This is a genomic window from Mucilaginibacter sp. (assembly GCF_025362475.1).
Classification (GTDB): domain Bacteria; phylum Bacteroidota; class Bacteroidia; order Sphingobacteriales; family Sphingobacteriaceae; genus Mucilaginibacter.
Window position 1 is genome coordinate 57,672 of sequence record NZ_JANYGH010000079.1, and the last position, 56,499, is coordinate 114,170.

The 56,499-nt window shown below is 40.9% G+C and carries 60 protein-coding genes (2 of these 60 running past the window's edge); 28 read left to right on the forward strand and 32 right to left on the reverse strand.

Annotation, left to right across the window (positions count from 1 at the left end; translation table 11 throughout):
* A protein-coding gene (locus tag Q0R88_RS26725; RefSeq protein WP_295721813.1) for a UbiA family prenyltransferase crosses the window boundary here: on the forward strand, nt 1–631 show its 3' portion. The gene continues 254 nt to the left of window position 1, outside the view; only the last 631 of its 885 coding nucleotides appear in the window; its start codon lies off the left edge, out of view; the stop codon is at nt 629–631.
* A 267-nt stretch (nt 632–898) separates the two neighbouring features.
* On the opposite strand, the gene tnpA is transcribed toward Q0R88_RS26725, so the two are convergent.
* From tnpA to Q0R88_RS26755, 6 genes are all read right to left on the reverse strand, one after another.
* The gene (tnpA, locus tag Q0R88_RS26730; protein ID WP_295721815.1) at nt 899–1,363 is read right to left on the reverse strand and encodes an IS200/IS605 family transposase; all 465 of its coding nucleotides are present in this window, start codon (nt 1,361–1,363) and stop codon (nt 899–901) included.
* Nucleotides 1,364–1,415: 52 nt separating this feature from the next.
* Complete coding sequence (locus tag Q0R88_RS26735) at nt 1,416–2,726, reverse strand: carbohydrate porin (protein ID WP_295721817.1); 1,311 nt, start codon at nt 2,724–2,726, stop codon at nt 1,416–1,418.
* A gap of 34 nt (nt 2,727–2,760) precedes the next feature.
* Entirely contained in the window at nt 2,761–3,408 is a 648-nt protein-coding gene (locus tag Q0R88_RS26740; protein WP_295721819.1) for an HD domain-containing protein, read from the reverse strand.
* A 45-nt stretch (nt 3,409–3,453) separates the two neighbouring features.
* Complete coding sequence (locus Q0R88_RS26745) at nt 3,454–3,702, reverse strand: helix-turn-helix transcriptional regulator (RefSeq protein WP_295721822.1); 249 nt, start codon at nt 3,700–3,702, stop codon at nt 3,454–3,456.
* A gap of 144 nt (nt 3,703–3,846) precedes the next feature.
* Nucleotides 3,847–4,275 carry a hypothetical protein gene (locus Q0R88_RS26750; protein ID WP_295721824.1) on the reverse strand — a complete coding sequence of 143 codons (429 nt, stop codon included), beginning with the start codon at nt 4,273–4,275 and terminating at the stop codon, nt 3,847–3,849.
* Nucleotides 4,276–4,373: 98 nt separating this feature from the next.
* A complete protein-coding gene (locus Q0R88_RS26755) occupies nt 4,374–5,492 on the reverse strand; it encodes a DUF4407 domain-containing protein (RefSeq protein ID WP_295721825.1) in 1,119 nt (372 codons plus the stop codon).
* Between the two features lie 210 nt (nt 5,493–5,702).
* Between Q0R88_RS26755 and Q0R88_RS26760 the strand changes: the two genes are divergently transcribed.
* The 3 genes from Q0R88_RS26760 to Q0R88_RS26770 are packed head-to-tail and all read left to right on the forward strand — an operon-like array spanning nt 5,703 to nt 7,123.
* Nucleotides 5,703–6,017 carry a rhodanese-like domain-containing protein gene (locus Q0R88_RS26760; protein WP_295721827.1) on the forward strand — a complete coding sequence of 105 codons (315 nt, stop codon included), beginning with the start codon at nt 5,703–5,705 and terminating at the stop codon, nt 6,015–6,017.
* Between the two features lie 2 nt (nt 6,018–6,019).
* Nucleotides 6,020–6,208, forward strand: a complete 189-nt coding sequence (locus Q0R88_RS26765; protein ID WP_295721829.1) for a DUF6358 family protein — start codon at nt 6,020–6,022, stop codon at nt 6,206–6,208.
* Between the two features lie 9 nt (nt 6,209–6,217).
* On the forward strand, nt 6,218–7,123 hold the full coding sequence (locus tag Q0R88_RS26770) for a prohibitin family protein (protein WP_295721831.1): 906 nt from the start codon (nt 6,218–6,220) through the stop codon (nt 7,121–7,123).
* A 248-nt stretch (nt 7,124–7,371) separates the two neighbouring features.
* Here the strand turns inward: Q0R88_RS26770 and pyrH are convergent, their stop codons facing one another.
* From pyrH to rplM, 6 genes are all read right to left on the reverse strand, one after another.
* Nucleotides 7,372–8,076: a UMP kinase gene (gene pyrH, locus Q0R88_RS26775; protein ID WP_295721833.1), complete on the reverse strand. Its 705-nt coding sequence runs from the start codon at nt 8,074–8,076 to the stop codon at nt 7,372–7,374.
* A gap of 125 nt (nt 8,077–8,201) precedes the next feature.
* A complete protein-coding gene (gene nagA / locus Q0R88_RS26780; protein ID WP_295721835.1) occupies nt 8,202–9,323 on the reverse strand; it encodes an N-acetylglucosamine-6-phosphate deacetylase in 1,122 nt (373 codons plus the stop codon).
* A 180-nt stretch (nt 9,324–9,503) separates the two neighbouring features.
* Nucleotides 9,504–10,355, reverse strand: a complete 852-nt coding sequence (gene tsf / locus Q0R88_RS26785) for a translation elongation factor Ts (protein WP_295721837.1) — start codon at nt 10,353–10,355, stop codon at nt 9,504–9,506.
* 155 nt (nt 10,356–10,510) lie between these two features.
* Nucleotides 10,511–11,371, reverse strand: a complete 861-nt coding sequence (rpsB, locus tag Q0R88_RS26790; RefSeq protein WP_295721839.1) for a 30S ribosomal protein S2 — start codon at nt 11,369–11,371, stop codon at nt 10,511–10,513.
* An 18-nt stretch (nt 11,372–11,389) separates the two neighbouring features.
* Nucleotides 11,390–11,776: a 30S ribosomal protein S9 gene (gene rpsI / locus Q0R88_RS26795; RefSeq protein ID WP_090638861.1), complete on the reverse strand. Its 387-nt coding sequence runs from the start codon at nt 11,774–11,776 to the stop codon at nt 11,390–11,392.
* Nucleotides 11,777–11,802: 26 nt separating this feature from the next.
* Nucleotides 11,803–12,240, reverse strand: a complete 438-nt coding sequence (gene rplM / locus Q0R88_RS26800) for a 50S ribosomal protein L13 (protein ID WP_295721842.1) — start codon at nt 12,238–12,240, stop codon at nt 11,803–11,805.
* A gap of 200 nt (nt 12,241–12,440) precedes the next feature.
* Between rplM and Q0R88_RS26805 the strand changes: the two genes are divergently transcribed.
* Nucleotides 12,441–13,727, forward strand: a complete 1,287-nt coding sequence (locus Q0R88_RS26805; protein ID WP_295721845.1) for a BamA/TamA family outer membrane protein — start codon at nt 12,441–12,443, stop codon at nt 13,725–13,727.
* Between the two features lie 115 nt (nt 13,728–13,842).
* On the opposite strand, the gene Q0R88_RS26810 is transcribed toward Q0R88_RS26805, so the two are convergent.
* Nucleotides 13,843–14,253: a hypothetical protein gene (locus Q0R88_RS26810; RefSeq protein WP_295721847.1), complete on the reverse strand. Its 411-nt coding sequence runs from the start codon at nt 14,251–14,253 to the stop codon at nt 13,843–13,845.
* Nucleotides 14,254–14,573: 320 nt separating this feature from the next.
* Here Q0R88_RS26810 and Q0R88_RS26815 point away from each other — a divergent pair, with 320 nt between their 5' ends.
* Complete coding sequence (locus tag Q0R88_RS26815; protein ID WP_262492947.1) at nt 14,574–14,705, forward strand: hypothetical protein; 132 nt, start codon at nt 14,574–14,576, stop codon at nt 14,703–14,705.
* A gap of 216 nt (nt 14,706–14,921) precedes the next feature.
* On the opposite strand, the gene Q0R88_RS26820 is transcribed toward Q0R88_RS26815, so the two are convergent.
* Nucleotides 14,922–16,565 carry a S8 family serine peptidase gene (locus Q0R88_RS26820; RefSeq protein WP_295721853.1) on the reverse strand — a complete coding sequence of 548 codons (1,644 nt, stop codon included), beginning with the start codon at nt 16,563–16,565 and terminating at the stop codon, nt 14,922–14,924.
* 24 nt (nt 16,566–16,589) lie between these two features.
* Nucleotides 16,590–18,131 carry an aldehyde dehydrogenase family protein gene (locus Q0R88_RS26825; protein WP_295721970.1) on the reverse strand — a complete coding sequence of 514 codons (1,542 nt, stop codon included), beginning with the start codon at nt 18,129–18,131 and terminating at the stop codon, nt 16,590–16,592.
* A 240-nt stretch (nt 18,132–18,371) separates the two neighbouring features.
* On the opposite strand from Q0R88_RS26825, the gene Q0R88_RS26830 reads away from it, so the two are divergent.
* Nucleotides 18,372–19,775 (forward strand): tetratricopeptide repeat protein, encoded by a 1,404-nt coding sequence (locus Q0R88_RS26830; protein ID WP_295721855.1) that lies wholly within the window; start codon nt 18,372–18,374, stop codon nt 19,773–19,775.
* A 210-nt stretch (nt 19,776–19,985) separates the two neighbouring features.
* Here the strand turns inward: Q0R88_RS26830 and Q0R88_RS26835 are convergent, their stop codons facing one another.
* The 3 genes from Q0R88_RS26835 to Q0R88_RS26845 all read right to left on the reverse strand — a co-directional run bounded on the left by Q0R88_RS26835 (nt 19,986) and on the right by Q0R88_RS26845 (nt 22,317).
* Nucleotides 19,986–20,549: a TonB family protein gene (locus Q0R88_RS26835; protein ID WP_295721856.1), complete on the reverse strand. Its 564-nt coding sequence runs from the start codon at nt 20,547–20,549 to the stop codon at nt 19,986–19,988.
* 125 nt (nt 20,550–20,674) lie between these two features.
* Nucleotides 20,675–21,943 (reverse strand): M56 family metallopeptidase, encoded by a 1,269-nt coding sequence (locus Q0R88_RS26840; protein WP_295721858.1) that lies wholly within the window; start codon nt 21,941–21,943, stop codon nt 20,675–20,677.
* Between the two features lie 2 nt (nt 21,944–21,945).
* On the reverse strand, nt 21,946–22,317 hold the full coding sequence (locus tag Q0R88_RS26845) for a BlaI/MecI/CopY family transcriptional regulator (RefSeq protein WP_295721860.1): 372 nt from the start codon (nt 22,315–22,317) through the stop codon (nt 21,946–21,948).
* A 167-nt stretch (nt 22,318–22,484) separates the two neighbouring features.
* Here Q0R88_RS26845 and Q0R88_RS26850 point away from each other — a divergent pair, with 167 nt between their 5' ends.
* The 3 genes from Q0R88_RS26850 to Q0R88_RS26860 are packed head-to-tail and all read left to right on the forward strand — an operon-like array spanning nt 22,485 to nt 24,893.
* On the forward strand, nt 22,485–23,888 hold the full coding sequence (locus Q0R88_RS26850) for an MBL fold metallo-hydrolase (protein ID WP_295721862.1): 1,404 nt from the start codon (nt 22,485–22,487) through the stop codon (nt 23,886–23,888).
* Nucleotides 23,889–23,948: 60 nt separating this feature from the next.
* Nucleotides 23,949–24,440, forward strand: coding sequence for an antitoxin Xre/MbcA/ParS toxin-binding domain-containing protein (locus tag Q0R88_RS26855; RefSeq protein WP_295721864.1), 492 nt, complete (start codon nt 23,949–23,951; stop codon nt 24,438–24,440).
* Nucleotides 24,441–24,443: 3 nt separating this feature from the next.
* Nucleotides 24,444–24,893 carry an RES family NAD+ phosphorylase gene (locus Q0R88_RS26860; RefSeq protein ID WP_295721866.1) on the forward strand — a complete coding sequence of 150 codons (450 nt, stop codon included), beginning with the start codon at nt 24,444–24,446 and terminating at the stop codon, nt 24,891–24,893.
* Nucleotides 24,894–24,951: 58 nt separating this feature from the next.
* Here the strand turns inward: Q0R88_RS26860 and Q0R88_RS26865 are convergent, their stop codons facing one another.
* On the reverse strand, nt 24,952–26,520 hold the full coding sequence (locus Q0R88_RS26865) for a M20/M25/M40 family metallo-hydrolase (protein ID WP_295721868.1): 1,569 nt from the start codon (nt 26,518–26,520) through the stop codon (nt 24,952–24,954).
* Nucleotides 26,521–26,637: 117 nt separating this feature from the next.
* On the opposite strand from Q0R88_RS26865, the gene Q0R88_RS26870 reads away from it, so the two are divergent.
* Together Q0R88_RS26870 and Q0R88_RS26875 are read left to right on the forward strand one after the other, a co-directional pair.
* Nucleotides 26,638–26,844 carry a hypothetical protein gene (locus Q0R88_RS26870; RefSeq protein ID WP_295721870.1) on the forward strand — a complete coding sequence of 69 codons (207 nt, stop codon included), beginning with the start codon at nt 26,638–26,640 and terminating at the stop codon, nt 26,842–26,844.
* Nucleotides 26,845–27,153 (forward strand): hypothetical protein, encoded by a 309-nt coding sequence (locus tag Q0R88_RS26875; RefSeq protein WP_295721872.1) that lies wholly within the window; start codon nt 26,845–26,847, stop codon nt 27,151–27,153.
* Between the two features lie 262 nt (nt 27,154–27,415).
* Here Q0R88_RS26875 and Q0R88_RS26880 read toward each other — a convergent pair whose 3' ends face one another.
* From Q0R88_RS26880 to Q0R88_RS26890, 3 genes are all read right to left on the reverse strand, one after another.
* Nucleotides 27,416–28,108 carry a response regulator transcription factor gene (locus Q0R88_RS26880; protein ID WP_295721874.1) on the reverse strand — a complete coding sequence of 231 codons (693 nt, stop codon included), beginning with the start codon at nt 28,106–28,108 and terminating at the stop codon, nt 27,416–27,418.
* Between the two features lie 105 nt (nt 28,109–28,213).
* The gene (locus Q0R88_RS26885) at nt 28,214–30,010 is read right to left on the reverse strand and encodes a HAMP domain-containing sensor histidine kinase (RefSeq protein WP_295721876.1); all 1,797 of its coding nucleotides are present in this window, start codon (nt 30,008–30,010) and stop codon (nt 28,214–28,216) included.
* Between the two features lie 173 nt (nt 30,011–30,183).
* On the reverse strand, nt 30,184–30,549 hold the full coding sequence (locus Q0R88_RS26890; protein WP_295721878.1) for a DUF3127 domain-containing protein: 366 nt from the start codon (nt 30,547–30,549) through the stop codon (nt 30,184–30,186).
* Between the two features lie 82 nt (nt 30,550–30,631).
* Between Q0R88_RS26890 and Q0R88_RS26895 the strand changes: the two genes are divergently transcribed.
* Both Q0R88_RS26895 and Q0R88_RS26900 read left to right on the forward strand, forming a co-directional pair.
* Nucleotides 30,632–31,804, forward strand: a complete 1,173-nt coding sequence (locus tag Q0R88_RS26895) for a class I SAM-dependent RNA methyltransferase (RefSeq protein ID WP_295721880.1) — start codon at nt 30,632–30,634, stop codon at nt 31,802–31,804.
* On the forward strand, nt 31,805–32,302 hold the full coding sequence (locus tag Q0R88_RS26900) for a hypothetical protein (protein ID WP_295721882.1): 498 nt from the start codon (nt 31,805–31,807) through the stop codon (nt 32,300–32,302).
* Between the two features lie 4 nt (nt 32,303–32,306).
* Here Q0R88_RS26900 and cysM read toward each other — a convergent pair whose 3' ends face one another.
* From cysM to epsC, 3 genes are all read right to left on the reverse strand, one after another.
* On the reverse strand, nt 32,307–33,179 hold the full coding sequence (cysM, locus tag Q0R88_RS26905; protein ID WP_295721884.1) for a cysteine synthase CysM: 873 nt from the start codon (nt 33,177–33,179) through the stop codon (nt 32,307–32,309).
* 150 nt (nt 33,180–33,329) lie between these two features.
* Nucleotides 33,330–34,472 carry a serine hydrolase domain-containing protein gene (locus Q0R88_RS26910; protein WP_295721886.1) on the reverse strand — a complete coding sequence of 381 codons (1,143 nt, stop codon included), beginning with the start codon at nt 34,470–34,472 and terminating at the stop codon, nt 33,330–33,332.
* A 119-nt stretch (nt 34,473–34,591) separates the two neighbouring features.
* Nucleotides 34,592–35,422, reverse strand: coding sequence for a serine O-acetyltransferase EpsC (gene epsC, locus Q0R88_RS26915; protein WP_295721888.1), 831 nt, complete (start codon nt 35,420–35,422; stop codon nt 34,592–34,594).
* Between the two features lie 243 nt (nt 35,423–35,665).
* On the opposite strand from epsC, the gene Q0R88_RS26920 reads away from it, so the two are divergent.
* Nucleotides 35,666–36,550: a sugar phosphate isomerase/epimerase gene (locus Q0R88_RS26920; protein ID WP_295721890.1), complete on the forward strand. Its 885-nt coding sequence runs from the start codon at nt 35,666–35,668 to the stop codon at nt 36,548–36,550.
* Nucleotides 36,551–36,611: 61 nt separating this feature from the next.
* Here the strand turns inward: Q0R88_RS26920 and Q0R88_RS26925 are convergent, their stop codons facing one another.
* Nucleotides 36,612–37,253 (reverse strand): zeta toxin family protein, encoded by a 642-nt coding sequence (locus tag Q0R88_RS26925; protein WP_295721892.1) that lies wholly within the window; start codon nt 37,251–37,253, stop codon nt 36,612–36,614.
* Nucleotides 37,253–37,495 carry a hypothetical protein gene (locus tag Q0R88_RS26930; protein WP_295721894.1) on the reverse strand — a complete coding sequence of 81 codons (243 nt, stop codon included), beginning with the start codon at nt 37,493–37,495 and terminating at the stop codon, nt 37,253–37,255. The genes Q0R88_RS26925 and Q0R88_RS26930 overlap by 1 nt, the downstream gene beginning before the upstream one ends.
* A 302-nt stretch (nt 37,496–37,797) precedes the next feature.
* Here Q0R88_RS26930 and Q0R88_RS26935 point away from each other — a divergent pair, with 302 nt between their 5' ends.
* Together Q0R88_RS26935 and Q0R88_RS26940 are read left to right on the forward strand one after the other, a co-directional pair.
* The gene (locus Q0R88_RS26935) at nt 37,798–38,349 is read left to right on the forward strand and encodes a redoxin domain-containing protein (protein WP_295721897.1); all 552 of its coding nucleotides are present in this window, start codon (nt 37,798–37,800) and stop codon (nt 38,347–38,349) included.
* 342 nt (nt 38,350–38,691) lie between these two features.
* Nucleotides 38,692–39,825 carry an alpha/beta hydrolase gene (locus Q0R88_RS26940; protein WP_295721899.1) on the forward strand — a complete coding sequence of 378 codons (1,134 nt, stop codon included), beginning with the start codon at nt 38,692–38,694 and terminating at the stop codon, nt 39,823–39,825.
* A 76-nt stretch (nt 39,826–39,901) separates the two neighbouring features.
* On the opposite strand, the gene Q0R88_RS26945 is transcribed toward Q0R88_RS26940, so the two are convergent.
* The 4 genes from Q0R88_RS26945 to Q0R88_RS26960 form a co-directional block, all read right to left on the reverse strand.
* Nucleotides 39,902–41,248, reverse strand: coding sequence for an MFS transporter (locus tag Q0R88_RS26945; protein WP_295721901.1), 1,347 nt, complete (start codon nt 41,246–41,248; stop codon nt 39,902–39,904).
* Nucleotides 41,249–41,324: 76 nt separating this feature from the next.
* Nucleotides 41,325–42,119, reverse strand: a complete 795-nt coding sequence (locus Q0R88_RS26950) for a molybdopterin-dependent oxidoreductase (RefSeq protein WP_295721903.1) — start codon at nt 42,117–42,119, stop codon at nt 41,325–41,327.
* Complete coding sequence (locus Q0R88_RS26955; protein ID WP_295721906.1) at nt 42,100–42,810, reverse strand: cytochrome b/b6 domain-containing protein; 711 nt, start codon at nt 42,808–42,810, stop codon at nt 42,100–42,102. Before Q0R88_RS26955 ends, Q0R88_RS26950 begins: the two co-directional genes overlap by 20 nt.
* A gap of 92 nt (nt 42,811–42,902) precedes the next feature.
* Nucleotides 42,903–43,700 carry a DUF1223 domain-containing protein gene (locus Q0R88_RS26960; protein ID WP_295721909.1) on the reverse strand — a complete coding sequence of 266 codons (798 nt, stop codon included), beginning with the start codon at nt 43,698–43,700 and terminating at the stop codon, nt 42,903–42,905.
* Between the two features lie 255 nt (nt 43,701–43,955).
* Here Q0R88_RS26960 and Q0R88_RS26965 point away from each other — a divergent pair, with 255 nt between their 5' ends.
* From Q0R88_RS26965 to Q0R88_RS26990, 6 genes are all read left to right on the forward strand, one after another.
* Nucleotides 43,956–44,528, forward strand: coding sequence for a sigma-70 family RNA polymerase sigma factor (locus Q0R88_RS26965; RefSeq protein ID WP_295721911.1), 573 nt, complete (start codon nt 43,956–43,958; stop codon nt 44,526–44,528).
* Nucleotides 44,529–44,538: 10 nt separating this feature from the next.
* Nucleotides 44,539–44,817: a hypothetical protein gene (locus Q0R88_RS26970; RefSeq protein ID WP_295721913.1), complete on the forward strand. Its 279-nt coding sequence runs from the start codon at nt 44,539–44,541 to the stop codon at nt 44,815–44,817.
* Between the two features lie 83 nt (nt 44,818–44,900).
* On the forward strand, nt 44,901–45,164 hold the full coding sequence (locus Q0R88_RS26975; protein WP_295721915.1) for a hypothetical protein: 264 nt from the start codon (nt 44,901–44,903) through the stop codon (nt 45,162–45,164).
* A gap of 76 nt (nt 45,165–45,240) precedes the next feature.
* Nucleotides 45,241–45,819, forward strand: a complete 579-nt coding sequence (locus tag Q0R88_RS26980) for a peroxiredoxin-like family protein (protein WP_295721917.1) — start codon at nt 45,241–45,243, stop codon at nt 45,817–45,819.
* Nucleotides 45,820–45,926: 107 nt separating this feature from the next.
* Nucleotides 45,927–46,436 (forward strand): molybdopterin-binding protein, encoded by a 510-nt coding sequence (locus tag Q0R88_RS26985; protein ID WP_295721919.1) that lies wholly within the window; start codon nt 45,927–45,929, stop codon nt 46,434–46,436.
* A gap of 6 nt (nt 46,437–46,442) precedes the next feature.
* The gene (locus Q0R88_RS26990) at nt 46,443–47,072 is read left to right on the forward strand and encodes a DNA-3-methyladenine glycosylase 2 family protein (protein ID WP_295721921.1); all 630 of its coding nucleotides are present in this window, start codon (nt 46,443–46,445) and stop codon (nt 47,070–47,072) included.
* 279 nt (nt 47,073–47,351) lie between these two features.
* On the opposite strand, the gene cphA is transcribed toward Q0R88_RS26990, so the two are convergent.
* Nucleotides 47,352–49,979 (reverse strand): cyanophycin synthetase, encoded by a 2,628-nt coding sequence (cphA, locus tag Q0R88_RS26995; RefSeq protein ID WP_295721923.1) that lies wholly within the window; start codon nt 49,977–49,979, stop codon nt 47,352–47,354.
* Between the two features lie 270 nt (nt 49,980–50,249).
* Here cphA and Q0R88_RS27000 point away from each other — a divergent pair, with 270 nt between their 5' ends.
* From Q0R88_RS27000 to Q0R88_RS27020, 5 genes are all read left to right on the forward strand, one after another.
* The gene (locus Q0R88_RS27000) at nt 50,250–51,170 is read left to right on the forward strand and encodes a cyanophycinase (RefSeq protein WP_295721925.1); all 921 of its coding nucleotides are present in this window, start codon (nt 50,250–50,252) and stop codon (nt 51,168–51,170) included.
* Nucleotides 51,171–51,323: 153 nt separating this feature from the next.
* The gene (locus tag Q0R88_RS27005; protein ID WP_295721927.1) at nt 51,324–52,166 is read left to right on the forward strand and encodes an isoaspartyl peptidase/L-asparaginase; all 843 of its coding nucleotides are present in this window, start codon (nt 51,324–51,326) and stop codon (nt 52,164–52,166) included.
* Nucleotides 52,167–52,310: 144 nt separating this feature from the next.
* Complete coding sequence (locus tag Q0R88_RS27010) at nt 52,311–52,952, forward strand: tetratricopeptide repeat protein (protein ID WP_295721929.1); 642 nt, start codon at nt 52,311–52,313, stop codon at nt 52,950–52,952.
* A gap of 50 nt (nt 52,953–53,002) precedes the next feature.
* Nucleotides 53,003–54,172 (forward strand): DUF4062 domain-containing protein, encoded by a 1,170-nt coding sequence (locus Q0R88_RS27015; RefSeq protein ID WP_295721931.1) that lies wholly within the window; start codon nt 53,003–53,005, stop codon nt 54,170–54,172.
* 196 nt (nt 54,173–54,368) lie between these two features.
* A protein-coding gene (locus Q0R88_RS27020; RefSeq protein WP_295721933.1) for a carboxy terminal-processing peptidase crosses the window boundary here: on the forward strand, nt 54,369–56,499 show its 5' portion. 14 nt of this gene lie beyond the right edge of the window; 2,131 of the gene's 2,145 nt are visible here — the first part of the coding sequence; the start codon lies at nt 54,369–54,371; its stop codon lies off the right edge, out of view.

Genomic DNA, 56,499 nt, shown 5'->3' on the forward strand with positions numbered 1-56,499 from the left:
TTATTATTTTTCCATTTTGCTGGAGGCTTTGGCTTTTTTATTGGGTTTTTTAATCAGTTGGGAATTTGCTTTCGCGGTGCTGCTCTATGGCATCATGTCTAAACTTTATAGTCACCCGGCAACCCGGTTAAAAAAATACCCTATCATTAGCTTTCTTACTGTTTTCTTTTTCCAGGGCGCTTTTATCTATTATGTCACTTTTTCGGCATTAAGCGGGTTAAGCTTATTGAGGCATTGGGATATTAGCTTTATAGTAGCCGGGGCAGTATGTTCTTGTTTGATTGGGGCATCATATCCATTAACACAGGTTTACCAGCATGAAGAAGATAGCCGCCGTGGCGATAACACCATTAGCCTTTTGCTGGGTTATAAAGGGTCGTTTATTTTCTCGGGAGCGTTATTTGCGTTGGGAATTGCCTGCTCGTTTTATTACTGGCATACCGCGGATAAAATGTATAACTTTTATTTTTTCCTGGTATGCGCGCTGCCTATATTTTTATTTTTTAATTATTGGTTTTACAAAGTGGGTAAATCAACCGATAACGCCAACTTTAAAAATGCCATGCGGATGAATTTTTTAAGTTCGGGATGTATGCTGATCTATTTTGGAACGCTGGCGCTGATTGGGTAATCTGTTTAAAAGAACAGGTGGTAGATAGGTAGCTCCTACGGAGCAAAGCAATCATTCATTTTGGGGGGGCTACAAACAGGTAGCCTTTACGAGGCATTTAAGACATTTCCAATTGACATAACAAATATCCCGTGGGGATATGCACCCTATAAACGCTTAGTGTCATTCTTTTAACATGCAAATATATCCCGTAGGGATAACCTGTTTGTAGAAAAAACAGGGCTGTTTCTTTTGCCTCGTAGAGGCTACCTGATAAAATGCGGGCAATCAATCTATCAAATCCCGAAACACATATTTTTCATCATAATTAACCGAATAATCTTTCAAAATATTCAAATACTCTTCTTTGAATGATTTCTTTCGATGATGTTCTTTTTGATTGTTGATGTATTTAACAACTGAATTAATTTGAGAATTACTATTGCTGAAAGCTCCATAACCTTCCTGCCATTGAAACTTTCTCTTGGTAAATCCTTGTTTGTTTACAAATTCCGAACTGTCTCCTTTAATAAGCCGCATTAACTCGGATATTGACTGGCTGGGATTAAGGCCAATAAAAAGATGTAAATGATCTGTCGCAGAGTTTATCGCAAGTAATTTGTGCCCATTATTTTGAACTATTCCGGTAATGTAACGATGCAATTGTTCTTCCCATTCAGGCTGAATTATTGCCATCCTGTATTTTGCGGCAAATACAAAATGAATATATAGTTGTGTATAAGTATTAGGCATAAACAAATTTAATATTGTATTAGCCTTTTGCAAACTTTAAATACCGTTACAATTAAAATTCAATATGCGCCCTCAGCGAAAACACATTTACCGGTCCGCGGTCTTTATTGTACGCCGGGTTTAGGATAAACTGATAATCGGGCGAAAGCCAGAATTTCTTTTGATAGGCATTTATCTTATAATACAGTTCGGCTATCAGTTCATTACTGTAATTTAGTTTTCCATCACCAATAATAAAACCATATCCGCCGGCGGCAAGGTAATCGCGATGTGGCCGGGCGAGGCCATTGGCTACAAATGCAAGTCCTAATTCGTCGTCACCACGTTTCCATGAGCTGGCTTTAAGCACAGCGCCAAAGCTTAGCGACCGGTCTATTTCTGTAAAATACCAGGTTTCGGTATGGCCATCGTTATAGCTTACTTTGGCAAATACGCCAAAATCCTTGCTCAGGTATTGATCAGCACTAATGCCGAAACCATATTTATGTTTGCCATAAACCAGGTTGGTATCAACAACAGGATTAACCGCATTAATAGCCAGCGCCTGCCTGTAATCGCCCATTTTGCCATTGTTACGAAAACCCAATACCCTCACGGTCCCTTTGTTGCCGCCAAGGGTGTAACGCCTTTCATACTCCAGGGTTTGGGTATTGGCTTTCCCAATTTTTCCGTCCCATATAGCACCATTGGCTGTGGTTGTCGACATGGTGAAGGCAAACCTTAATGTCCAGTTGGGCATACCCAATTCAGTATGTACACCCATGGCATAGCCGCGGGTATTTGCCGGATAATCCCACGCACCGTTATCCATTAACGCCCAGTTCATGAACTGCGACCTTGGGTCATGACTAAACTCATTACCGTCATAAAAATCGGCCATGCCAAATTTACCAACGGTAACGGAAAAATAACGTTTGCTTTTTAAACCAGCCAATTGGTTGGCATCATCCTGTAGTGTGTCTTTATCTTTTCCCCATTCAAAATTCTGGGTAAAATATAAACGGGCTATATAAATTTTAGGTTCCGAACCGCCAACCCTAAAAGTTTCGCCATTGGGAAAACCTGCTACACCCAGCGTTTTGCTCAGACCCGATCCACCAGACATTTCGGGATTAAAATAGGCCGAGGCCCCTTTCCAAAGGCGTGCAGCGCCAAAAAAGGTAGTGGTTAATGAGCTTTGTGTTTCTGATTTGGTGAGCAAACTATTGTTGCCGGTATAATCGGCACCAAATGATGGTTTATATTGGGTAATAATGGTTTGCTGGAAATGAAAATTAAAGCGCTGTTTCTTTAACGTATCCTGTGCTTTTGTAATAACACCTATACTTAACAGGGGAATTATAAATAGTAAAGTTTTTTTCATAAATAATAATTAATGCTGAAACGTTTTTTTTAATCTATGGTTTGCATTCCAGGTAGAATTGCTGCAAATAAGCCTCCATAAATTGATGACGCTGTTGGGCCAGCTTACGGCCGGTGGCGGTGTTCATCTTATCTTTCAGTAATAATAGTTTTTCGTAAAAGTGATTGATTGAAGGCGCAGGGGAGTTTTTATACTCCTCTTTGCTCATATTTAAATTGGGCTCAATTTCGGGGTTATAAATTTCACGACCTTTAAAGCCGCCATAAGTAAAGGCCCTGGCTATGCCTATAGCGCCAATGGCATCAAGCCTGTCGGCATCTTGTACTATAGCTAATTCCGGAGAGTGGAAGGATGGCTTATCAAAGCTTGACTTAAACGACATATGCCTGATGATCTGTTGCACATGTACAATAACATCTGCATCAACCTTTACGCTCTGCAAATAATTGCCGGCTGTAAGCGGGCCAATTTCTTCATCCCCATTATGGAATTTACTATCGGCAATATCATGAAGCAGGGCTGCAAGCTCAACGATAAGCAAGTTGGCTTTTTCGGTTTGTGCAATTAGTTTGGCATTGGTCCATACCCGGTGTATGTGCCACCAGTCGTGGCCACCTTCGGCATTTTTAAGGGTATCGCGTACAAATTGTACCGTATTATCAATCAGATTGGCTGTCTCCATAACGGGTGCAAAGATATTATTGCCCACGATGAAACAACGGATAATTTATAAATTATTAACAAGCGACAATCTTTCTGTGTCTATCAGGGAGTAAATATCTACATCTAATATGGCGGCCACCTGGAATAGTCTTTCAACGGTTATTTTGGTATAGCCCAGCTCAATTTTACTATATGCATTTTGCGATATATTCAATTTAGCGGCAAGATACTCCTGCGTGTAGTTTAACTGCTCGCGCGTGTGTCTTATATTAACAGCAATTGCCTTGATCTTATAGTTCAGCGTATCTTTCATCAAATTAGTTTATTTATTATTATCAATAAACGAGATTAACTAAGAACTGGATTTACACTTTTTAGTTTTATAGAAACTTTTCTTTCTGTCATTAAAGAATCAGTTTTTTGTATCTGTCCATATTGCCTTAAATTAATCTGCCTATTAATCTTTTTTAACAAAGTTTCCTTTATCATCAAAAATAAGGTCGCCGCCTTTTATTTCTGCCTCATAAAAAGTTTTACCTGCAGCATCAGTAACTTTTCCGGCTTCTTTTATTTTCGACCCTTTATAATGGGTTTCTACATAAGGAGCTATATTTTTTGGCAGATCGCTTATTTTAATTGAATTAACAATCTCAATAAAAGTACCGGCAGGTGTGAATAAAACCGAATTATCCTCGCCATATTTACCGCCCCAATTGGCCTCGTAATTACCCTTTTCTTTTTCCCAGCTTACTTTGGCCGATGCAGGATATTTAGAAACCAATGCAGCTTTAACTATAGCAGGCACATCCCGGGGTTTTAAATCCTGCGACATAACAACGCCGGATGCAATGTTTAGTACCATTAATGATGCCAATTTCTTTTTCACGATAATTTACTTTACACAAGTATAAATTACCAATCTGTAGAAATTTGGGTTTATTTCTTGGGAAACACCTGATAATGAAACAGTAATATCAGATTTCATCAATCATAAGTATGCCGCTCAAAATCATAATCGGATTGTGATGTGATGATCTTTTTACGCCGCTCCACATCAATACCCAAATTATGCTCGTAGGTATCGTCAGTAACAGTAATGTCCCTGTTCTTTTCCTTTTCGGCCATATATAGATTAGCTTCGGCAGTTTTGGCTATAGCGGTATCATATGGACCTTTAGGCGACATGAGCTTTACAAACACAGGCAAACACTCAAATAAAATAAACAGGTAACCTATAAAAGATATGGCCATATAAGTATCCAGGTCGCGGGTGCCGTTTTCGTTGAAGGATAACTGCCCAAGCGCCCAGTTACGATCTGCAAAGCCCGCTACATTGGATAGGCTATCCAGTTGATGATCGGTAAACAACCTGGTGCTGTTGAGGCCCTCATAGTCCTTTCGCTTGCTCAGGTATTGATCCATTTGCCCCAGGTTATCCGTTACCGTTTTTAGCCGGTTTTCTTTTTCCTCCAATACACTTTGTTTTTGTTTGGCATAGGTCCCGTAACCAGTAATGCCCGACGTTTGATTGGTTTTATCACCAAATACTTCCTGGTTAAGCAGAAAACGGGAACGGTTGATATCTTTTTCCAGGGAGTCTTTTTCTTTCTTCAGATCATTGTTCTTACCCATCTCCATTGCATACTTTTGATTGTATGTTTTTTCGAGCGTATCAATTTTACGGTGCTGCCCTTTCAGATAGGACGTTTTTAATTTCTGACGGATCTCCTTATCAAAGATTTTCAACTCCAGGGGGCGGGATATCACTATACCGATCATTATGGCCAATAAAATACGCGGAGAAGCCTGCAATATCTGCTGATTGGTTGTACCCTCTTTATTAATGCTGGATACTATATAACGGTCCATGTTAAAAATGGCTGTTCCCCATAGTAATCCAAATAAAATGGCAAACCCTACGGCAAAGGCATCGCCATTAAAAACAAAGTACATGGCATAACCACCAGACAGGGAGGCAAACAGCGCCGTAAAAAATATGGTAGCTCCAATACCCACATACTTATTATGCTCGATGGGGTATTTTTTTAGGGTATCTATATGTGCTCCTGAACAAAACCAGAAAAAGCGGGTAACTTTTTTCATCTATATGATCTGTTTAAATTTAATGCCGGTTAATATTTATGTAAAATTATTAATCGCACATTACCAATCCACTGCCTTTTTGGTGCTAAAAATAGCGCTTTATACAGCAAACCATATAATAAACGCTCTTAGGTATTGATTGTTACAAAATTTGAGCATAATTATTTGCAATAGAAAAAAAGCTACCTTTGGGTTATAATTTTATTAATCATGAACGAGATAACCGTACAGGAACTAAAAGAGAAAATTGACAAAGGTGAGGATTTTCAACTGATTGACGTCAGGGAAGATTTTGAATATGAAACATCAAATTTGGGCGGCCAGTTAATACCCCTTGGTGGCATTTTAATTGAAGCCGAAAAGATCCGTAAAGATAAACCGGTTGTAGTAATGTGCCGCAGTGGTAAACGCAGTGCAGCCGCCATTATGCAGCTGGAACAACGTGGCTTTACCAATCTATCTAATTTAAGCGGCGGCATTTTAGCCTGGGCTGCAGAAATTGACCCTACACTTAATGTATATTAACCATGGGCTTTAAATTAGTGCTCAATGTATTGTACACCATAGGAGTAGTATTGTGCGCCTTTGTGGCATATCAATATTTTCTGGCTAAAAACTACCCGGTTGTAGGCGTAGCTATATTTGCCGGAGTTGTTGTTATAATCTTAAAAATAAGACTGTTAAAAGACGTAAAGAACTCTCAGAAAAAGGTGTAACTTCATTGCATGTTTATAGCAATATTAGGAGTTATTGTACTCGTGGTGGGTATAGTACTCAAACGCTCACCTGAGCCCGCAAATCATTTCAGTAACATTGTAAGTATAGCTGGAGGAGCAATGGTAGCCATAGGGCTGCTGTTATCCATGTTTAAGGTTATTGAACCGGGTAAAGTAGGGGTACAAACCCTTTTTGGCAAGGTACAGGATAATGTTTTAGAGAGCGGATTGCATGTCATCAACCCAGCTGTTGAGATCACAATTTTCGATATTCAGACACAAACCTACACCATGAGCGCTGTTAACAGCGAGGGGCAAAAAGAAGGTGATGATGCTATTCGGGTACTATCATCTGATGGGTTAGAGGTTACCATCGATCTATCAGTGTTATACAAAGTAATGCCCGATAAGGCCGGCTACATTTTGCAAAACATCGGCGAAGATTATATCGGCAAAATTGTTCGCCCGGTGTCACGCACTGCCATACGTGACAACGCGGTAAATTACGCGGCGGTTGACTTGTATTCAACCAAAAGGCAGGAATTCCAGGATAAAATAAACCGTTACATAACGGCAAACTTTGCTAAAAGAGGGTTGGAGCTTCAACAAATTCTCGTGCGCAATATCACCCTGCCAGCATCTGTAAGGGCAAGCATCGAATCAAAGATCAACGCCGAGCAGGATGCTCAGAAAATGCAATTTGTATTGCAGAAAGAAAAGCAAGAGGCAGAACGTAAGCGGGTAGAAGCACAAGGTATCGCCGACTATCAAAAAATTCTTTCAACCGGCTTGTCTGACAAACAGTTACAATACGAAACCATCAAGGCACAAATGGCTATAGCTACTTCGCCAAATGCCAAAGTGATCATTATTGGCGGAGGCAGAGGAAATCCAATAATGCTGAGCGATAAGTAAACACGAATTTCACGAATGAAGGCGAATTTCACGAACCTTGTTTGGAACCATAAATGATAAAGGCCACCCTATCCGGGCGGCCTTTATTAATTATCGCGTAGCATGAATCTTTGTTCCTACGTATGCCGCGTGGTTTGTTTATTTTTAGACAGCCTCTCTGTATGACAAGCCTTTTAAAACGTCATTTCCACCTTCGGAGTTTTTCCGAATTCTATCAGCCAGAATGATAAAATAATTGAAAATGCCTCTTACCTTACCAGTGTACCTATGGCTTCGCCAAGGGCTATTTTCATAAAGTTGCCTTCTTTGTTCATATCAAATACAATAATAGGCAGCTTGTTTTCCTGGCAAAGCGTTATGGCGGTCATATCCATTACATTTAAGCCTTTGTCATATACTTCCTGGAAAGAGATTTCGTCATAACGGGTAGCCGAAGGATCTTTTTCAGGATCGGCTGTGTAGATACCATCAACACGGGTACCTTTCAGTACAACGTCTGCCTTAATTTCAATAGCGCGTAATGATGCAGCGGTATCAGTGGTAAAATACGGGTTACCGGTACCGGCGCCAAATATTACTATTTTACCCACCTCTAAATGGTGCATAGCACGGCGGCGGATGTATGGCTCACAAATTTGTTCCATTTTAATGGCCGATTGCAGGCGAGTTTCAACTCCAATGCTTTCCAGCGCATTTTGCAGGGCCATGCAATTGATCACAGTAGCAAGCATACCCATATAGTCGGCCTGAGCGCGTTCCATACCTGATTTTTCTGCGCTTAACCCTCTGAAAATATTACCGCCACCAACAACGATTGCAATTTCGATCCCCGCGTCATAAACGTTTTTTATGTCCTGTGCATATTGCAAAACCTGGGCATTATCAATACCATATTGCCTGGTGCCCATCAGCGATTCGCCCGAAAGTTTCAGTAAAATTCTTTTGTACTTCATTTGGTGTGATTTGTTAATAATAGAAATAGATGGAACTTGCTTTTGTGGATATCATGAATTGATATAGCTCTGTTCATATGTGCGTAGTTCGCCAAAAATAAAGAATAAAAATCAGTGTTAAAATTTTATGTTGTCTTTGTTAAAAAATCACCTTGTAAAATGGTGCCTTCCACCTCAAAATCAGCATTAAAAATAACCAGGTCGGCATCAAAGCCTTTTTCTATTTTGCCCTTTTTAAGTTGTTTTGCCAGCTGAGCGGGGTATAGCGAGGCCATGTTAACAGCTTCGGCAAGGTCAATACCCACACATTTTACACAATTTTCAACAGCCTTCAACATGGTAAGGCATGAGCCAGAGAGTGTGCCATCGGGCATGGTATACCTGTCGCCTCTTAATTCATGTTGATAAGTACCCTCTTTAGTTGAAGTTACGGCATCGGTAATTAAATATAGCTTATCGCCAAGTTCGCGCTTAGCCAACCGGATCATCGCAAAATCAACATGAATACCGTCGGCTACAATGCTGGTATATGGCCGTTCTTCAAAAATGGCAGGAATATAACCCGGTTCGCGGTGATGCATCTGCGGCATGGCATTAAACAAATGCGTTACCGCCTGCACTGGTTTGTTTAAAAACGCCTTTCCTTCAGCATACGTAGCATTGCTATGGCCTGAAGAAATGATAATGCCCTGGCTATATAGATAATCAATCACTTCCTGATCCTGCAGCTCGGGCGCTATGGTGATCATTTTTATCTCGCCTTCGGCACGTTCTACCCAGCCTTTAACCTCGGCAAGGGAAGCCTTCTTAATATACTTTTCCGGATGCGCGCCCTTTTTTGCCGGGTTTAAATATGGCCCTTCCAGGTGCAAGCCCCAAAAAGCACCCTTGGCTTCTTTACGGTATAGTTTAGCAGCATCGATACCCGCTTCAACAATATCATTGGTATTGGTGCCAATGGTCGCAAAAACGCCGGTAGTTCCCTGGTTAAGCAAGTCTGTTTCTAAACGCGCTAATGCATCAACAGTTGGTGTGCCGGCAAAAAGCTTTCCACCGCTACCATAAATTTGGAGGTCGATAAAACCGGGGGCAAGGTATGAACCATGAAGATCTTTTCTTTCAGCATCGGCGGGGATAGCTATATCATCAATAACATCGATGATTGACCTGCCAGAAATTAAAACGGCTTTGCCCCGGGCAATTTGCCCGTTTGAAATGAGTTGGAGATTGTAGAGTGCTGTTACCATGATTCCTGAAGGGTTTTAACAACATGTCATTGCGAGCGCAGCGCGGCAATCGCGAACTGTGCGTCTTCGCTCTGTATAGTTTGCGGTTGCTTCGTCGTTCCTCCTCGCAATGACAGGAGAATTATCAAACAATATCGCAAAAAAAATCCCCCTCGTTTTAAAACGAGGGGGATTAAATATTTAAGCTCCTAAAGCTACTCGCTTAAAGGCAGTAACTGTTAAACCTTTTTCAACAGTGCTCAGGAATTGAGCAACGCTTTTTGAAGAGTCTTTTACAAACTCCTGGTTTAACAAAGTAGAATCTTTATAAAACTTGTTTAGTTTACCTAAAGAGATTTTTTCAACCATTTCTTCCGGTTTACCTTCTGCACGGATCACATCTTTAGCAATCTCTAACTCACGCTCAATTACAGAAGCATCAACACCATCTTTATCAACAGCAATAGGGTTCATAGCTGCAATTTGCATTGCAACATCTTTACCTGCTTCGTCAGCACCTTCTGGGTTTGAGTTTAAAGCAACCAATACGCCTAAACGGAAGTTACCATGTACATAAGCGATAACTTTTTCGCCAGTAATGATCTCTAATTTAGATACACCAATTTTTTCGCCGATTTTACCTGTTTTATCGATAATAGCTTCACCAATAGTTGTAGTGGTGTTTTCTGTATCGATAGAAATAGCGTAAAGCTCTTCGATGCTTTTTGGTTGGTTTTCAACAGCTTTGTTAGCAACTTCATTAGCGAAAGCAACAAACTCAGCGTTTTTAGCCACGAAATCAGTTTCGCAGTTAAGTTCAATAATAACACCAGTTTTACCATCAGCAGATGTGCGTGAAATAACAACACCTTCGTTTGATTCTCTGTCCTGACGGCTTGCTGCAACTTTAGCGCCTTTTTTTCTTAAAAAGTCGATAGCTGCTTCAAAATCACCGTTAGTTTCGGTTAATGCTTTTTTGCAATCCATCATACCGGCACCTGTTTGTTGGCGCAGTTTGTTTACGTCGGCTGCAGATATTTGTACTGTAGACATGTTTTTAAGTTTTTTATTGTAAGTTATGAGTGATAGTTGCAAGCAAAAGTAAAGCTCTACTGTAACCTGTAACTATTTCTATTATTAAAAAATATGGGTTGTATAATGCAGCTATAAAAACTTACAGCACACAACATACAACCCACAAATTATGATTACTCTTCTGTTGTTTCGGCAGCAGGAGCTTCAGTTTCAGCGTCAGCTACAACATCAGCAGTTTTCCTTGTTCTTTTACCACCTTCGTTTTCGCTGCGGTCTTTAACTTCAGGAGCATCAGCTTTAGCTTTCGCGGTAGCTGCTTCTTTTTCTGCTTCGTCTTCTTTGTCGCGTTTGCGTTCATCTAAACCTTCTTCAATTGCTTTGATGATAATGCTGGTGATCAATGAAATTGATTTTGTAGCATCGTCATTGGCAGGAATAGGGAAATCGATGTTTGAAGGATCAGAGTTGGTATCAACCATAGCAAATGTAGGGATGTTCAACTTCAAAGCTTCTGAAACTGCGATATGTTCTTTCTTAACGTCGATAAGGAATAATGCTGCAGGTAAACGGTTCAAATCAGAGATACCACCTAAAAGGGTTTCTAATTTGATACGCTCACGTTGTATCATCAGTCTTTCTTTTTTAGAAAGGTTGCTGTAAGTACCGTCTTTAGTCAATTTATCGATGTTTGACATCTTTTTGATTGACTTACGTACAGTAGCAAAGTTAGTTAACATACCACCCAACCAACGCTCGGTGATGTATGGCATGTTTACGCTTTTTGCATAGTCAGCAACGATATCTTTCGCTTGTTTCTTTGTAGCAACGAATAATACCTTACGGCCTGATTTTACAATTTGTTTGATAGCTGCAGCAGCTTCTTCAACCTTAGTTAAGGTTTTATTTAAATCTATAATGTGGATACCGTTACGCTCCATGAAAATGTACTGTGACATTTTCGGATCCCATTTGCGGGTAAGGTGACCAAAGTGTACACCTGCATCCAGTAAATCCTGATATGTTGTTCTTGCCATTGTGTTGTCCTCCTGTGATTAACGTTTACTGAATTGGAATCTCTTACGTGCTTTCTTACGACCTGGTTTCTTACGCTCAACCATACGGTCATCACGTGTCATAATACCTTTAGCGCGTAATGCTGGTTTCTTTTCAGGATCCAGTTCAACGATGGCTTTCGCGATAGCTAAACGAACGGCTTCTGCCTGTCCTTTTACACCACCACCGGCAACATTTACTTTAACATCAAATTTTCCGGTGCTACCAGAAACCTCAGTGCTCTGAGTTACGATGTACTGTAATGGCAATGTTGGGAAGTACTCTTTGTAATCTTTACCGTTAACGATGATCGCACCATTTCCTTCTGAAAGGTAGATGCGGGCAACGGCTGTTTTTCTTCTGCCTGAAGTGTTAGTTGTTGGCATTTCTTTTCTCCTTTAAAATTAAAAAGTTAAATGGTTGTTGGATTTTGTGCTGCATGAGGATGCTCTGCACCTGCGTATACATGCAGGTTACCAAATAATGCTTTACCCAAACGACTTTTAGGTAACATACCACGAACGGCTTTTTCAATTACGCGTTCAGGATGTTTTGCCATTAACTCCTTAGGAGAAATGAAACGCTGACCACCTGGATAACCAGTGTAAGAAACATATTGCTTTGCGCTCAATTTGTTTCCGGTCAACTTTACCTTGTCTGCATTGATAACTATTACATTATCACCGCAGTCTACGTTCGGGGTGAAATCTGGCTTGGTTTTACCACGAATGATCATTGCGATCTTAGTGGACAAGCGCCCCAAAATCTCGCCTTGTGCGTCAACAACAACCCATTGTTTGTTAACGGTTTTTTTGTTGGCTGAGACAGTTTTGTAACTTAACGTATTCACTTGCTTTAAATTAAATTGTTTAAACGTTTATTATACCCCGCATTTTCGGGACTGCAAAGATACAGCTATTTATGTTATTAACAAATAGTTTTTAAGGAAATTTCACGGGTAATTATTCAATAATTTATCACAGCTTATATTATACTTTTTAAACCGATAGCTATATATTAGCAAAGAACTATTATTAATTCCCTAAATTGATGTCACCCTTTTGCAGGTTTGCGCTTGCTGTATGCTTTATTGTTTTAAACTCAATTCCGCTTTCTGCGCAAACCAGGGTAAGCCTGGAGGATTCATTAAAAACGCAAAGTGACGCTAATGGCTTCTTAAATTCAATTTTCAGCAGTAAAAAACCAGCCACTGCCGATACCAGCCGCGAGGAAAAGAATTTTTTTTGGGCTATACTGCCATCCGCTGCTTATAACCCAAGCGTGGGCTTTGCCGTCGGGGCTACCTCAGCTGCCGGCAAATACTTTGGCGACAGGCACAATACCATCCTATCAGTAATGAACGCCGGTGCATACATTTCAACAAACGGCCTTTCAACATTGGAGCTAAAACACAATGCGTTCACTTCAAAAAACATATGGAACCTGCAAGGTACATTACAGGTAGGCAAAACTATAGCCAAAGATAATGGCCTGGGCACAGGATACCGTAGTATTGGCGATGGCCCCTTCCATATGGGCGATCAGCATTTTAATGATAATCCCGACGAATTCCCTTTAAGGTATACCTACCTAAAAATAAACGAACGCATTTACCGTAAAATAACAGATCATATTTATGTTGGAGCCGGCCTTAGTTTTAACTTTTACAATAATATTGATGATAACCGGGCAAACATCCCGGCAACCGATACGCACAACTTTAGGTACAGTGTGCATAAAGGCTACTCTCCTGACCATTATAATGCCAATGGCATTTTAATAAACTTTCAATACAACAGCCGAGATCAGCCAAACAGGGCATTCAAAGGCATTTATGCGGATGTTATTTTACGAACCAACCAAGGCTGGCTGGGCAGCAATCATAACGCGGTTCAATTAAAAGCGGAGTTCAGGAAATACTGGAGTTTAAGTGATACCGATCCCGAAAATGTTTTAGCTTTTTGGCACTGGGCCAATTACCTGCTTAAAGGATCGGTACCCTACCTGGAATTACCAGGCACAGCAAGTGATGCCTATGGCCGTATTGGCCGCGCTTTTATTATCGGCCGGTTTAAGGGCCCATCCTTTGTTTACAATGAGGCCGAGTACCGTTTTCCATTAACCGGCAACAAGTTATTAAGTGGCGTTACATTTGTAAATATCGAATCGGCAAACAACCAGCGGGATATTAAGCTGTTTAGCCATTGGGAGCCGGGAGCCGGTTTTGGCTTAAGGTTGTTGTTCAATAAATTTACCCGATCAAACATGTGCTTTGATTATGCCCGGGGCAGTTATGGCTCAAGCGGCTTCTTTTTGGGACTTAACGAAGTTTTTTAAACCCCGCCCGCAATAGTGCTGTTGATTTATTCCTGGGGGAAATTTGAAAAAAAGTATTACAAAATAAAAGGGGCGCAAAAATTTGCGCCCCTTTTATTTTGTAATATATAACTGATTATAATGAATCTGTTGAAGTAAACCCACCTTCTTGAAGCGGTTCCTGGTGTCTTTTAAGCAAAGGCGATCCCTCGGTGAAAATACCCATGATGAATAACAAACCACCAAATAAAACCTGAGGTATCCATAATTTCGAGCTGAAGTCATAAACCCATGGAGAGCACATCAGGAATGAACCCATAATTACATCATTTACATTGTGCATGCTCATCGGGAACACTTTAATAAAGCCCAGCTTGTTATCTGCAAAAATAGCCATGATCAGTTGTAACCATCCGACGATCAGGGGCAGGAATAAAGCCGCGCCGCCAATATGTAATGTATCAAATGTCCACAGTGTAGAGATCAGTAACAGGGCTACTACATAATTTAAAAATGCATAAAATGTTGTTGGAATAAAGCTTTTCATTTTTTAGCGAATTGTTGTATAGTGTATCTATATTTTATATATGTGTCTCAAAAATCGTTGCAAAGCTAAGCATTTATACAGTTTTTTGATATTTAAAATTGCCCCGAACGCTTTTTATTGTTTAAAACAATTACCTTTAATTAATTGCAGTAATAATTCGCTAAAGATAGGCGTTTTTAAAATTAAAGCAATCCATTTTTCTTTCTACAACCGGGCACCACAGATAAAGCCCGTTAATTCATCCGCTATTACAATAATACCCAGATTGCAATACCAGCAATTGAGGGTAAATTAACATCTAATCTAAAACTATTAAGATCATGAGCAAGGACAGACAAGCCGTAAAAGAAAAAAAGAAACCAGCCGCAGAAGGAGGCAAAAAAGCCCCATCTGATTATCAATCAGGCAAAAAAGATGCTGTAAAACCTATTGGCGGCGATAAGAAAAAGTAATTTTTTTGACGAAGGATTTTCGGAGCAAAGAGCAAGGATTTTTGGACGAAGGATTTTCAGACAAAGGACAAAAGATAAAAAACTGTTTAAAGTTCCTTATCTTTTGTCCTTCTGTCTTTTGTCTGAAAGTCCAAACGTCCTTCCGTCCTTTGTCTGAAAGTCCTTTGTCTTTTATCTAAAAATCCTTGCTCCTCACTCCAAAGTCCCAAAAAAAATCTATTTTCTTTCCCCTTGCATAGTGGCTGCTATTTGTAAAGCTTTATAAGCATTTACAATGCCGCCGGTTTTGCATAGGGTAGTAAAATCAACCTTTTCGGTTTTTGAGCCGGGTTTGTAAACCATGGTACCCGTTAATGGCGTGGCCGAAGCCAAGATAACCTGTTTTAACTGTTTCGCACTCAGGGTTGGGTAATATTCCAATATTAAACCAGCTATACCGCTTGTTATGGGCGCCGAAAAGCTGGTTCCGTCTTCGGTATTAAATTCCGCATCAGTATCAATGGTGGTTACCTTTACACCAGGTGCAAAAACATCTACCATCTTTTTGCCGTAATTGCTAAAATCTCCGGCCAGGTGATCATTCAAACGTGAGCCGGAAGCACCCACATTGATCAGGTTATCAGCATCCGTAGTTGATCCATCCAAAAACAGATCATTCGGATAATCCGGATCCTTGTCCATATCATCGTTATCATTCCCTGCAGCCAATACCAGCAGTACATCTTTTGCAGCTGCATACTTAAATGCCTCGTCAACCCATTCTTTATGTGGTGATATTTTTTTACCAAAGCTCATATTAATAATCTTTGCGCCATTATCAACCGCGTAATGTATGGCATTGGCAACATCCTTATCATACTCATCGCCGTTAGGCACCGCTTTAAGCGCCATGATCCTTACATTATCTGCAACTCCATTTATTCCGTAATTATTCCCACGCACAGCGCCTATCAATCCGGCTACTCCTGTACCATGGGATGCATCAGCAAATTTTAAAAGATTGTTGCCATAGGGTTTATGATCCAGGCTATCCACATTATCGCCAACTATCCTTTTGCGTGCTTCCAGATCGGGCGATAAGTTGTTGTTAAGCTTTTCCAGGTATTCGCTTAAATCCTTAATGATAGCGGCATTTGTTTTGTTGCCACCCTCCTGCGAAAATATGGTAGCCCAAACATATTTGCTTTGGCTTAAGGTATCGTTTGTTGTTTTAATCCTTACAAGATCGGCTTCTTTAAAAGTATCGCCGGCACCTATATTAAGCGACTTTTTGATATACCCGCTTGTTGCCATCAAAGCATTCATGATAGGCTGCAGCTGTGCCGTTTCCGTCTGCGATTTATTTATAGTAGTATCATAAATGGTTTTAACTCGCTGCCAGTAAGCAAATGCCTTTTTATCCGTAGCTGTAGCTTCAGTCAAAGCAGCGTATTTACCTTTAAGCTTATTATACTCACGTACTTCTTCGGTAGTTTCATTAAAATCGGCTTTGCCGCCTGCACCACCTAAAAAATTCCAGCCATGTATATCGTCAACATAACCGTTATGGTCATCATCAATACCGTTGCCGGGTATTTCCTTTGTATTTATCCATAAGATGCTTTTCAGATCTTTTTGCAGGGTATCCACCCCGCTATCAATAGTAGCTATAACTACCGTTTTGCTTTTTTTACCTTTTACAAAAAGATAAGCCGGTTTTAAACTGATGCCAAAGTAGCCATCGTCTTTAAGGTCCATTAATTGCCAGTGCCTTGGCGGTTCGGGTTCTGGCCTGGGCATTACCTGCGCCGACACCGGTTGATCAATTGTTAAAGCAGCTAATAAGAAAGTACAGGTAATGAAAGAGCGAAAATTAAACATGTATAAGTATTAGTAATAAAAATTTTAGAGGTCGAATTTGATCCCCTGGGCTAAAGGCAACGTTTTTGAATAGTTAATAGTATTGGTTTGTCTTCTCATGTAAACTTTCCATGCATCAGAACCAGATTCGCGGCCACCGCCGGTTTCTTTTTCGCCGCCAAAAGCGCCGCCTATTTCTGCGCCCGATGTACCGATGTTTACGTTGGCAATTCCACAATCAGAACCAGCGTATGATAAAAATTGTTCTGCCTCGCGTAAATTATTCGTCATAATGGCCGATGATAAACCTTGCGGCACACCATTCTGCAAATCGATAGCCTCTTCAAGCGTAGTATATTTTATAAGGTAGAGGATAGGTGCAAAAGTTTCGTGCTGTACAATTTTAAAGTGATTTTCCACTTCAGCAATACATGGCTTTACATAACAACCAGATGCATAAGCGCCGCCTTCCAGCTTACCGCCTTCAACAACAAATTTGCCACCTTCGGCCTTACATTTTTCTATAGAATCCAGGTACAGGGCAACAGCATCATGATCAATCAACGGCCCCATGTGGTTATGCTCATCCAGGGGATTACCTATGCGGATTTGACCGTAAGCGCTCACCAGTTTTTGTTTAAAAGCTTCGTAAACACTTTCGTGTATAATAAGCCTTCGTGTACTGGTACAGCGCTGGCCTGCGGTACCCACGGCGCCAAAAACAGCACCTATAAGTGACATGTCCAGGTCGGCATTTTCGCTGATGATGATGGCATTATTCCCACCAAGCTCAAGCAAACTTTTGCCTAAGCGGGCGCCAACAGCCGCGCTAACAGCTTTACCCATACGGGTTGATCCGGTGGCTGATATAAGCGGTACGCGGGTATCATTTGCCATTAACTCACCGATATTTCTATCGCCGATGATGAGGTTTGATACACCTTCTTCAATGCCATTTCTTTTTAAAACATCCTGCGCAATGTGCTGGCAGGCTATGGCGGTCAATGGTGTTTTTTCTGATGGTTTCCAGATACAAACATCGCCGCAAACCCAGGCCAGCAGGGCATTCCAGCTCCATACCGCAACCGGGAAGTTAAACGCCGAAATGATACCCACAATACCCAGTGGATGGTATTGCTCATACATGCGATGTTCGGGCCTTTCGGAGTGCATGGTTAAGCCATACAACTGCCTGCTTAATCCCACGGCAAAATCGGCGATATCAATCATTTCCTGTACTTCGCCAAGGCCTTCCTGCAGGCTTTTACCCATCTCGTAGGATACCAGGGTACCCAGGTCCTGCTTATTGGCACGCAAAGCCTCCCCAATCTGGCGCACTATCTCACCACGTTTTGGCGCAGGAGTTTGGCGCCAGCTTTTAAATGCTTTAGCGGCTTGCTCAATTACCTGGTTATAATCGGCTTCGGTAGCAAATTTAACCGTGGCTATCTTTTGGCCATCAACGGGCGATGTAATATCTTTTAAAGTTGCATCGGGACTGCTGCCCCAGTTACTGCCGGTACTAAAAGCTTCATTAATATCGTTTATATGTAAACGTTTTAGAATATCTGTAATATCGAGGCTCATAATTGTTACTTTTGTCAAAGGTAAAAATCTTTAAGGCAATTTTTTGATCACCCGCTCATTGCCTGCTAATTGATTGTCATTAATTATCAAGGCTTTGCAATTAACATTTGTTAAAATGTGTGAATGTTGAAAACTAAATTGTCGATTGGACGCTTACTTATTGTATTTTCAACTAAATAAGTCTTTAAATAAGCAATTTTAATTGTTAACCTAAAGCGGATGTTCTGCAAACATAATTGAATGGAAGAAGAATTTGAATTTGGTTTTACCGAAGATCCAAAGTTTTCGGTAGAGCGGTACGAGGAGATGATCCGCAATCACGACCAGTACTTTTTTGATGCCCAGGCGTTTGAGAACATTATCGACTATTACATCGAAAAAAATGATCCCGCCAAGGCACTGCAGGTGGCCGAGTACGCACGTAATCAACACCCATTTGCAGCGGTTTTTTTAATTAAACAAGCGCAGTTGCTTGTAGTGGGCAACAAAGTGCCCGAAGCTTTTGCCGCCCTTGAAAAGGCTGCTATGCTTGAGGCCTCTGATGCTGATATTTATATTATTCGCGGCAACCTGTATGAAAGCATGGAGCGGTTTGGCGAAGCTTTGGAAAATTATGAAAAAGCCCTTGGCCTTGCCGAGGAAACCGACGAGATATTACTGCACATAGCCTACGTTTACCAAAACATGGGCGATTATGATACTGCCATAAGCTACCTTAAGCTTTGCCTTAAGCAAAATATGGAAAACCAGGATGCCCTTTACGAACTGGCTTTTTGCTATGACGTAATGGACAACCAGCAGGAGAGCGTGCAGTTTTATCAGCAGTATATTGATAATGAGCCTTACAGCTATGCCGCATGGTACAACCTGGGCAACGCTTATACCAAGCTGAGCTTGTTTGAGAAAGCGATAGATGCTTATGATTATGCTATCCTGATAAAAGATAGTTTTGCATCAGCCTACTTTAACAAGGGTAACGCCCTGGTTAACCTGGAGAAATATGCCGAAGCTATTGAAGTTTATCGCCACACGTTTGAGTATGAGCAGCCTAATGCCGACACCTATTGCGCTATTGGCGAATGCTACGAAAAGCTGGAGCAAATGGATGATGCCCGCGCATTTTATAAAAAATCGGTTAAAATGGATCCTAAGCTGGCCGATGCCTGGTTTGGTATAGGTGTTACACTCGATTTTGAGGAGCGTTATTTTGAGGCCCTGCACTTTTACAAAAAAGCGCTGGATCTTGATATTGCCAATGCCGATTACTGGTTTGCCATTGCCGATGCCGAATATAAACTGGGCCACATGACCGAGGCTGAACAAGCCTATGAAAAAGTAGTGGAACTAAACCCATTGGATATTGATGCCTGGCTTGATTACTCCTCTATATTATATGAGCAGCAAAGGTTAGTAGGCGCTATAGAGATCATCTCGCAGGCGATAAAGAATAATCCCGAAGCAGCAGAATTGTATTACCGAATGGTGGCTTACCTGTTTGCCAAAGGCGATTACAACGAAGCCCTCAATCACCTGGAAATGGCTTTAACCAGCGACCCGGAAAAACATTATATCCTGTTTGATTATCTGCCTCAATTGCAAAAAAACAAAGTGATAGTTGATATCATTAACAGGTATACGAAATAGCAAATGTGCAGATTTCAGATGTGCAGATGATGAGCTGCAATGATTTGATGATATTAAATGAAAAAGCAGGTGGGAGTTAATTCCACCTGCTTTTTTTATGGCCTAAACGTTTTGATTCTTTTCATTTGTAATTGGTGCACCTTCAATATCATTTAAAATTTACACATCTGCAAAATCATCTCCACATCTGAAATCTGCACATCTGCACATCTACCTTTTCTTTGTATTTATTAAAACCACTCCGTTTTTTCCTTTGTCGCCCCACAAGGTCGTTGCTTCTTTATCTTTTAAAACATTGATGCTTTCTATGTTATTTGGGTCAATCAGCTTAAATTTCGATTCTGCTATTATTTTATTGTCCAAAACATATAGCGGTTTGGAACCTGTAACAACATTATCAGCGATAAGCGATCCTTTATGAATAGCAGCAGTATCCTGCACACTACCCGTTTTGTTTCCTGTTGATTTTGCCGGCTTTTTGCTATCTTCCAAAGTATAGCTTATCGGAATAGCGTACTGCACCCTTACTTTTTCCCCATTCTCCATCCCAGGGATCCATTTGGGCGATAGTTTAAGTACCCGCACAGATTCCTCGTCCATATCCGGGCTCACACCTTTTACAACTGTGATATTTGACAGCGAGCCACTGGGTTCCACAATAAAGCTGCATATAACCCTGCCTTCAATCCCCTTCTCCCTGGCTGCTTTAGGGTATTTTATGTTTGAGCCCAGGAATTTGCCCAGTGCTTCAATACCGCCGGGAAAGGCCGGCAATTGTTCAACAGCCCTGTAAACCCCATTCTTGTCGGGGCCAGATACGCCAACAACCTTGTCTGGGGTAGCTATCCCTTCAACTTTGCTTTGAGATGATTTCTTACCATCATCAGCCAGTGTATAGCTTATCGGAACGGCGTATTGAACCTTACTTTTTTATTGTTTTGCTTACCCGCTTTCCATTTTGGCGAAAGCTTAAGTACCCGTACAGATTCCTTGTCTATATCCGGACTAACGCCTTTTACTACCTTGATATCTGATAACGAGCCATCTTCCTCAACAATAAAGGAGCAGATATCTCTGCCCTGGATTTTCTTTTCCCGCGCGTCTTTTGGATACCTGATGTTTGTGCTTAAAAACTTCCCGAAAGCCTCAACGCCGCCCGGAAACTCGGGCAATTGCTCAACCTCTTTAAATACTTTGCTTTTCTTATTGGTTGTATCTGGCCTGTTGTTTTTTTCATTATCCGCAAATTGATCCTTGTTATCAGGAAGAATTACAGATAAATCAACCTTTGAAGCAGGAAGTACAAATAGCTCCTCTGCCTTGCTGTTAATAGCGGTAACAGTTTTACTATTGTTTATGGTTGCTGATGATAAAATAAGCATCAGTATAAATAGTGGCGCCGAAAGCCCATATTTAATGAGCGAGATTCGGTGTGATTTATTTTTTTGTAACATAAAAATACGCTGTTTTAATAAACTGTGACTAAAAAATGGATTCACCAGCCGGTGGGCCGGCGCATTAAATGTTTGCGTCAATAGCAATAGTGCATAATCGGCTTTACTGGTGCCTGCCTGCACGGCCTGCCTATCGGCAATGTACTCATGGATGTGTTTAATGGCAAAGCGATACAGGTAAACTACCGGGTTAAACCAATTGATGATCATCACCAGTTCGATAAGCAATACATCGGCCGAATGCCATTGCTGAGCGTGTACCTGTTCATGAGCTTCAATAACTGCATTATCAGCATTGCTGTCATTTAACTTTACCGTTTTAAAAAAAGAATAAGGAACATCTGCCTGGGGCCTGCTAATTACCTCTTTTAGTTTAAATAACTGCCAGGTAAGTTTTGCCGATAAAATCAATATTCCGCTTAAATACAATATGGCTAATATTTCGCCCATGCTAATATGCCTGTCGTCAATGGGCTTAAAGTGGTAATCCATTACCGGCATACTATAAATGGTATATTTTACCTGTTGCGTAATAAAAAGGTTCTGCACCCAATCTGCCTGTATAACCGGTATAAAAAACGACAATAAGGCCGCAGTTACCAGGTAAATGCGATTAAGCTGGAAAAAGGTTTCCTTACGCAGCAATAAAACGTAAAACACATAAAACAGTACCAGGTAAATATTTACCAGCAATAAATATTGCCACCAATTCATAACTACTTGTCTTTAAGTTTCTCAATCAGTTTCATGATCTCATCAGCCTCTTTCAGGTCGATCTTTTCCTTTTTCACAAAAAACGAAAGCATACGATTAACCGAATTATCAAAATAGCCACTCAATAGTTTATCTGAAGCAAAATCCTGGTATTGATCTTTACTTACTATAGGATGGTACTGATGGCTTTTCCCAAATGCAGTGTGGCCAACAAACCCTTTTGTTTCCAATATCCTGATAATTGTTGATACCGTATTATAGGCCGGCTTTGGCTCAGGTAGCAGATCGATCACATCTTTTACATAGGCTTTTTCCAGTTGCCATAATACGTGCATAATTTGTTCTTCGGCGCGGGTTAACTCTTTAATTTCCATGTGCTTTTTGTAAAAATTGTTGATGTTTATTTAAAATCACATCAACCGTTCCAATTGGTTAATCTAAGGTAAATACTATAAATTAAATTAACAACTAAAAGTTTAGTTTTATTAAAATTAAACTTTTAATGCCCATATTCGTTCAGCTATTTCATACCAAATTATAAATGAATATAACCTTTCATGGCGCTGCCCGTACCGTTACCGGCAGCAAGCATCTCATCAAATTAAATGATGGCACCGGTATATTATTGGATTGTGGCATGTTCCAGGGCATGGGCGAGCAATCTGAAGATTGGAACGAGCATTTTGGATTTAACCCCAAAAAAGTTGACCACATGGTGCTATCCCACGCGCATATTGACCACTGCGGATTAATACCCCGTTTGGTTGCCGAGGGATACAATGGCCCTATTTATAGCACATCGGCCACTATGGATCTTACGCGAATCCTGCTCCTGGATTCGGCACATATCCAAATGCAGGATGCCACCTATATGAACAAGCGCCTCGCCCGTAAAGGCCAGCCATTAATAGAGCCGCTTTATACCGATGAGCAGGCGATGGAGGCACTTCGGTTATTTAAAATTGTTGAATATAATGAGGAGTTTGACATTACGCCACAGGTTAAGCTAAAGTTTACAGATGCGGGCCACATATTGGGCAGCGCGGCAGTGCATTTATCAATAATGGAAGATGGAAAACCTACCCATATTACATTTAGTGGTGATGTTGGGCGATATGATGATATGTTGTTAAATGATCCACAGGTATTTGATCAATCAGATTACATTTTACTGGAATCAACCTACGGCGATTCATTGCATAAAGATATCGGCCCTATTGAGGATGCCTTATTAGAGATTATTAAAGAAACCTGCGAGGTTAAACGGGGCAAAGTAATCATTCCCGCATTTAGCGTAGGGCGTACGCAGGAAATATTGTATGCCTTAAATGCCCTGGAGTTAAGAGGGGTATTGCCGGATCTGCCTTATTTTGTAGATAGCCCATTATCAAAAAAAGCTACTGAGGTGATTATGAACCATCCCGAGGTTTATAATAAGGCGGTGAAAGAAGTGCTAAAAACCGACCCCAATCCATTTGGCTTTAAAGGACTCCGGTTTATTGAATCAGCCGAGGAGTCTATTGCCTTAAATGATGACCTGCGTCCAAGTGTTATTATTTCCTCATCGGGTATGGCCGAAGCCGGACGCGTAAAACACCATATTAAACAAAACATCGGTAATAATAAAAATACCATTTTAATGGTTGGTTACTGTGAACCTAACTCATTAGGCGGCCATTTGCTTGCCGGGGATAAGGAAGTGCATATTTATGGCGACCTGTATACCGTTAATGCCGAAGTAAAGTCGATCAGATCAATGAGCGCCCACGGCGACTATGAGGATCTGCTTCATTTTTTAGCTTCCCAGGACCCGGAAAAAGTAAAGGGCATTTTTCTTGTTCACGGCGAATACGAGGTTCAACAACATTTTGCCCAAAAGCTAAAAGAGAAAGGCTTTAAACATATCGAGATTCCTTATCAGCATCAGCGGATAGAATTGCAATAAGTGGAAAAATTTCTTTTTTTAATAGAAAAATTTCTAAATTTGTTATAAGAGATAAATATCATGGAAAACGATAAAAATCCATCAGCAAAACAAAAAAAGCCCAAGTCCTATCATACACATGCGGCTGTTAGTTATGTTTCTGATTTTGAGGTGGGGTATAATATCCGGCCAAAATATACTGATGCCATCAGTTTATTAAACAGTTCAAAAAAAGGGCTGGATGCAAAAACGGCTCTCGATTTTTTATCACTATCTGGTTTTACCCAGGATGAGTTCCAGGAAACATTTAAAACCACGGTTAAAACTATTCAAAACCATGTTAACCGCGATTTAAAACTGGATGCTGCCTTAAGCGAAAAACTCCTCAAATCCTTTGCATTATTTGATACCGGTATAGAAATATTCGGATCGGGCCAGGCATTTCATCAGTGGCTTAATACACCTGCTTATGGCCTTGGCAACAGGCTACCTTTTGATATCATGGATACCATAACCGGCATTCAGCTCATCGAAGAAGAACTGATTCGCATACAATTTGGCGATCTGGCTTAAAAGATGTTGGTATACCGTATTGCGCTTGCCAAATATTCAGGTAAACTGATGGCCTCGGGCAGGGCAGCCCGTTGGAACCCTAATGATATGGAGATGATATATACAGCATCGTCACGATCATTAGCCTGCCTTGAAAACGTTGTTCACCGCAACCAGATAGGCTTAACCATGGCCTTTAATGTCACGACCATTAAGATCCCTGATAATATCAATATAAGTAACATCAAGATCACCGACTTGCCTCCCGATTGGCGAGACTTTAACCAAATGCCTTTGACCCAAAGCATTGGCGAAAAATGGATCATAGAAAAAAAATCGGCTATTTTAGCTGTACCCTCCTCCATTATCGACGAAGAAATAAACTACCTCCTTAATCCCGGACATGATGATTTCAAAAAAATAAAGCTGGTTACAACAATGCCCTTCGCATTTGATCAAAGAATAAAACAATAAAAAAAGCGATGGATTAACTGCATCGCTTTTTTTAAGTGAGTAATGCCAGCGGCATTCCTTAAAACGCCCTTACCGGTTGTGGCTTAGGCAAAGCCTTACGTGGTATCATCTCTGCACGTTGCGAAGTATTATATACAAACGATGCAATAATGGTGGCTGCTTGTTTTAAATCATCCTCAATTAACCTGTCATAAGTATCCTGGTTACTGTGGTGGGTACGTGAACCGTAATCAATGGCATCCTGGATAAACTGGAAGCCCGGAATACCAACCGCATCAAACGACTGGTGATCTGTACCGCCGGTGTTGCTGACGGTTACTGTTGCAGCGCCGAGGTCTTTAAACGGCTCAAGCCAGCTTTTAAATATTGGCCCGGCTGCCGAGTCGCCTTGTAAATAGATACCCCTTATTTTACCTGTACCATTATCAAGGTTATAGTATGCCGAAAGTTTGGCTTGCTCCGGCTTCAGTTCCATCGTTTTAGGATCGCCGAAATGGTTCAGCACATAACCGCGTGAGCCAAACAAACCTTGTTCTTCAGAGCTCCAAAGTGCTATCCTGATAGTACGTTTTGGTTTAAAACCAATGGTTTTCAATATACGCATAGCCTCCAGCATTACCGCGCTGCCGGCAGCGTTATCAGTAGCACCTGTTGCTGCATGCCATGAATCAAGATGGCCGCCAAGCATAACTACCTGGTCTTTTAATTTTTTATCGGTACCCGGTATTTCACCAACTACGTCATAACCCTGCATATCATCGGTAAAAAACTGCGTTTTAATATCAGCTTCCAATTGTACCGGCTTACCAGCGTTTACCAGGCGTAAAATACGCTGGTAATCTTCACTGCTGGTTTCCAGCTCTGGCGCTACGGCTTTAGCGGTATCGGCATATGAAGCGCCATTGGTTGTAAATACGGTACCATCTGTTCCGCGCGCCTGAGTCAGCACCAAAGCAACTTTTTCTTCCTTTAAAAATGTACCCAATGATGCTCTGAAGGCGCGTAATTTACGCATTGCAGCAAACTGAGCTGAGTTTGGATCAACCGCAGTGCGCGGGCGGGCGGGGGCCATTGTCGCCTTTTCCATAGTAGCCAGTTCCTCATCGGTATAACGGGCAGCATCAGATTTGAAGGTACGCTCGGTAAGTGGTTTGGTATCAAATATTACAATTTTGCCTTGCAGCTTACCTTTATACTGGTCAAGCTGGGCAGCCGAATCTGCTTTTATAACCATTACATCGCCTTTGATCAATCCGCCGGTGCCAGGTGTCCATGCTTTAGGGATAGCTATAATAGCGTGATAGTAAGGAACAGTGATGGCTGCATAGTTTTTTTGAACTTCCCAGCCTTTGCCAAACTTGCCCCATGGTTCTAATTTAGCGTTTGCCATTCCCCACGTTTTCAATTGTTCAACGGCCCAGTTCTGTGCACGTTTTAATCCGGGAGAATTAGCCAACCGGGGACCAGATACATCGGTTAGGTAAAAAGCGGTTTCCATCACTTTGGAGTGATTTAAACCCTCTTCCCTGATTTTTTGGACCATTGCCGGGTCAACTGTTTCCTGTGCAAACAGCTGAGCACCTATGCCTGCAGACAGCAGGCACGAAAAAAGTAATTTTAGTTTCATAGTTAATTAAATAATGAGATCAGTCAGTAAACAAACCTATTTATTAATCAGCATAAAACCATAACTGTGGCTTAACAAATTTGTTACATGTAAAAGTTTTTGCGGTATATTTGAACTATGAGCGATTTTAGATTAGACCGGACTGCTTTTAAAGCCCAGACAGCTAAAGAAGCCGCCGACCAAACAGCGTATTATAAACAGCTTACCTGGCAGGAAAGACTACGCATAGCAAACTACCTCAATAGTGTTGCTTATAATTACCCGGAGAATAATCCTCCAAGAATGGACAAAACCGTGTTCAGTATCAGGACGATAGAAAAATAGATGGGTAATATTTTCAATCAGGATTTCAGAGATTTTATTGACCAACTTAATAAGAATGACGTTAAGTATGTGCTGATTGGTGGGTATTCTGTCATTTTGCACGGGCACCCGCGAACTACCGGTGACATGGATATTTTGGTTGCAAAAACAGTTGACAATTATAGAAAGCTAAGAACCGCATTTTTGCATTTCGGTATGCGCGTTTTTGATATGACGGAGGAGAAATTTTTAAATGAAAATATAGAGGTTTTTACATTTGGCAGACCTCCGGCGTCTATTGATGTAATGACATCTGCACTGGGGGGTTGACTTTGATTCTTGTTATAATAGCGCTATCTATTTTGAAGAAGATGGTTTACTTGTCAGAACTATTCATTTGAATGACCTTATTAATGCTAAAAAGGCATCGGGCAGATATAAAGACCTTGACGATTTAGATAACTTAACCAAAAACCTTTAATTAAGCATTCCACCCACAAAAAGCATACGGTTTTATACTAACAACATGTCCTGGAAAACGCTACAATTCAGCATCCAGAATAACAATGGCAACAGATATATCGAGCTGAAATTAATTAATTAGCAATTTATACCCCCGGCCATGCACGTTAATGATCTCCACATTAGGATCATCCTTTAAGTACTTACGGATCTTGCTTAGGAATACATCCATGCTGCGGCCATTAAAGTAATTATCATCATGCCAGATGTTGAGCAGGGCTTCTTCGCGGGTAAGCACCTCGTTTTTACGCATACACAGCAGGCGAAGCAGTTCGGCTTCTTTGGTTGATAATTTTTGATTTGACTCGCCTATGGTGATGATCTGTGAGGTATAGTCAAATGAATAGCGGCCTATTTTGAAGCTGGTTTGTTTTTCTTCTTCAGATTTTTCGGTTCCGCTGGTGCGTTTAAGCAGGGCGTTTATACGCAGCAACAGCTCCTCAATACGGAACGGTTTGGTTATGTAATCATCGCCGCCAAGGTTAAATGCCTGTGTTTTATCTTCTATCATACTTTTTGCAGTAGCAAAAATGATAGGCACATTAGGATTTATCTTCCTGATATCCTTACCTAATGTAAAGCCGTCCTTTTTGGGCATCATTACATCAAGTATCAGCAAATCATAAACCTGCTTGGTAAAGGCCCGTAAGCCTTCTTCCCCGTCCTTGCACAAAACAACATCGAACTTACCTTTTAGCTGCAGGTAATCCTGTAACAGCAAACCCAAATTGGCATCATCTTCAACCAGTAGTATTTTCTTCATGTTTTTTTGTCCTGAACTCCGGCAGATCCGAAAACCGGGAAGCTTATATATCGTTATTACTTACTTATGTACGACTCTATTTTTAGTCTTTTTGAATCGAACCCTTTACGCCACTGCGAATTTCAACTCAAACTCTGATCCCTTTTCCTTTTCAGATCTTACGCTTATGGTACCGTTTAAGCGCTTAACTATGGTGTTAACGTAGCTTAACCCCAATCCAAAACCCTTTACGTCATGAATGTTCCCTGTCGGAATGCGGTAAAACTGCTCAAATATTTTTGCCTGCTGATCGCGATTCATTCCTATCCCCTTATCCGCAACCTTAATAATTACCTGTCCGCTCCGGGTAAATGTACTAATGGTAATTTCGGGCTTATCGTTACTGTATTTAATGGCGTTATCTATGAGGTTATATAGCACATTTGAAAAATGGAGTTCATCGGCTATAATCACCGCGTGCTCCGCATCAAGCTCAAGCGTTGTTTTGGCGTTGCACTTATGCAGTTTAAGTGCCATGCTATCCAATACAACGGCTATCATATCGTTTACATCAAGGGGCTTCTTATCAAGCTTGAAGTCGTTTTTTTCAATGCGGGCGATATTTAATACCCGTTCTATATGACTACCTAAACGTTCGTTCTCCTCAAAAATTATGTTTGCCAGGCGTGCTACACGGCTTTGATCGTTTGTTATTTCGGTATCTCTTAAAGCCTCGCTGGCAATCATGATGGTTGATACCGGGGTTTTAAATTCATGGGTCATATTATTGATAAAATCAATTTTCATTTCAGACACCTTTTTCTGTTTCAGGATAGAGAAAATGGTGTATCCAAAACAAAATACCAACACAATAAGTAAACCGCCTGTAGTGCCCATGGTGGCCGTCATCTTACTTAATATGAGCGAATTTTTTTGTGGAAAAGATAGCTTGATCATGCCGGGATCATTGATCACATCTTTACTAAAAATAGGGGTTTGGTAAGTGTTAGCTGCAATAAATTCCGGCTTGCCCCCTTGCAAATCGTTAGCCTTTGAAAATATGAGCGAATCATTACTGGTGGTAACCTCATAGCTAAAGGGCAAATTAATTCCCTTACTATGTAATTCAAACCTAAGCAGGGTATCTATCCAGAAGGGGCTTAAGCGCTTATTTAAAGGCTGGCCAGAATTGCGGTAATCTTCGGCCAGGTTTTCAATTACGCTTGTTTTATTGCTGTTTAAATTTTGCAGGGAATCGGTCACCAGCATTTTTTTTATCTGGGCAAACTGCCTTTCCTTTTGCTTGCGCTGCTGCTCACGCACCCAAAGCGGGTTAAGTTTTGGTATCTGGATCAATTGTTTCCCAATCATCGGATCCTGGTAAAAATACCGGAGGGTATCATACTTATGCAGCTTTTTGGGGATTCTAAATTTAGTGATGCGCGTTCTTACAGCCTGCGGGGTAAGCCTAACGTGTACAACGCCCAACTCATCTGTTTGCTCCTCAACCAGAAAATCAACCGTACCTTCCTGCATCAATAAATTACTGAGCTCATCGTCCAGCTTTTTATGCATGATCATGCGCTCCAGGCTATCTCTTAAAAGCGCTATTTTCCTTTGCTTATACGTTTGTTTCTTTTTTGTTTTAGCGGTGTATGGCCTGTTTGTACTGCTTTTAACAACTTTTACTCCCGCTTCATCAATAGCTATTACTTTATCCTGAGCTTTTGCGTTTAAAAAATTATTGGCATCCTGCTTGGTTACTTTTGATACCACATTATTAAGAGCCTCGTTAACAGAACGATCAAACAGCTCGGATTGCATCTGGTACGATTGCCTTAAAAAGTACAATTGCATGGCCATTACGCCCAAAAGCGCAAGTCCCATTAATCCAATAATCAATCCAATACTTCGTTTCTTCATGTGTTAACAAACAAAATTATTTTAAATAACCCAACAAAACAGGCATTTAACAAAATTTAACAATTGTTAATATACAATAACGATTTGAAAAATAGCGTATTGCTACTGACATTGCGGCATAAAAAAAGCCCCTTTAATGAAAGGAGCTTTTAAATATCTAATGAGCCTGCTGCTTAAAATGGCAGATCGTCATCATCGCTTGATGAGCTGATATCAGCTGATGGAGCGGCATATTCTGGGGTTGAGGCGGCGCCTGCACCAGATAAAACGTTAATTTTCCACAACTGCAATGAGTTGAAATAGCTTTTCTTACCTGATTTATCAGTCCATGGACGGCCTTTCAGGTTAAAGAAAACTTCAACGTCGTCACCAATCTTCACGTTGTCCATTAAAGCGCAACGGTCCTGTATGGCTTCAAACTTTAAATATTCGGGATACTGAGGATTCTCAACATACTCAATTATCAGTTCACGCTTTTTTAGTGACTCTGTTACCTGCTGTGTTGGTGACACCTCATGTACTTTACCTTTAACTTCCATAATCTTAAAAAATTTAAAATGTAAAGTTAATAGTTAGGAAATTAAAATAGGGGGTTTTTAATTCATAAATTCGCAAAATATTATGCAAGTTTTCCACAACGAGAGTAAAATAATAATTACCTGTAATAAAAGGTTATCGAGCTACCTTCAACAGGAAGTAGAAGAATTGGGTTTTACGCCAACCCGCGTTTTTCAAACAGGGGTCGAGCTTAAAGGTACCATAACGGATACTATCGCGCTAAATTTAAATCTGCGCTGCGCAAGCCAGGTGCTTTACCTTATAAAAAGCTTTAAAGCCGATGACCCTAAGCAGCTATATGATGAGCTGGTAACTATTGAATGGGAAAAGCTGATAGACTTTAGCGGCTATTTTTCAGTAACATCAAACGTTAATAATGAGCATATACTTACGCCATTGTTTGCCAATGTGAAAGTGAAAGATGCCATTGTAGACAGGATTAAGGAAGTTAAAGGCGTGCGCCCGAACTCTGGTTCTGAGGCTAATAAAACGTTGGTTCACCTTTACTGGCAGGATAGCGATGCCGATATTTTCATGGATACATCGGGCGAAACACTGGCTAAGCACAGCTATCGTAAAATACCGGGTAAGGCCCCAATGCTGGAGGCTTTGGCAACATCAACCATTATGGCCACCAATTGGGATAGGAAGAGTACTTTCATCAATCCAATGTGCGGTTCTGGTACGCTGGCCATTGAAGCGGCACTGCTGGCTACTGATAAACATCCTGGTTTATTTAGGATGAACTATGGCTTTATGCACATTATGGGCTATGATGAAAACGTGTTTTTTGTAGAGCGCCGTAAATTAAAAGATAAGGCTAAAAAGGAAACCGGCTTTAAAATTATAGCTACAGATATATCTGAAGATGCCATTGATATCGCCCAAAAAAATGCTAAAACTGCCGGGGTAGAACATTTAATTGACTTTGCTGTTTGTGATTTTGAAGATACCGAAGTACCCGAAGATGGTGGTGTGGTAATGTTTAACCCGGAATATGGTGAGCGTTTAGGTGTACACAGCAAACTGGAGATCACCTATAAAAGAATGGGCGATTTTCTGAAAAAGAAATGCGGCGGATACCGCGGATATGTTTTTACGGGCAACGCCGACCTTGCAAAAAAGATAGGTTTGCGCCCGTCAAGAAGGATTGAATTTTATAATGGCAAGCTGGATTGCCGTTTATTTGAGTATGAGCTGTATGAAGGCAGCAAACGAGAACCAAAAGAAGAATAAATGAAAAAGATCATATTAATTGCAGTAGCCGTTTTATTTTCAGTTTACAGTATGGCCCAAACGGAGCTTGCCTTCCCTTTCCAGGGAGGGGCTCCTGTAATGAGCACTTTTTTTCAAGATAGCCTTAAAGTATCGCCAGAAATAGTTAGCAAGAAAGCTACAGGAACAGCTGTATTTAAATTTACTGCTGATGAAAAGGGAACTATTAAAAGAATAGTGATTTATTACGCTGATGATTATATTTTGACGGCTCCAATTATTGAAGCCCTCAAAAAATCAAATCATAAATGGATCATTCCCGATCATGAAAAATCACATGATTTTGTATTGCCGTTTTCAATAGGCTTTACTCCGCCCGCGGTGGCAAGTAAAGCTTTAGAGAAGCACGTGTATGATTTTTACACCCATCGCAAGCCTATTTTATCGACTAACCAGGTGCCTATGGATAATGCCACCCTGTTGCCTACTGTAGTTATCAATTACGATTTAGGTAAATAATAAATTACCCAAATAGGTTGCTGCTTAAATACCTGTCGCCGCGATCACAGCAGATAAAAACAATGATGCCTTCTTTTAATTCGGAGGCTAATTTTATTGCTGCTGATAAAGCGCCGCCACTGCTCATACCGGCAAATACACCTTCAACTTTAGCCAGTTTACGGGCCATTTGGGTAGCATCTTCTTCAGATATATCCATCACCCTGTCAACTCTTGAAGCATCAAATATTTTGGGCAGGTAAGCAAGCGGCCACCTGCGGATGCCGGGGATAGATGAGCCTTCGGTAGGCTGGCAGCCTACTATCTGGATACCAGGATTCTTTTCTTTAAGAAACATGGAGCAGCCCATAATGGTGCCGGTTGTACCCATAGCACTTACAAAATGGGTTATTTTACCTTCGGTATCCCGCCATATCTCCGGACCGGTGGTTTTAATATGAGCACCGTAGTTATCGGGATTGCCAAACTGGTTCACCAAAAAAAATTCACCGGTAGCTGCTTTTTCTTCGGCGTAATCACGGCAAAGTTCTATCCCTTCCAGCAAAGTTACTTTGGCGCCAAAAGCTTCCATGGTAAGCGTACGTTCGCGGGTTGAGTTTGATGGCATAACCAGCTCAATCTCCAGATCAAATAAACGAGCAATCATGGCCAGGGCAATGCCTGTGTTGCCGCTGGTGGCTTCAATAAGCTTTGTGCCGGGTTTAATATCGCCACGTTCAATGGCACTGCGAATCATATTAAGCGATGCACGATCCTTTACACTGCCACCTGGATTATTACCTTCCAGCTTAGCAAATATTTGTACGTTGGGGTTAGGATTTAGCTTTTTTATTTCAACCATAGGCGTATTGCCTATCAGATCAATCAGTGCCGCCATAATATGTTTTCTTTAAGTATAGACTGTAAATGAAATTCATTTATTGAAAACAAAATTAGCAGGAATATTTAAATAGCAGCTAAAAGCTGAATGCACAAAGCAGAAAGCCCCTGAATTGACTTTTAAATTACTTTTTCATCCCCCGTGAATTTACTTATCAAGCGCCTGCTGTATGTGCATTTGCAGGTCAGTAACCCGTTGCTGACTAATGTTATCATTAACAATAATAATATAACCCAAGCCTTTCCCTGGATAAAACAGGCACATGGTATTAAAACCAATACCGGTATGCCCGTCATGATAAATGATCTTTGTGCCCTTATAATCAGTGTCCATCATCCAGCCCAAACCAACACCGGTATCATCAGCGTTTTTCCAGGTAGGTTGATGGGTTAGTTTTATTGCGGGATCCTGCTCTTCCAGATTAGCCTTTAAATATTTAAGCATATCATTAATGGTTGAGTTCATGCTTGGCCCGTTATAATAATCGGCCAGGTTAAGGTATGGCTGTGGCTTGTTGTTACCATCGTAACCCTGTGCAAAACGGTTAAAAAGCGACGCGGATATCTGGGTCTTAGTATCCTGCATTTGCAGATGCGTTTTTAGATAATGTGCCACGAGTTGCTCATATGGCTCGTGATAGATCCGCTCCAACAGCAAGATCAACACCATCATGCCGTTGCCATTATACCTAAACTTTGCACCGGGGATTGTATCTGGATGTAAGCTATGCAAATCCTTCAGCAAGCTATCGGCTTTGTAAACGCTATAAAAATCAACCTGCGCCGCAAGGCTTAATTTCCGGAGGCTATCTTTTACCGCTTTTGGAAAAACATGGGCATTGCCCGGCAAGCCCGATGTATGATTAGCGAGGTTAATAAGCCTGATTGGGTGCCCTTTGTATTCGAGATTGGGATATCTGCCCGGCAAATATTTCCTGATATCATCATTAAGATCTGCCTTCTTTTCAATAACAGCCTCTGCAAGCATGGTAGTTACAAAGGTTTTGGCAACCGAACCGAGGTTATAAAAATTATCTGCAGTGGGGAGTTTACCTGTTTCCTTTTTTACTTCGCCGAAATTGTACGTGTATGCTTTACCATCTTTGTAAATGCCTATAGATATTCCAACAGTGTTGGGCGTATCCATATAAATTCGTGCTCCCTTATCAACCGCGGAATCGAGTTTACTTTTAAGCTGATTATCGCTTAATAAAGGTTTTGTATTTTGCGCGTTTACGCTTGAGTATACAAAACACAAGTACAGCATGGCAGATATGGTAAGTGACTTCATTTATACAGATAGTAAGGGTATATCATTATCTGCAAATTGAAAAAATTGGCATCTTATAATTACACAAGCTGGCCGGCTGCGGTAAACTCCCGGTGAAAGTGTAATAAATATCGGTGAATTTATTTTTTCTCGCCAAAAATACGCCTGCTTAGCTTTTTAAGTATGCGAATATTTGGTGTATGATATACTCTTGAGTTTGCAGGCAAGCTTTTGGTAAGCCAAACGTTACCGCCAATAATACTATTACTACCAATTACCGTTTCGCCGCCCAGGATAGTAGCGCCGGAGTATATAACAACATTATCCTCCACCGTAGGGTGCCGTTTGGTGAAAGCCATACTTTTATCAACGCTTAAAGCGCCAAGTGTAACTCCCTGGTATAATTTTACATGCGAGCCAATATTACAGCTTTCGCCAATTACAATACCGGTACCATGATCTATATAAAAATACTCGCCGATAACTGCTGCAGGGTGAATATCAATACCGGTTTTGGAGTGGCCATATTCGGTTAATATTCTTGGGATCAAGGGAACATCGCTCACATATAAACGGTGCGCAAGCCGGTAAAGCGAAATGGCAAAAAAACCCGGATAGGTACGGATAACCTCAAACTCACTGCGTGCAGCCGGGTCTCCATTAAATATCGCCTGGATATCTGTATTGAGTACCTGGTAAAGTTGCGGTAGTTGTTCAAAAAAATCAGCTGCCCGCTTCTTGTTATCACATTCGGCGCAGGCTTTTGTTGCTTCCATGAGGCTGTATAATTCTGCCTCCAGTAACACAAATTCCGCCTTCAGCTCATCAACTGTAGCAAACATCTTAGCGGTTTGCTCGGGGTATAATAAATGAATAACCCGTAGCGCCCACCTGGTAATTTCCTTATTTGAAGGCACATACTCAAGATTTTGCTGCTTGTCAAAAATCTGCTTGTAAAATTCCTGGCTCATGTTTTATGAATGGGTTGCTTATGATAAACAACTATTTGCACTGCAAGTTTATGCAAAAGAATGTTGTTTACAAGTAAAAAAGGCTACTTAATTGGTGGATATAATAATACAGGAATACTTTTCGTACCGAATTTGTAACAATTATTATATAATGTTCTAAACCATTCAAATTATTCCAAGTCTTTGGTTTTGGTATAGCTAATACCCTATATTTACGGTAACCAATTACTAAAACGAAAAACAATGACTTCCAGACGCTCATTCCTCAAGACTTCGGCTCTATTATCGGCCGGACTTTTAGCAGCACCCCATTTATTTGCATATGACAAAAAACTTATAGGCCTGCAATTATATACCGTACGCGATGCTATGGCAAAAGATCCCGCTGCAGCGTTGGCCAAAGTAGCCAAATTAGGTTTTAACTCTGTTGAGGGAGCTACGTACACCGGCACCGAATTATTTTATGGCATGAATGCCAAAGGCTTTTCAAGTTTGCTAAACCAGGAAGGCCTCATTATGCCAAGCGCACATTATCGCCTTGGCGAAGAACTAGTTAATGGTGCATCGCAAATGGGCACAATTTTAAACGATTGGGAAAAAGCCGTTGATGATGCTGCCGCAGTAGGTGTTAAATACATGGTATGTGCTTATTTATCGCAGGCTGAGCGCGGAAACCTGGAACATTACAAAACTGTTGCCGGTATGCTGGATGTTGCCGGCCAAACATGCAAGCAAGCAGGGATACAACTTTGCTATCATAACCACGATTTTGAATTTATACAGGAAGATGGTAAATACCCTTATGAAACACTATTGGCCAACACTGATCCAGACCTGGTAAAAATGGAAATGGACTTGTACTGGATTACCAAAGCCGGCCAGGACCCCATTGCATTATTCAATAAATATCCGGGCCGCTTCCCGCTGCTGCATATGAAGGATATGGACAAAACACCAGAAAAGAAATTCACCGAAGTAGGTAATGGTATTATCGACTTTAAAAAGATCCTGGCACAATCAAAAAAAGCAGGCATGAAATACTTTTTTGTTGAACAGGATGTATGCCCGGGCGATCCGTTTGATAGCATTGCGCAAAGTATCTCCTATATCAAAAAGAACCTGGTATAAAATATTAGATCGAAGAAAAAGCCAGACCAAAAGACGTCTGGCTTTTTTTGTAAGCCCGAAACTATAGCTTAAACTTTCCTGAAGGTTTCACCCCATGAATAAACTCCTTTTTATAATTCTGATTGGCTTTTATTAATTGATACGCATCATCACTTAGCCGTTCCTTGCCAAAACTATATTGAGCAAAGAGTTGGGGATATTTCAAATCACTGGATTGATAAGCAACTAATTCGCTTTTTTGGAAACTCATAATTTGCTGGTTTTTCCCTCCTGTTCCCGTATATATAAAATAGCTAAGGTCAAAATAAAAAAAGTATTTAGCCAGATTTTTAAAGCTTTCATTAAAATTAATAATCACGTTACTTCCTGATATTGTTATACCGCTTTGTTGCATACCACGAACAGCCACCCTATCTTTTGATTGCCGGGGATTATCTAAAAATAGAGCTACTAAAGAGGTAAAATACCCAGCATTCTTAGCTTCATCTACCATGTCTTTAAATGACTCATCGTTAAAGACAGTTTCCAATATAATATCTTTCTTTTGTTGGATAGCCTGACGAAAAATCTCCTTTGTCCGACCCTTATAAACATCCGTCATAATAACCTCAAATCCGGAAAGTTCATTGAGTCTTGTGCGAATAAAGGTTGACTTGCCAGCAGCATTACAACCGGATACAAAAATGAGTTCCGGAACTTTCATTAATTATTTAGCTGTTTAACAACATGATCCTTTATACGTAAAGGCATATCATTTTCATCTGTTATAACCTCAATGGTAACTAAAAATTTATCCCCATTAGGAAGTTCTTTACGCCAATAGCCTCCATCTTCTTCAAACTGCGCATAGAATGGATTACCCAATTCAAAGGCGCGCTGGCGACCGAGCTCATGCATATTATCCATGTTCTCTAAAAGCCGATCCACTACATGAGTTGTGTTCATTGTTAGGTATTTAAATTCAAATATAAAAAATGATAACCATTCGTAATAACAAAAGGGCTTTAAAAGAGCCAAGTAAAGAACCCATTACCGAAACGTACACTCATACAACATTTAAATAAACTAAAAGTTGATCTATTAAGAAGGATTGTCTGAAACATTGCGACAGGCATAAATAAAATAAAGAACCTGGTATAAAAATTTTGTTACAAGCATTAAATACAGGCCATCACTCCCAAACAAAGTGATGGCTTTTTTATTTTTATTCTATCCGGGTTAAATCGTATGTGCTTAAAATAACGTACATGATAAAAATAGATATCACCATGATAAAATACTTGTTGGTTATACTGGCAGCATCGTTCCTGTTCTCGTGCGCGGCACAGGCCCAAAGTGGTAAAGAATTATTAACCGGCGATGCCATGCCCGCCTTCTCCCTGACCGACCAAAACGGCAAAGAGTTTAAAACTGCCGACTATACAGGCAAAAAAGTACTGGTAATTTATTTTTATCCCAAGGATGAAAGTATGGTTTGCACCAAAGAGGCCTGCGCTTTTCGCGATAGCTTTGACCAGTTTACCAAAGCCGGCGCTATGGTAATAGGCATAAACGGCGGTACGGTTGCCAGTCATAAAGCCTTTGCCGACCATTATAAACTCCCTTTTACTTTACTGAGCGACCCTGGCAATAAGGTTTATAATATGTTTGGCATCCACAAAAAGTTTTTCATGACGGGCAGAAAAACTTTTGTTATTGACCTGAAAGGCAAAATAGTTTATGCCCACGAAGCCATGATGCAGGGTAAGGAACATGCCGATGACGCGCTTCAGTTTATAAAAGCAGCTAAAACCAAATAAGCGGCAATATTCAACACCTTTTTTTTGAATTATTTTTGTAAATATGCGACCCTACTTACGACGTATTAACCAAAACAAACTTTTTGTCATCCTGAACGATAGTGAAGGATCTATTCTCCAGTATGCTTGTTCTCCCTGTACAGTCTGCGAATAGATCCTTCGTGCCTCAGGATGACAAACCTTTTAAAACGTCATTTACCTTTCAGAGTCTCGGGCTTTTACACCTACCTATGACAAGCGGCGAAAGAGTCCCTGGATTTCACAACTATCAAAGGCGGATTGAACAATAAAAATAGCATCTTCGCAACAGAAGCCCAACCGCTTATTTCATAAAAAAGCCGCATGATCCGTTTTGTAATCTGTATCTTACTATTGCTGATATCATTATTTACTGTTTTAAAAGCATTTGAGTATCATATATGGATGCTGGCCATTATCGCCACAGAATTTTGCTGGATATTTATCATAATTACCATAATAGCGCTATTATCCGGATTTTATAGCTCAAAATATCAGCTTGCGGGCACCATTGGCGGCATCATCGCTTTGGTGTTATTTATTGTGCCGATAGTTAGCGCCTATAATATAGCTGGCAGTTTAAAACAAAACTTCCAGGCAGCATTCGGACCAGGCAGCACCATTATTAACGGCGATAGTAATGAGCCTCCCTATAGTTTCTGGAATATGTTTAAAAGCAATAAGGAGGTTGCTTGCAAGGCTATCGCTTATCATACTTCGGCTGGGTTAAGCTTAACTATGGATTACTTTCCATCGCAAAAAGCAGGTAGCAAACCATGCGTTATCATAGTACACGGGGGCTCCTGGAATAAAGGCGATAACAAACAACTGCCGGAGTTGAACAGCTACCTGGCCACAGCTGGTTATAACGTGGCCGCTATAACTTATCGCCTTGCACCAAAATATCAAAGTCCGGCGCCTGTCGAAGATGTTCGGGCAGGGATAGCCTACCTGCGCAGGCATGCTGATGAATTAAGTATTGATACCAATAATTTCGTTTTACTCGGCCGCTCGGCCGGGGCGCAGATAGCTTTATTGGCTGCTTATACTCTGCATGAGCCCGGTGTAAAAGCAGTAATTGATTATTATGGCCCTGCAGATATGATTTGGGGATATTCCATAGCGACAAGCCCACTGGTAATGGATTCGCGGAAAGTGATGCGTGACTATATTGGCGGGAGCTATCAGCAGGTACCGGCTAAATTTGCAGCTTGTTCGCCGCTTGAATTTGTGAGCCGGCAATCGATACCTACTTTAATTATCCATGGGGATAACGATATACTTGTATCGCCCGAGCATAGCCGCAGACTGAATTTAAAACTTGAACAAAACGGGATAAAGCATTTTTTGCTAAAACTGCCCTGGGCTACGCATGGTTTTGATTTTAACCTCAATGGCCCCGGAGGCCAGCTGGCCACCTACACGGTTGAACGCTTTTTAAATGTGGTAACCAAATAATATTGAACACATCTCAAACCACACAGAAAAGCGTGAGCGTTTGATGGGCATAGGAAGATGCAAATTTTCTCTTCTGTTAACTCCTTGCCCTGTGCTCCTTAAACCTGCTAAAAAATACGATAGCCAGGAGGCAAAGCACACAGCCGCAGATGCCGTTAAGGCGCAAACCATAATCATTCCCCGGATCTTTTCCATACACGGTTAAAAACGCGAACAGGGCTATCCCCAGCGTTTGGCCCAATTTTACAAACAAGTATTTTACCGCAAAGAACATTCCTTCGCGGTTCTCACCCGTTCGTTCCGCATCGTCCTGCGCTATTTCGGCAAGTATGGCATTGGGCAATATACCCAGCGAAGCCAGCGGGAACGATGCGCTTAATACCAGCATATAAATTTGCGCCGTTGGCGATAGCGGAAATTTTCCCAGGAAAAATATCGCCACAAAAATCACACTCAACAACCCAAACGAAAAAAGCACAATAGGTTTTTTACCTATTTTTTTCGACAGATAATTTACAAACGGATAAAATACCAGCGAAAACAATACCATTGAACCCATTAATATACCACCCATAGACTCCGGAAGATTCAGCAATACCGTGAGGAAAAACAATAACCCGCTTGATATAATGCTTAATGACATATAGTAGGAGAAATCGGAGATAAGGTAGTATTTAAAATTACGGTTACTGAATGTTTTTTGAATAGCGGCCAGCAAAGGTAAATGCGTAGGCTTGCTGCTTGAATATTTTTTTTCATCAATTGCTAAAACCGGGATCAGCATAATGAGGCCAGCAAAAGCACATAAGCCCCAAATGGTATATTGAACCGCCGAGTCGCGATCTGTTACATGAAAAATGTGCTGCACCAGGTCGGCAAAGTTATTCACCATGGCCGATATAATAATCCCAATAACAAAGCCCACCTGTTGCAGGGATGAAAGCTTCACCTTTTCTGCCGCGGTTTCTGTAAGCTCGGGTAGTAAGGCATTATAAGGTATAATGTAGCTGGTGGCCGCCATAAAAAAGCAAACAAGTGTAAACGTTATCCAGGCGGCGTTGTGGATACTTTCGGCCCTTACCAGGGGGCAAAACGTTAAGGCGCAAAAAACAACGGCTGGCAATATTGTCCATTTCATGAATGGTATTCTACGCCCTTTGGGGTTAGTACTCTTATCGCTCAATGAGGCAATGAATGGATCAAAAACCGCATCAACAAACCTGCCCGAAGCCGCTATGATTGACATGACGTTAAGCACCCCAAATACCAGCAATTGCGGTACCAGCGGAATTAACCCCGAACTTGACGGTGGCAGGTAGAAGTAGGGGAGCATCACAATAATTATATTGGTCATGGTACTCCAGCCTATCATTCCACAGGCGTAAGCGAGCTGTTTTGAAAGAGGAAGTTTAGCAACCGGCATTGGCTGCAATATGCAAATATTAACTCAATAGCGGCAATAAAGTTAAATTATTCAAAACAGCGTTAGCCATAATCATTTATAACCCCGAATAATAATCATAACCCTGCTCGGCCCAGTAATCACGCGGGCGCTTATCGCTAAAGGAGATACTGCCCAAGCGTTTCAGGTTTTTGATGCCATATTTTACAGGAATTATAAGCCGTAAGGGCGCGCCGTGCTTTGGCTGCAAGGGCTTTTCGTTCATCTCATAGGCCAGCATTGTTTGTGGGTGCATGGCGCTGGGCATATCAATACCAACATAGTATTCTTTATCGGGCGTTTCCATACCCACATATTCCAGCCGGGTTTGATCATCCAGTTTAAAATGAGTGATAAAATCGCTGAATTTTACACCTCCCCAATGCGAGATCTGGTCCCAGCCCTCCACGCATTTAAAATCATAAATGATATCTGTTTTGGGCAAGGCCTTAATATCATCCAGGCTAATGTTCAATACCTCGCCAGATTGCTTTTTTACCTGGAGTTTCCATGCCGCTATATCTATCTTTCCCTCCGATCCTACGTCACTGTTATGGCGTACATTTTTGGCAGCCATTTCCTTAGGATACGTTTTTACAAGATGATTATTGCTGAAAAAAGTACGGAAGGCCAGTTCGGTTTTGTTTAACGCCCTGCGTAAAGGTTTGCGGGCCCCTGCGGTTATGCCTGCAGCTTCTTCGGGCGAGTTATACAGCCATTTCCAGCCACCATAAGCCACGCCGGATGCTACAAAAAATGTACCGAACGAAATAAAATTACGCCTCGTGATCTTTTGCTCAACCGTAAGCGGCTTTTTAGGGCCTTTATTTTTTTTACTGAATAGGTTTTTCATCGGTTGGGGTTGGGGTTTCAATAACGGGTTGAGGATCGGGTTCATTTACCACTTCAAATCCGGATATAACTGATCTGAAATTATTCCAGCCGGCAAGTACTACCTGTACTATGTGTATCAAAAAGAAAAACACATAGCCTATAGTGAGCGCGAAATGCAGGATGCGTGCAAAATGATAACCGCCACATATCCATGTTAAATAATAAAACTGAACCGGTTTATAAATGGCAAGGCCGGTTATTAATGAGCCAATGCCCATCACTATAATTGCAGTGTATGCAATGCGCTGGGCGGCGTTATATTTATTTTGAGGCGGCGCCATTTTTCTGATGTGCAGGTCATGCAGCAACACCAGCCACGCCTCTTTAAATGATTTTTTTTGCGGAACAAGCTCCCGCCACTCGCCAGATATTATGGTGTACAGTATATATACCAGCCCATTAATGGCAAAGGCCCACATAAACAAAAAATGAAAGGCCATACCTTCTGCCAGGCGGTGGGGTATGTTAAAGGTTTTATAAAACCACTCCGGGAAAAACATAAAATAGGTATGCCCGAACAGCTTTATTTTATACTCGTCATTAGCCCAGTAAATTAACATTCCACTCCATATCATAATGGTGAGTATCGGGAAGTTTACCCAATGCGTCCACCGCATGGCTAAAGGGTGTTTTTCTTTTATTACTTTCATTTAAAAAGTGGTTTTGGCTTGCAAAAATACCTGTAACCGGTTAAACTTAACCAGGTACAGGCTACATTAATATAAAACAAACAACAACCATATTATTTACTGGTGCCATTACTATCAAATGCTGTTTTGGCCGCGGCCAAAATAGTGCCGTTGTCCGCGTTTTGCACAAAGCCGATTACTTCATAACCCTGGGTGCTAAATCCCTGGGGCAGGGCAATAATGGCGTTACCCTTACCATCGGCATTTATTGGCTGGCTTTGTATATTGCGCACAATTTGTACATGTGATAGTGTTTTGCCACCATTTTCACCGCGCTGCACTTTGGTTTGCGCGGCCTTTTGCACAAGGGCCAACAGCAGGGTAGCATTCTTTTCTGTTCCTTCGCTATGGTATTGTACAGTAACATGGTCCTTATCTCTTTGAGCATTAAGGGTTAGTTTACCCGCAGCATTTGTACGTAAGCCGACTGTAATAGCATTGCGTAAATTACCTTCTTCCGAACCTACGAACTCTTTTTTTCCGTTAACTACAATCTGCGGTGTATAAACCGATTGCAGGTGTAGCCAGCTGGCATATTTGTTTTGTCTCTTTGAATAATCGGCGTTGCTAAAAACATCTTTCCACCCCAGGCGGTTCCAGTAATCAACATGATAGGCAAGTATGTAAACCGGTTTATCGCTATCCTCTTTCTGGATGCGTGCAACCAGTTCATCAGCAGCCGGGCAACTTGAACAACCCTCTGAGGTGAACAACTCTATGACAGCAAAACCGTTACTGACAGTTTTAACTTCACTGTTTTTATTAAGGCTTTTATGATTTATAAAAGCCGATGATACCAAAACTGCAATGGCAAGGCTGGCAGTAAGGGCAAATATTTTAATTGATCTCATATTTTAATAATCTATGTACGTTTTAACGGCTTAGTCGGCTTGCATTAAATAACCTTACAATAAATTTATTTTTTTTTGCGAGGGGACGGCAATTCGGCGGGATAACTGTTTTAATAAATTATAACCAATAGGATATATGTAAATTTAGCATAATTCTATTTGTTTTTTCGCCACAAAAAAATCTGCATTTTATTGTAAGGATTTGCCAATGTTAGCGACTAATGGAATTAAAACACACTATGAACATACCATTCAATGGCTACTGAAAATCAATTATTAGATCCACGGCATTGGGTTAAGGCGCATGCAGATTACCTGTACGGTTACGCGCTGCCACGCTTAAATGATGAAGAACAGGCTAAAGACCTAGTGCAGGAAACATTTTTAGCGGCCCTTGAAAGAAAAGATAAGTTTGAAGGAAAAAGCTCCGAACGTACCTGGCTCACCGCTATCCTTAAAAACAAAATAATTGATGTGTACCGCAAAAAATCATCGGGCCTAAAAATGGCCGACGTTAAAGAGGCCGAAGAAGAGCAGCAGGATTTTTTTGATGCTGATAACGGGCATTGGAACAAAGCTCATTATCCCCAGCCTTTTGGTATTGAAGATCATGACCCATTGACCGGTAAGGAGTTTAACCAGATACTTCAAAAGTGCCTTCAAAAACTGCCGGCTTTATGGATGGCTGTTTTTACAATGAAGCACATTGATGATGCGGCTACAGATATCATCTGCAACGATCTGAAGGTTACACAGGCCAACTTTTGGGTAATTATACACCGGGCCAAATTAAACCTGAGGGCATGTCTTCAAAGGAACTGGATTTAAAGAAATTTATATGAGCCCACTAAAAAACATCATTTACAACTGCAGGCAAGCTACTTTTTTGATAGAGAAAAAACAGCTCCAAAAATTAGGGTTTCGCGAAACTATAGAGTTGAGGATACACCTTGCAGGTTGTTCAATATGTATATTATATAACCAGCAAAGCCGCATTATCCACGAAATGGTAAAGCAGCTTTTTCTCGATTCTATGAAAACATCGGGCACAAGGCTTGATGACGACTTTAAACAGGAATTACAGGAACGCATAGATGCCGAGTTAAATAAAAAATAAAATACTTTGTAAGGCTTATCCAAACCGCCCGACTAAGGTTGAAATGTTAATATAAAACCAACATGAAAACTAAAAATCAAAGTATGAAAACAATTATTTCAGGCGCATTGGCAGCAACCGTACTTGCTGTTTGTTTAACTCTTAACGTACAGGCTAAATCTCTATCTCCTGTTTTATCAAACGGATCAACTACAGCAATGAGCGATACCGGCAAAATGGCTAAAGATAAAATGAAGATGGCCAAAATGGAAAAGAAAAAAATGGCCAAAATGGACAATGATAAGATGAAGATGGATAAGAAGATGGACAAAAAGAAAATGACTAAGGATACTGCAAGTAAAATGTAGGTTGTTTTTGTTTTTTGATCGTTGGAGGGAGGTGATGCTCCCTCTTTTTTTTAATTCCAATTTTTAAACAACTCAAATGAAAAAGTATTTATTTATTATGATGCTGGCTTTTGCCGGCCTGCAGCTTTCGGCGCAAACCGGGCTTAAAAAAGGTGATGATGCTCCGACTTTTAGCGCGATAGATAATTCAGGCAAATCAGTCGACCTGAAAACATTACTAAAAGCCCACAAATCGGTGGCGCTGTTTTTTTACAGGGGCGAGTGGTGCCCTTATTGCAATAAGCATATCCAACAGTTACAGGATTCACTGCAGCTGCTTAGCGCAAAAGGGGCTTACGTAATTGCTGTAACACCCGAAACCAAAGAGAACATTAGCAAAACCATTCAAAAAACCCGCGCATCGTTTTCTATTGTTCAGGATAAAGGATACAGCATCATGAAGGATTATAAAGTTAACTATACTTTGGACGATGCCACAGTTGAAAAATACAAAAGCTTTGGCCTCGATCTTAATAAAAGCAACGGCAATACCGATCATGTACTACCCGTACCAGCAACTTATGTTATTAATCAATCGGGCAAGATCGCTTTCGTGCACTTTAATAAGGATTATACCAGGCGTGCATCTGTAAATGATATCATGCAGGAGCTTTAATAGTATTATACCCCTAAATAATGGCAAGTAATTGCAACAGATCAGGTTCATTTGGGCCTGATTTTTTTGTGCTGTTTTGAAGCGGGCTTGCTATATTTACCATTACTATGAAAAAGCTGTTATTACTTGTTTTGCTGTATAGCACTGCTGCCTTTGCACAGGAAAAATTGAACCCCACTCAAAAGTTCAGCATTACAGGGCAGGTAACAAAAGAGTCGGTGATTACTATTGATTCTATTTTGCAGTATAAAGTACATGACATTGGCGAAATGAACGTCACCAACCACCTTGGTGAGTTTAAACATAAGGACGATCAATTAAAAGGTGTTCTGCTGAAAGATATTTTAAGCCATACCACGTTTAAAACCGCCAGCCCCAAATTGTTGAGCCAGTTTTATTTTGTTTGCCAGGGTGCTGATGGCTACAAAGTAGTTTACTCATGGAACGAATTATTCAATACCGAAGTAGGCAACCATGTTTTTATCCTTACGGAGAAAAATGGAGTCAAAGCTGATAAAATGCCCGAAAGCCTGCAAATGAGTTCGGCTGCTGATTTTAAAACCGGTCGCAGGTATTTGCACAACCTGGATAAAATAATTGTAAAACAGGCCGAATAGGTTACCATGTTTAAACAGTTTAACCACGCCAATTACCACGCCATTTGCGATGAGCTTGCCTTAGCTGATGCCGATTTGGCTGTAATTATCAATACCTATGGCTATCCACCGCTATGGTCAAGGCCAAACACGTTCGAAACCCTGGTGCACATCATCCTGGAGCAACAGGTATCGCTGGCGTCAGCACTATCCGCATTAAATAAACTACGGGAGCGGGTTCAGGAAATAACCCCGGCCAGGGTATTGTTATTAACCGACGAAGAGTTTAAAGCCTGTTATTTCAGTCGACAAAAAACCACCTATACCAAATATTTAGCAGAGGCTATGATCAACGGGCAAATCAACCTCCAAGAACTGGAGCAACTGCCTGATGAAATTGTTCGGGCCAAACTTATTGCCCTCAAAGGCATCGGCAACTGGACGGCCGACGTGTATTTGATGTTTGTATTACAGCATGCCGATATTTTCCCCATCGGTGATCTGGCAGCGGTAAATGCTTTGAAAAGAGTAAAATTGCTACCCAAAGATATTTCAAAACAAGAAATGATTGCGATAACCGAACAATGGGCGCCTTATAAAACTATCGCAAGTATGCTGTTATGGCATTGGTATTTATCGGCACCGAGGAATAGCTAAAATAAACGGAGAAAGACTTACGAAGTTTTAAAAACTTCGTAAGTCTGGGATTCTACGGCTTGTCATGGATAGGTTCTACCTATGACGTATTTACTAAAAACGCTTTTGTCATCCTGAGGAACGAAGGATCTACTCTCCGCTATGCTTCTTTGACCTTTACAGTCTGCGAATAGATCCTTCGTTCCTCAGGATGACAAACTTTTCCAACGTCATTTTCCTTTCAGTGTCTCCCGGATAGTAAAACTCGCAATGACATCACTTATAATACCCTATGGCAGGCTATACGTTAAACAACCCGTTCCGCTCCTGTTCCTGGTAGTTTTGTACCGTTTCAATGGCGTTATCAACTACATCGCTTAAAGCGGTAATGAAAGTACCGGGTTTGGCAAGGCTCATAGCATGCTTTATGGCATCAATTTCTTTTGGCACTACTTCTATAGGCTTATCCGGATTAACTGATTTAATCCCTTCTATAAGCAAGCTCAAAATATTTTCTGCAGTACGCCCGCGCAGGTGTTTTTCCTGGCGAAGGATGATATAATCAAACATTTCGGCAGATATTTTTCCAAGCTCGCGGATATCATCATCGCGCCTGTCGCCGGTACCTGCTATAATACCTATTTTCAATGGCGAATCGATATGCCTTAAAAACTCTCTGATACCATTATATCCGTCAGGGTTGTGGGCAAAATCAATCATGAAACGGAAATCCCTAAACTCAAAAATATTCATGCGACCCGGTGTTTGCGCTGCCGATGGAATAAAGGTTTCCAATGAGGTTTTAATATCTTCCGTTTTGAAGCCCCATAAAAACGTAGCTAAAGTTGCCGCCAGCACATTTTCAATCATAAAAGGAACGGTACCACCAAAGGTTAGCGGGATAAGAATAGTACGTTGTACCCTTATCTTCCAGTCGCCTTTTTGTATAGTGATAAACCCGTTTTCGCATATTGCAGCGATACCGCCCTTACGGCAATGCGATTTAATGATCGGGTTATTCTCGTTCCTGCTAAAATAAGCGATGTTACAATCTGCCTTATTGCCTATGCGTACACAATATTCGTTATCAGCATTTAAAACGCCCCAGCCATCTTTTTTAACAGAGTTGAGCACTACACTTTTTACCCTTGCCAAATCATCAAGCGTATGGATATCAGAAAGGCCCAGGTGATCTTCCTGAATATTGGTTACTACACCAATATCGCAAAAGCCAAAGCCCAAGCCCGAGCGCAGGATGCCGCCGCGGGCGGTTTCCAATACTGCAAAATCAACAGTAGGGTCTTTCAAAATAAACTCAGAGCTTACAGGGCCAGTAGTATCACCCTTTAACATCATGGTATTTTGCACATAAATACCATCAGAGGTAGTAAAGCCCACCCTATGCCCATTATTTTTAACAATGTGCGCAATTAAACGGGTAGTGGTGGTTTTACCATTGGTGCCAGTAACAGCAATAATGGGAATCCTTGCCGATTTCCCGGTTGGATAAAGCATATCAAGCACATGCCCGGCAACGTTACGTGGTAAGCCCTCGCTGGGTGCAATATGCATCCTGAAGCCAGGCGCTGCGTTAACCTCCAATACTACGCCTCCATTTTCGGTAAGGGGCTCATGAAGATTTTCGGCCATGATATCAATACCGCAGATATCCAGGCCAATTATTTTCGAGATCCTTTCGCAAATAAAAATATTCTGCGGGTGTACATGGTCGGTAACATCAACAGACGTGCCGCCGGTGCTCAGGTTGGCGGTTGATTTTACAAATACTTTTTCGCCATTAGCAGGTATGGTATCCAGGGTATAACCCTTCTTTTCCAGCAGGTCAATCGTATCCCGGTCAATACCAATCAGCGTAAGCACATTTTCATGCCCATAACCGCGGCGTGGGTCGGTATTTTCCTTGTCAATAAGTTGCTGTATGGTTAATATTCCATCACCTTTAACATGGGCCGGATCGCGCAGGGCGGCGGCTACCATTTTATTATCAATTACCAGTACCCTAAAATCATAGCCGGTAACAAAACGCTCAACAATAACTTTATGTGATATTTTGGCAGCATGCTCATAAGCATCCATCGCCTCGGCTTCGGTTCGGATATTGATAGAAATACCCCTCCCATGATTACCATTCAGCGGTTTAAATACCAACGGGAAACCCACCTTGCGGATTGCCTCGGCCACTCCCTCTGCCGATGAAATGGTAATGCCTTTGGCAACAGGAATGGCCTGCTCCTGCAGCATGCGTTTGGTTTCATCTTTATTACTGGCAATATCAACCGCAATACTGCTGGTTTTCTCGGTCATGGTAGCGCGAAAACGCACCTGGTTTTTACCATAACCTAACTGCACCAGGGATTGATTGTTAAGTCTGATCCAGGGAATATCCCTTGCTATCGCTTCTTCAACAATTGATCCTGTACTTGGCCCTAAACGGGTATGTTCGCGAATCTCGCGCATTTCCTGAATATCAGAGTCAAGATCATACTCCTCGCCCTTGATCAAAGCCTGGGCAATGCGCACTGCCGATTCAGCTGCAAATACCCCTACTTTTTCTTCAAGATAGGCAAATACTACATTATATACCCCTTTGGTTTTAGTTTCGCGGGTACGGCCAAAGCCGGTATCCATGCCTGCCAGGGTTTGTATTTCAAGTGCAATATGCTCTATAACGTGGCCCATCCAGGTACCAGCAATAACCCGCTGAAAAAAACCTCCCGGTACACCCGGCGAACAGCGGTGAGTATATAATGATGGCAGTAAGCTTTCCAGGCGTTCATAAAAACCGTCAATTTCGTTAGATGGCTTGTGCTCCATCTCCTGCAGGTCAAGCCGCATTTGTATTAATTTTTTGCGGCGGATGCTCCAGATGTTCGGTCCGCGCAGTACTTGTATATTCTCGATCTTCATACGTATGTTACGAAATTTTTAAACGGCTTTTTTTCTTTAAAACTATAAAACTTAATAGGGTATTTAAAATTTTTAAAGGTAAAAAGGCATTATTTGTTTATAACAGACTGTGTTTTTGATGCATTTTATCGTAATTTGTATTGTAAAATCAGTTGATTAGTTGAATTAAGGTGATTTAGTGCATGTTTATCTGATAAATAATTAGAAATTTTAGGTAGCTCAATCAACTTTGTCAACCCAATCAGCTTTAACAACCAAATTAAAAAAAGCATGATTGTCCCGAAAGGAAAACTAATAATTATAGGTGGCGCGGTTGATATGGGGAGTAACGTAACCATACAGGAACACATTTTACAGCCAGATTATATTAAATTTTTTGAACAGGGCATTTTACGGCGGATTATTACTGAGTCTGCTAAGCACGAAGGTTCGTTGGTTGAAGTTATTACTACTGCCTCCCAAATTCCGGAGCTGGTGGGCGATGAGTACATAAAGGCATTTGGGCAGCTAAATGTTACCAATGTTAATGTACTACACATAAAAAGCCGTGAAGATGCGGCAAATAAAAATTACCTTGAGCGCATCCGTAAGGCAGACGTAGTGATGTTTAGTGGCGGCGATCAGCTTAGGCTAACCGCTATTTTTGGTGGTACCGAATTTTTACAGATCCTGAAACAACGTTTCAGGAATGAAAACTTTGTAATAGCGGGCACATCGGCAGGGGCGGCAGCAGCCTCAACCCACATGATCTATCGCGGCCAAAGTAACGAAGCCCTCATTAAAGGCGAAGTACAGATTACCGCCGGGCTTGGCTTTATTGATTCTGTTATAGTTGATACCCATTTTGTACAGCGTGGCCGCATTGGCCGGCTCATGTATGCCGTAGCAACCAACCCGGGCATCCTGGGTATTGGCCTGGGCGAAGATGCGGGCTTATTGATTACAGAAGGTAATATGATGGAGGCTATAGGATCAGGCCTTATTATTTTGGTTGATGGCAGAAGCATTGTTGCCACCAATATCTATGACGTGGAATTAGGCTCGCCGGTATCCATCGAAAATTTAAAGGTGCATGTCATGTCTATTTATGATAAATATGATCTTACACAACATCGTTTACTCATAAAAAAAGCGGTTAAGGTTGAAGACGGAGTTTTTATTCAGGCCCCCGATAGCGACCTTTTACAATAAATAACCTACTCCTCAGTTATAAAAAATGTTATCCTGAACTTGTTTCAGGATCTCACACGCTTGGTATAACCTTTAAGTTTACTTGTCCTGTGGGATGCTGAAATAAATTCGGCATGGCGAACTATATTTTTGAATCAATTTAAACAGTTCAAAATGAAGATCATTATTCATGGCGGTTTTTTCAGCGAATCGCAAACCAATCACGAGATAAAACAGGCCAAGCAACAAGCTTTAAAAGATATTGTGCAAGCCGGATACAGATACCTGCAAAACCATACCGCCCTGCAAACGGCGGTTTATACAGTTTGCCTCCTGGAGGATTGCGAATTATTTAATGCGGGTACGGGCTCACAAATACAAAGTGATGGTAAAATAAGGCTCAGCGCATCATTGATGGATGGCAAAACTCAAAAATTTTCTGGCGTGATCAATATTGAAGATGTAAAAAACCCTATTTGCATCGCCGATAAACTCATGGCCTATGATGATCGTGTTTTAAGCGGCAAAGGCGCAAAAGAGTTTGCTACCAATAATGGGGTTGCCTATTACAACCCCGAAACACCTCAGCGCCGCCATGAGTACGAAAAAAAATTAAGTGACTCCATCAGGCTGGGAACAGTGGGCTGCGTGGCGCTTGATGTTTACGGCAACCTGGCCGCGGCCACATCAACAGGAGGCAAGGGTTTTGAAATTCCGGGCCGGGTGAGTGATTCGGCAACTACAGCGGGTAATTATGCAAATACTTACGCCGGAATTTCATGTACCGGTGTTGGCGAGGATATTGTAAGCGGATCTGTAGCCTCAAAAATTGTTACCAGAATTACCGATGGCATGGCCATATCTGCAGCTACTGAGAAAACTTTGAATGAGTTGAAACCGTTTGATGGCTTTGCCGGGGTAATAGGAATATCAGCGGACGGTAAAATTTATCATGCCGATACACACCCATACATGGTGTGGGCACTGCATGATGGGGACGTGGAGGTTTTTGAATAACAACATTATAGGCTTTTCTTGCGTTAAATGCAGGATAAACAAAATATCGCAACTATTTTACCCGGTTATAAGTATTGATTAGCTGGGTATTATGATTATATTTGTTTACTGATTAATTTATTAAACTCAGACAAGAAAAGTTAAATGAGATATTTTTTCCTTATTATCTTATGCTCAGTTAGCGTATCGGCGTCTGCGCAATGGTGGCAAAAACCCATAAATTCTATAAATAACGTATTTAAAAAGCACGAACGTTTTCCGCCGCTTGCCGGGTTAAAGGATAATTCTGTAAGCAAGTTGCCTACAGCTAAAATTGCCAAACTTAAAATTACTTCAAACATTCTTGAGCGTGCTCCTTATATGCTTTACATGCAAGAAATGTCGGTAATGAAAACGGCGCAGCATAATATGCGTTTTCGCGTTTACAATGCCGCCAGCTATAACTTTAGTGATCTGGCGCAGATGTATTTAAAGCAAAATCGCCTGTCAGAAGCAAAATGGTATTTATTGCAAAGCCTCCAGATATCGCGCCAGCAAAACGACGACAGGCATACCATCACTAATTTAATAGGGCTGGCTACCGTAAAGGCCGGTTATGGCGATTATACACAGGCGATGCAGGATCTTGATGAAGCCCGCGCCCTGGCTACTTCACATGGCCTTACTATGGATGTAACAGCCATAAACAAACAAGCACGCTACCTGCAGGATAATAAATCGAACCCTAAAGCCGAGATCCGCTACGCTGAAACTGACGATACCGATCAAAAAAAGGTAATTAAATAACAGTTATCCTCACTTAAATAGCTGTTACCTTATTAAATATAACCTATTCCATGAGTCAATTAAAAATTTTCGTTAGTTCCACATGTTATGATTTATCACAAATCAGGTCAGATTTATTTGATTTCCTATCTAGTACAGACTATCATCCAATCTTGTCGGAATATGGTACTTTCCCGATCGATCCTGATAATGACACAATAGAAAATTGCATTCAGAATGTAGATACGGCCGATATTTTCATTTTAATTGTTGGAAATCGATACGGTTATATAACTGACACGGGAAAATCTATAACTAATACAGAATTTTTGTATGCAAAACGTAGGGGAATTCCTATTTACATTTTTATCTACAAACCATTAATTAATATTCTTCCTTTTTGGAAAAAAAATATTGACGCAGACTTTTCAGACACCGTGGATTCCGTTAAAGTCATCGAGTTTGTAAATGAGTTAAGAAATAGCAATAAAAGCTGGTGTTTTGAATTTGAAAAAGCTCAAGAGATTATTGCAATTTTAAAAGTCCAATTATCTCATTTATTCCAAAGTGCCCTAGACCTAAGGAAAAAAATTAAGGTATCCTCACAACCTGAATATTGGAAGAATTTATCTGCTAATGCAATTAATTTGGCATTGAATAAAGAAGGCTATTATGAGATATTATTTTTCGTTCAAGTCCTTAAAGATGAACTAATAAAATTCGAGAGCTTAAAGTTTGATTTAGATTATCATATTTTATTAGGCTCAAAAGAAAACATTCAACATCCGGAAGATTTGTTAAAATGGATTGGCGAAAAATTAGCATCTTTAGAACACTTCGCTCAGTCGGGGATGAATTTGATGAATACAGCTTACCCTTTTTATTATGCTGAGCCAGGCCATCCATCTGACCTTAAAGGCTTGTATTACGTAGCTTCTTCATTAGCCAGATTGTTTAAAGAAATGATATTGTGGTCAATAGATATAAAGTCAACTTATATGGATAAAGACTTTCTATTTTTAAGGGATACTTTTGCAAAATGTGTAGTAAAATCTGCAATGGAAATTTGGGAATATCCTGATAGAACCAGAGAAAGTATAACCGATGCCTTAGAAAAATATATTGAGGGCGAGATTACTACAGTGCACGCTACCCTAACATTTGACATGGATGATGGCCTCTCTGATATTGTAAATAGTGAGATGAAACGATTGGTAGATAAGTATGCATCACAATTTTAACCAATTTTAGTTTTTTTTATGTAACAATAGCGTAAAATGCAGATGCATGTATACTACAAGCAAAACATTATCGTATAATTGTTATTGTTATTAGGAGACAGCGTTTTGACTGTCTCTTTTTTTTACATTAGCAATTATAAATTAGGCACAGATATTGATGTTTTACACAACCCCCGATTTAATTACAGTAAAAGATATGTTTAAGAAAGTATATTTATTTTTAATGCTTGCTACAGCACTTGCATGTAAAGCATCCCCCTCTAAGCCAATTAAAGTAAGTACAGCAGATCTGGTGCCCGATGAGCAGCAGGTCATAGTTTGCAAAAAAATTGCTGAGCTTATTACCAATTACAATTATAAAAAGGTTGAACTGAATGATTCTATATCAACAGTGATTTACAACCGATATATAAAATCTCTGGATGAGAACCACAGCTATTTTTTAGCATCAGATATCAAGGACTTTGAAAAGTATAAAACCGTGCTTGATGATGACATTAAAGCAGGTAACCTGAATGATGCTTTTTACATATTTAATGTTTTTCAAAAAAGATACATTGAGCATGTAAACTACTCACTGGCCCGTTTAAACAAAAGCTTTGATTTTGATAAAAAAGAAACCTTTGTTTACGATCGCGATAAACTGCCATGGCCTGCTTCGCAAACCGAAATGGATGACATGTGGGGACAACGGGTAAAATATGACCTGTTGAATTTAAAAATAGCCAACCCAGATATGGCTAAAAATAAAGAAACATTAAAAAAACGCTACACGAATTTATTGTCGCAAGCCGGCAAACTTTCAAACCAGGACGTTTTTCAATATTTCATGGATGCCTTTACCGAGACAATAGATCCGCATACCAATTACTTTAACCCATCAAACGCGGCTAATTTCAATATTGAAATGTCACGTCAGCTGGAAGGGATCGGCGCATCGCTGTTGGTTGAAAATGAATATGTAACCATAAAATCTGTAGTACCAGGCGGCCCTGCCGATAAAAGCAAACAAATTTCTATTGACGACCGCATTGTTGGCGTTGCCCAGGGCAAAATCGGCGAATTTCAGAATGTTGTTGGCTGGAGAGTGGAAAACGCCATTGCCTTAATCCGTGGTACAAAAGGTACCGTTGTAAGACTGGAGATCTTACCTGCCGGAACAAGCGCCGGTGGTAAGCCAAAAGTGGTGGAGATGATACGCGAAAAGATCATTTTAAAAGATCAATCTGCAAAAAAGGAAATTCGTACCTACAACAACAATGGTAAAGCGGTAAAAATTGGTGTAATTTCTATCCCGGCTTTTTATATCGACTACAATGATTACAAAGCAGGTAACCCCAACTATAAGAGCACTACTCATGACGTAAAACTGTTATTGGATTCCCTTAAACAGGAAAACGTTGACGGTGTGGTGATTGATTTGCGCGAGAATGGCGGCGGTTCATTAATGGAAGCCATTGAACTTACCGGCTTATTTATAAAAAGCGGCCCGGTAGTACAGGTACGTGATACTAAAGACCAGGTTGATGTGGAGAAAGATGATGATCCATCAATCACATACGCAGGTCCCTTAGGTATATTGGTTGATCGTTTCAGCGCTTCCGCATCCGAAATTTTTTCGGGAGCGATACAGGATTATGGTCGCGGTATCATATTAGGTACGCAAACCTATGGTAAAGGATCTGTTCAAAACGCAATTGATCTGGATAGGATATTAGGTTCACCAATTAAGGATAAAATTAACCAGCTGGCAAACAGAGTATCTCCGGGTGCTAAAACAAGAGTATCAACCGGCAGCCAGAGCACTTATGGTCAGCTTAATTTAACTATAGCTAAGTTTTATCGCATTAGCGGCAACTCAACCCAGCACAAAGGTGTAACGCCGGATATCCAGTTCCCGTCATTAATTCCGTTGGATAAATATGGCGAGGATACAGAGCCATCGGCTATGCCTTTTGATGTTATTCAGAAAAGTGATTTCACCAAAGCCGGTGATTTTACCTCTGTGTTGCCTCAGTTAACAAAACTGCATGATCAGCGTATGGCTACCAGCGAAAGTTATAAATACATGCTGGAAGATATTGCCGATTTTAAAAAGCACGAAACAGAAAACAGCGTAACTTTAAACGAAGGCGAATTGAAAAAACAACGCGACGCTGATGAGCAAAAAGCTTTAGAGCGCAATAACCTGCGCCGTGTTGCCTTAGGTTTACCAGCCCTTAAAAAAGGTGATAAAAAACCTAAAGATGAAGACCTGGATTTTGTAAAACGTGAAGCAGGCCAGATCATGACTGACTATATAAGCTTAGGATCAAAGTTTACAAGTA

What these genes read in the sequence shown, in the direction of transcription:
- tnpA (WP_295721815.1), bottom strand. Translation starts at nt 1,363, where the DNA reads ATGCCTAATACTTATACACAACTATATATTCATTTTGTATTTGCCGCA.
- Q0R88_RS26735 (WP_295721817.1), bottom strand. Translation starts at nt 2,726, where the DNA reads ATGAAAAAAACTTTACTATTTATAATTCCCCTGTTAAGTATAGGTGTT.
- Q0R88_RS26740 (WP_295721819.1), bottom strand. Translation starts at nt 3,408, where the DNA reads ATGGAGACAGCCAATCTGATTGATAATACGGTACAATTTGTACGCGAT.
- Q0R88_RS26745 (WP_295721822.1), bottom strand. Translation starts at nt 3,702, where the DNA reads ATGAAAGATACGCTGAACTATAAGATCAAGGCAATTGCTGTTAATATA.
- Q0R88_RS26755 (WP_295721825.1), bottom strand. Translation starts at nt 5,492, where the DNA reads ATGAAAAAAGTTACCCGCTTTTTCTGGTTTTGTTCAGGAGCACATATA.
- Q0R88_RS26760 (WP_295721827.1), top strand. Translation starts at nt 5,703, where the DNA reads ATGAACGAGATAACCGTACAGGAACTAAAAGAGAAAATTGACAAAGGT.
- Q0R88_RS26765 (WP_295721829.1), top strand. Translation starts at nt 6,020, where the DNA reads ATGGGCTTTAAATTAGTGCTCAATGTATTGTACACCATAGGAGTAGTA.
- Q0R88_RS26770 (WP_295721831.1), top strand. Translation starts at nt 6,218, where the DNA reads ATGTTTATAGCAATATTAGGAGTTATTGTACTCGTGGTGGGTATAGTA.
- pyrH (WP_295721833.1), bottom strand. Translation starts at nt 8,076, where the DNA reads ATGAAGTACAAAAGAATTTTACTGAAACTTTCGGGCGAATCGCTGATG.
- nagA (WP_295721835.1), bottom strand. Translation starts at nt 9,323, where the DNA reads ATGGTAACAGCACTCTACAATCTCCAACTCATTTCAAACGGGCAAATT.
- tsf (WP_295721837.1), bottom strand. Translation starts at nt 10,355, where the DNA reads ATGTCTACAGTACAAATATCTGCAGCCGACGTAAACAAACTGCGCCAA.
- rpsB (WP_295721839.1), bottom strand. Translation starts at nt 11,371, where the DNA reads ATGGCAAGAACAACATATCAGGATTTACTGGATGCAGGTGTACACTTT.
- rpsI (WP_090638861.1), bottom strand. Translation starts at nt 11,776, where the DNA reads ATGCCAACAACTAACACTTCAGGCAGAAGAAAAACAGCCGTTGCCCGC.
- Q0R88_RS26805 (WP_295721845.1), top strand. Translation starts at nt 12,441, where the DNA reads ATGTCACCCTTTTGCAGGTTTGCGCTTGCTGTATGCTTTATTGTTTTA.
- Q0R88_RS26810 (WP_295721847.1), bottom strand. Translation starts at nt 14,253, where the DNA reads ATGAAAAGCTTTATTCCAACAACATTTTATGCATTTTTAAATTATGTA.
- Q0R88_RS26815 (WP_262492947.1), top strand. Translation starts at nt 14,574, where the DNA reads ATGAGCAAGGACAGACAAGCCGTAAAAGAAAAAAAGAAACCAGCCGCA.
- Q0R88_RS26820 (WP_295721853.1), bottom strand. Translation starts at nt 16,565, where the DNA reads ATGTTTAATTTTCGCTCTTTCATTACCTGTACTTTCTTATTAGCTGCT.
- Q0R88_RS26825 (WP_295721970.1), bottom strand. Translation starts at nt 18,131, where the DNA reads ATGAGCCTCGATATTACAGATATTCTAAAACGTTTACATATAAACGAT.
- Q0R88_RS26830 (WP_295721855.1), top strand. Translation starts at nt 18,372, where the DNA reads ATGGAAGAAGAATTTGAATTTGGTTTTACCGAAGATCCAAAGTTTTCG.
- Q0R88_RS26840 (WP_295721858.1), bottom strand. Translation starts at nt 21,943, where the DNA reads ATGAATTGGTGGCAATATTTATTGCTGGTAAATATTTACCTGGTACTG.
- Q0R88_RS26845 (WP_295721860.1), bottom strand. Translation starts at nt 22,317, where the DNA reads ATGGAAATTAAAGAGTTAACCCGCGCCGAAGAACAAATTATGCACGTA.
- Q0R88_RS26850 (WP_295721862.1), top strand. Translation starts at nt 22,485, where the DNA reads ATGAATATAACCTTTCATGGCGCTGCCCGTACCGTTACCGGCAGCAAG.
- Q0R88_RS26855 (WP_295721864.1), top strand. Translation starts at nt 23,949, where the DNA reads ATGGAAAACGATAAAAATCCATCAGCAAAACAAAAAAAGCCCAAGTCC.
- Q0R88_RS26860 (WP_295721866.1), top strand. Translation starts at nt 24,444, where the DNA reads ATGTTGGTATACCGTATTGCGCTTGCCAAATATTCAGGTAAACTGATG.
- Q0R88_RS26865 (WP_295721868.1), bottom strand. Translation starts at nt 26,520, where the DNA reads ATGAAACTAAAATTACTTTTTTCGTGCCTGCTGTCTGCAGGCATAGGT.
- Q0R88_RS26870 (WP_295721870.1), top strand. Translation starts at nt 26,638, where the DNA reads ATGAGCGATTTTAGATTAGACCGGACTGCTTTTAAAGCCCAGACAGCT.
- Q0R88_RS26875 (WP_295721872.1), top strand. Translation starts at nt 26,845, where the DNA reads ATGGGTAATATTTTCAATCAGGATTTCAGAGATTTTATTGACCAACTT.
- Q0R88_RS26880 (WP_295721874.1), bottom strand. Translation starts at nt 28,108, where the DNA reads ATGAAGAAAATACTACTGGTTGAAGATGATGCCAATTTGGGTTTGCTG.
- Q0R88_RS26885 (WP_295721876.1), bottom strand. Translation starts at nt 30,010, where the DNA reads ATGAAGAAACGAAGTATTGGATTGATTATTGGATTAATGGGACTTGCG.
- Q0R88_RS26890 (WP_295721878.1), bottom strand. Translation starts at nt 30,549, where the DNA reads ATGGAAGTTAAAGGTAAAGTACATGAGGTGTCACCAACACAGCAGGTA.
- Q0R88_RS26895 (WP_295721880.1), top strand. Translation starts at nt 30,632, where the DNA reads ATGCAAGTTTTCCACAACGAGAGTAAAATAATAATTACCTGTAATAAA.
- Q0R88_RS26900 (WP_295721882.1), top strand. Translation starts at nt 31,805, where the DNA reads ATGAAAAAGATCATATTAATTGCAGTAGCCGTTTTATTTTCAGTTTAC.
- cysM (WP_295721884.1), bottom strand. Translation starts at nt 33,179, where the DNA reads ATGGCGGCACTGATTGATCTGATAGGCAATACGCCTATGGTTGAAATA.
- Q0R88_RS26910 (WP_295721886.1), bottom strand. Translation starts at nt 34,472, where the DNA reads ATGAAGTCACTTACCATATCTGCCATGCTGTACTTGTGTTTTGTATAC.
- epsC (WP_295721888.1), bottom strand. Translation starts at nt 35,422, where the DNA reads ATGAGCCAGGAATTTTACAAGCAGATTTTTGACAAGCAGCAAAATCTT.
- Q0R88_RS26920 (WP_295721890.1), top strand. Translation starts at nt 35,666, where the DNA reads ATGACTTCCAGACGCTCATTCCTCAAGACTTCGGCTCTATTATCGGCC.
- Q0R88_RS26925 (WP_295721892.1), bottom strand. Translation starts at nt 37,253, where the DNA reads ATGAAAGTTCCGGAACTCATTTTTGTATCCGGTTGTAATGCTGCTGGC.
- Q0R88_RS26930 (WP_295721894.1), bottom strand. Translation starts at nt 37,495, where the DNA reads ATGAACACAACTCATGTAGTGGATCGGCTTTTAGAGAACATGGATAAT.
- Q0R88_RS26935 (WP_295721897.1), top strand. Translation starts at nt 37,798, where the DNA reads ATGATAAAAATAGATATCACCATGATAAAATACTTGTTGGTTATACTG.
- Q0R88_RS26940 (WP_295721899.1), top strand. Translation starts at nt 38,692, where the DNA reads ATGATCCGTTTTGTAATCTGTATCTTACTATTGCTGATATCATTATTT.
- Q0R88_RS26945 (WP_295721901.1), bottom strand. Translation starts at nt 41,248, where the DNA reads ATGCCGGTTGCTAAACTTCCTCTTTCAAAACAGCTCGCTTACGCCTGT.
- Q0R88_RS26950 (WP_295721903.1), bottom strand. Translation starts at nt 42,119, where the DNA reads ATGAAAAACCTATTCAGTAAAAAAAATAAAGGCCCTAAAAAGCCGCTT.
- Q0R88_RS26955 (WP_295721906.1), bottom strand. Translation starts at nt 42,810, where the DNA reads ATGAAAGTAATAAAAGAAAAACACCCTTTAGCCATGCGGTGGACGCAT.
- Q0R88_RS26960 (WP_295721909.1), bottom strand. Translation starts at nt 43,700, where the DNA reads ATGAGATCAATTAAAATATTTGCCCTTACTGCCAGCCTTGCCATTGCA.
- Q0R88_RS26965 (WP_295721911.1), top strand. Translation starts at nt 43,956, where the DNA reads ATGGCTACTGAAAATCAATTATTAGATCCACGGCATTGGGTTAAGGCG.
- Q0R88_RS26970 (WP_295721913.1), top strand. Translation starts at nt 44,539, where the DNA reads ATGAGCCCACTAAAAAACATCATTTACAACTGCAGGCAAGCTACTTTT.
- Q0R88_RS26975 (WP_295721915.1), top strand. Translation starts at nt 44,901, where the DNA reads ATGAAAACAATTATTTCAGGCGCATTGGCAGCAACCGTACTTGCTGTT.
- Q0R88_RS26980 (WP_295721917.1), top strand. Translation starts at nt 45,241, where the DNA reads ATGAAAAAGTATTTATTTATTATGATGCTGGCTTTTGCCGGCCTGCAG.
- Q0R88_RS26985 (WP_295721919.1), top strand. Translation starts at nt 45,927, where the DNA reads ATGAAAAAGCTGTTATTACTTGTTTTGCTGTATAGCACTGCTGCCTTT.
- Q0R88_RS26990 (WP_295721921.1), top strand. Translation starts at nt 46,443, where the DNA reads ATGTTTAAACAGTTTAACCACGCCAATTACCACGCCATTTGCGATGAG.
- cphA (WP_295721923.1), bottom strand. Translation starts at nt 49,979, where the DNA reads ATGAAGATCGAGAATATACAAGTACTGCGCGGACCGAACATCTGGAGC.
- Q0R88_RS27000 (WP_295721925.1), top strand. Translation starts at nt 50,250, where the DNA reads ATGATTGTCCCGAAAGGAAAACTAATAATTATAGGTGGCGCGGTTGAT.
- Q0R88_RS27005 (WP_295721927.1), top strand. Translation starts at nt 51,324, where the DNA reads ATGAAGATCATTATTCATGGCGGTTTTTTCAGCGAATCGCAAACCAAT.
- Q0R88_RS27010 (WP_295721929.1), top strand. Translation starts at nt 52,311, where the DNA reads ATGAGATATTTTTTCCTTATTATCTTATGCTCAGTTAGCGTATCGGCG.
- Q0R88_RS27015 (WP_295721931.1), top strand. Translation starts at nt 53,003, where the DNA reads ATGAGTCAATTAAAAATTTTCGTTAGTTCCACATGTTATGATTTATCA.